We start from the raw sequence: 56,673 nt of genomic DNA, 5'->3' as shown, positions 1-56,673 counted from the left end.
ACAGGATCTCGGGCTCCAGCGCTGCGATCGGATCGAAGGCGGAGGCGTTCAGCGTCATCTCGGCCCGCCCGGGGCGTGGCTCGGAATAGGCGAGGGGCGTGCGCCGATAGACGATGTCGGCATAGGCCGTCTCCAAACGCTCCGGATGCGGGAGGCGCCGGACGTGGATCTCGCCGCCCGGCTGCTCGTCGGCGTCGACGAGGCGCACGACCGGCGCGTCGGGATCGGGTGTGAACCGGAACTCCGCGAGCGGACCGCCACGGCGGTCGACCCGGCCGGAGATCGATCCGTCCGGAGCCTCGTCGAACGCGTAGGTGCAATCCTTCTTGGTATAGCCGAAAAGCTCGCGCCCGGCCGCGATCCCCATCGGGTCGCTGCAATACATGTAGAGATGCGTCTGGGTGAACAATCCTTCGTAGCGGACAGCGACCGTCACCATGAGGTCGAACATGCGCCCTTGATGAAGCGACAGGGTGTGCCCCGGCGAGGCCATGAAGCGGAAGGCGACCCGGTCGTTGACGAGCTCGAACGGCGTGTCGGCAAGGAGGGCGGCGACCTTTACCCGATCGACCCGGGTCATGACCTCGACGGTCCGCAGCGCGCATTCCCATTCGACCGGATAGGCCGGCGCATATTGCGGATTGACGCCGCTGTTTGGATGCATGTCGTAATCGCCGAACATCTTCTTGACGTCGTACACGGTGACCTCCTGGGTTTCGCTGCGGCGCTCGCGGCGATGATCGTCAGGTTCCGCTGTGAAGGATGAATGGGCATGGCGACCGTGCCGCCGAATCAGCCCGACGATCTACGCTTCAGGCCTGCAACCGGGGGCCGGCAGCGCTTGCCGGCCCGTGTGGCGTGTCGTGGCCGGGAGCATCCATGCTGCGTCGGACCGCTCTCCGACGACGGGCAGCCCCGACGTTTCGTCCCTTTTCGGCTGGTTCGGGTCGGCAGACCGGCCTTGAAGCCTCGCCTATCGCCCTTGTTAGAGCGTACACTGCATCCAGTGTACATTGGAGTCAACCGCCGTCACCGGGTTCCGACGCCATCGCGTCGCCCCGCGGCCGTTCCCGGGAGAAGGGTATGACGATCGACCGGAGACCGGCACGGGACGAGGCGGACCGGCGGGCGCCGCTCGTCACATCATCCGCGGTCTCGCTGCAGGACCGGATCTACGCCCACCTCAAGGCAGGGATCGCGGAAGGCCGCATCCGGCCGGGGACTCGCCTGCTCGAGTCGCAGCTTGCCCGGACATTCGGCGTCAGCCGCTCGCCGGCCCGCGGCGCCCTGAATGCCCTGGCGGCGGAGCGGCTCGTCTCAGAGGACGGGGCGCGTGGCTACAGGGTCGGGGGCATCGCTGCAGCCGGGGAGGGGGATGATGCGGCACCACCGCTCGACCCTGCGCCGATGGCGCATCAGCGCCGATGGGAAACCCTGTACGGCGCGGTGGAGCAGGAACTCTACGGACAGATCCTGTTTCACTCGGTCCGGGTCAACGACCTGCGGCTCGCGCAGCATTACGGCGTGAGCCGGACGGTGACGCGCGACCTCCTTGCCCGCATGGACGGCGTCGGCCTCGTCACCAAGGATGCCGCCGGGCGCTGGGTGGCCCGCCGGGTGACGCCGCAGCGGATCCGCAATCTCTACGCGCTGCGCCGGCTGCTCGAACCGGTCTTGCTGGCCGAGGCCGCGCCGCGCATTCCGATGGCCCTCCTCCGGCAGGCGAAGGCGCATATCGAGGCGACGCTGGCCCGGCCCGCGATCGACGGCGAGGATTTCGACCGGGCCGAGACCGATTTGCATCGGGATCTTCTCGGCCATTCGGGGAACGACGAGCTGATTCACGCCCTCAAGCCAACGCATTTCCTGTTCGGTCCGACGCGGCACCTGATCGACCCGATCCTCGGAATCCCGATGCACAAGATCGAGCATGCCCTACACGAGCACCTCGCCATCTTGGATCATCTGCTCGACGGCGATGCGCGCGGGGCGGCCCTGCTCCTGGAGCGGCATCTCGCCGAGGCTATCGACCGGTGGCTCGGCCGGTTCGAGGTCGCGGCAACCCTCGGTATCGTCGCCTGCCCGGATTACCTGACCCCGTCGGAGTAGAAGGCGAGGCCGCCTTTCGGATCCGCAAGGCGTCCCGCCGCTTCACACGTCCCGATCCTGGCGCGTACCGGCGCCGGGCAAGGCCATCGCTGCCGGATCGACGAGGCGGTCGTACTCCTCAGCCGTCGCGAAGCCCAGGGCGATCGCCGCCGCGCGCGGGGTCACCCCCTCGCTCATGGCCGTCCGGGTGATCGCGGCGACGCGGTCGTAGCCGAGGATCGGGTTGAGCGCCGTTGCGAGCAGCAGGGCGTTCGCCACGTTGTCGGCAAGGCGGTCCCGATCGACATCGAGGTCCCGCACCAGCCGCAGGGCGAAGACGCAGGCGCCGTCCGCCAGCACCCGGATCGATTGCAGCAGGTTGTGGATCAGGACCGGCTTGGCGACGTTCAGCTCGAAGGTCCCGGAGGCACCCGCCGCCGTGACCGTGGCGTGGTTGCCGATGACCTGGAAGGCGGCCTGCACCAGCGCCTCGGCGACCGTCGCGTTGCGCTTGCCCGGCATGATCGACGACGACAGGCCGTCGTCGGGGATCACGAGCTCGCCGAGGCCGCAGCGCGGCCCGGAGCCGAGCAACCGGATGTCGTTGGCGATCTTGATGACTGAGACCGCCAGCACGTTGAGGGCGCCCGAGACCTCGACCAGGGCGTCATGGGCGCCCATCCCCTCGAACTTGCTCGGGTTGGGGACGACGGGAAGCCCCGAGAGGGCCGCGACCTCCGCGCAGAAGGCCTCGTCGAATCCCGTCGGCGCGTTGAGGCCGGACCCGACGGCGGTTCCGCCCTGTGCGAGGCGGTGGAGGCGCGGAGCCACGGCCTCGACGCGCTCGATCCCCGATCCGATCTGCGCCGCGAAGGCGCGGAATGCCTGCCCGACTGTCATCGGTACCGCGTCCATGAGGTGGGTCCGACCGATCTTCACCACGTCGTCGAAGGCCACCGCCTTCGCGGCCAGGGTGTCGCGCAAGAGGTGAAGCGCCGGCATCAGCCGGTCGCGCAGCTCCAGTGCGGTGCAGAGGTGCATCACGGTCGGGAAGCTGTCGTTCGAGGACTGGGACCGGTTCACGTGGTCGTTAGGGTGGACCGGGCTGCGCGTCCCCAGGGCCTGGCCGAGGTGCTCGTTGGCGCGGTTGGCGATGACCTCGTTGGCGTTCATGTTGGTCTGGGTGCCGGAACCGGTCTGCCAGACCACGAGGGGAAAGTGGCTGTCGAACCCGCCCTCCCACACCTCGCGAGACGCCGCCTCGATCGGGTCGGCGAGAGACGGATCCAGCAGCCCGAGGCGGCGGTTGGCGCGGGCCGCGGCGAGCTTCTGCAGGCCGAAGGCCCGCACGAGGCAGACCGGCAGGCGTTCCTCTCCGATCGCGAAGACCCCGAGCGCGCGCTGCGTCTGCGCGCCCCAGTAGCGGTCGGCCGGGATCTCGACCGGGCCGAAGGCATCGTTCTCGATCCGGATGGGCGACGGCTCGGTCATGGCGCAAGGCTCTTCGAGGAAACGGATATTCGTCGGCGTATGGGGGAGGGCCCGCGGGCCTTTCCGGCGTCGGTCAGGGGGATACGGCGCGCTCCGCCTGCAGACGCGCCATCGCCTCTTCCGCCATGCGGGGGTCGAACTCCCCAGCGAGCTTGGCGGTGACGACCGTGGCGACGCTGTTGCCGATCACGTTGGTGGTGGCGATGGCGATCGACATGAACCGGTAGACGCCGAACAGGATCGGCAGCCCCTCCAGCGGCAGAACGCCGGTCGCCGCCACCGTCGCGGCGAAGACCACGAAGCTGCCGCCCGACACGGTCGCCGCGCCCTTCGAGGTGAGCAGCATCACGGCCAGGATGCCGAGCTGCTGGCCGAGATCGAGCGGCACGTGATAGGCATTGGCCAGGAAGATCACGCCCATCGACATGTAGATCGACGTGCCGTCGAGGTTGAAGGCGTAGCCGGTGGGCAGAACGAGACCGACCGATTGCCGCGAGCAGCCATAGGTCGGCAGCTTCTCGAGGAGACGCGGCAGCACGCTCTCGGAGGAGGCGGTGCCGAGCACGATGAAGATCTCCTCCCTGATGAAGGCGAGGAAGCGGAACAGGTTGATCTTGAACAGGGCCGAGATCGCCCCGAGTATGATCACGATGAATGCAATCACCACGGCATAGAAGCTCAGCACGAGGTAGATCAGCGAGAGCAGTACGCTCGTGCCGCTCGACCCGACCGCGAAGGCGACAGCCCCGAAGGTGCCGAGCGGCGCGCACCACATGATCAGGTGGATGAACTCGAAGAACGCGTCCGAGATCGTGTTGAGGCCGCGTTCGATCGGCTGACGCTTTTCGGGGGGTAGGTGCAGGAGGGCCGCCCCGAAGATCAGCGCGATCACCAGGACCTGGAGCAACTCGCCGCGGGCGAAGGCGCCGATGAAGTTGTCGGGGAAGACGTTGAGGATGAAGTCGAGCGTCGAGTGCGGCGCGCCGGCTCCAGTCGGGGCCTTACCGTGCGCGAGGGTGGCCTTGGTCGTTTCCGCCATGCCCTGGCCGACACCGAGCAGGTTGCCGGCGAGCAGGCCCACCGCCAGCGCGAAGGTCGAGACGATCTCGAAGTAGAGCATCGCGATCAGCCCGACCTTGCCGACACGCTTGAAGTCGCCCGCCGAGGTCACGCCGACGACGACGCAGAGGAAGACCAGCGGCGCGACCGCCGTCTTGATCAGCCGCAGGAAGATATCGCCGAGGATCTTCAGCTGCGCGGCGAAGCTCGGGAACAGGAAGCCGACGGCGGCGCCGAGCACCATCGCGACGATGATCTGGAAACCGAGATTCTTCCAGATTGACGGGCGTGGCCGCGCCGCGGACGAGGGCGGGGGGTGCAGGCCGGCAGGCGTGGTGACGGTCGTCGACATCGTTTCCTCCGGAAGGGGACGAGGGCCGTGACCACGCGCTCTTGGTATTGCCGCGGGGGCGTTCGCCCCCGCGTTGCGGCGCATGCGGTCGTCGTAGGGTGGGGGTGTCAGCGGCCGCGCGGCGCCGAGGCGAGGACGCGGTCGACCATCTGCGGCGCGGCGCCGAGGTAGTTCGCCGGGTCGGTCAGGTGGTCGATCGCCGCCCGATCGAAGTGCGCGGTGACCTCCGGCACGGCGGCGAGCGCCTCGGCCAGGGTGCCGCCGTGCTCGTTCACGACGCGGCAGGCCGCGTAGACGAGGTCGTGCGCGGCCTGGCGGCCGGTATGGGGGGCGAGCGCCATCATCACCGCCTCGGCGACGATCAGGCCGCGGCTGAGGCCGAGGTTCCGGCGCATCTGTGCCTCGTCGACGATCAGGCCGCCCAGGGCGAACTTCGCTTGGTGCAGGGCGCCTGCCGTCAGCACGAAGCTCTCGGGGATCGCCATCCACTCGGCGTGCCAGGGGCCGGTCGCGCGCTCGAAATCCTGCACCATGGCGTCGAGCATCAGCCCGGCCTGCTGGCGCACGCCCTTGGAGGCGGCGAGCATCAGCTCGGACGAGATCGGGTTGCGCTTCTGCGGCATGGTTGAGGAGGCGCCGCGCCCGGTGACGAAGGGCTCGTAGACCTCGGCGAACTCGGTCGAGGCCATGATCATCACGTCGAGGGCGATCTTGCCGAGCGACCCGGTGATGAGGGCGAGCAGGTTGACCACCTCGGCGAAGCCGTCGCGGGCGACGTGCCAGGTCGAGACCGGCACGCCGAGGCCGAGCTCGCGGCAGAGCGCCTCCTGCACGGCGAGGCCGCTCTCGCCGAGGGAGGCCAGGGTTCCCGCCGCCCCGGCGAAGGATCCGACGAGCACTCGGGGGCGGGCTTGCGCGAGGCGCTCGGCGTGGCGGTCGAGGGCGGCGAGCCAGATCGCGGTCTTGTAGCCGAAGGTGACGGGCAGGGCCTGCTGCAGGTGGGTGCGGCCCGCCATCGGGGTGTCGCGGTGGCGGCGCGACAGGTCGGCCAGGATGGTGCGCAGGGCATCGATGTCGGCCGAGACGAGATCGAGGCCGGCGCGGATCTGGAGCACGTTGGCCGTGTCCATGATGTCCTGGGTGGTCGCCCCCCAGTGGACGAAGCGGCCCGCCTCGCCGCATTGCTTCACCAGCTGGTGGACCAGCGGCAGGATGGGGTAGCCGACATTGTCGGTCTCGTGGCGGAGCAGGTCGAAGTCGAGCGCCTCGAAGCTGCAGCGCGCGGCGATGTCATCGGCGGCCTCCGCTGGGATGACGCCGCAGGCCGCCTCGGCCTTGGCCAGCGCCACCTCGACCTCGATGTATCGCCGGATCAGAGCATGGTCGGAGAAGATCGCGCGCATCGCGGGGGTGCCGAATGCGTCGCGGAACAGGAGCGAGTCGATGACGGTGGCGGCGGGTGCAGGAATCGGGCGGCTCACGGCATCCTCCGGCCGCTCCAGGAACGGCGTCATTATGTACGAACATTAAAATGCATATTTTATGTCCGGACATGATGTCAAGGGAGCGGGCGCGCGGCGGCGTGCGGCGATGCGGGAAGCACTGATGAGCGGGACGTTGTGGGCGCAGGTTGCGCAGGATCTGAAAGCTGGGATCGCCACGGGCCGCTATCCGGTCGGCTCACTGCTGCCGACCGAGCTGGAGCTGTGCGAGCATTACGGGATGAGCCGCCACACGGTGCGCACCGCGATCCGTCAGTTGCAGGATCAGGGCCTCGTCTCGCGCAACAAGAAGGCGGGGACGCGGGTCGAGGCGGTGGAACCGACGACCGGCTACCGGCAGTCCCTCGCGTCCCTGGAGGACCTGATCCAGTTCGGCGCCGCGACGATCCGCGTGGTCCAGGAGACGGCGCACGTCACGGCGGATGCGGGCCTAACTGCGGAGATCGGGTGCGAGGAGGGGGCGCGCTGGTTCCGGATCTCGAGCCTGCGCCTGAACAGCGAGCCGGGCGCGCCCCCGGTCAGCTGGACCGACGTGTACATCGACCCGCTCTACGCCGACCTCGGCGAGGTTGCCCGGGTCACGCCGGAGGTTTTGATCACAACGCTGATCGAGCAGCGCTACGGCCGGCTTTGCGCGGAGATCCGGCAATCCGTCGACGCCGTCGCCCTGCCGGCCGCCCGGGCGGCGGCGTTGCAGGCGCAGGCCGACGCGCCCGCGCTCCGTATCGTGCGCCACTACGTCGACGAGAAGGGCGAGATCTTCGAGATGTCCTCGACGATCCACCCGGCGGGACGGTTCACGGTCTCGCAGCGGCTGCGCCGCATGAACGGAAGCGGGACCGCCGCGGATGCGGTCCTCGCCGAGGCCGCAGGGCGTTAAGCGCGGCAAGCCGCCCGGTCGGGCTCACCTCTGCGCTCCGCTCCCGCGTATCGACCGGACGTCGACCCGGTCCTGCCGATCGACCGTGACGACCGCCGGCCTCGCGATCGTCAGGCTCGCCCGGGCCCGACACCGGGTCGGGATCGCGATCACGCCCCCTTGCCGCCCGGACGGACGGCACCGTTGCGATCGGCGTGGGAGAACATCGGCCGCCCGGGCCGGTCGAGCCGTGCCGCCAGGATCGAGCCGCTGCCGCTCTCGGTGATGTAGAGCGTGCACCCGTCGGCACCGCCGAAGGCGACGTTGGTGGTGTGCGCCTCCGCGCAGGTGCGGATGCGGTAGACCGGCTCGCCCATGGCGTCGACGACCCAGACCGCCCCCATGCCGACATGGGCGATGAACAGCCGGCCGTCGACGTCGAGGGCGAGCCCGTCCGGCCCGCCCCAGCCGCCCGAGAGCTGGACGTAGATCCCGACCTTGGCGACCCCTCCATCCGGGCTCAGCGGCACGCGCCAGACGCAGTTGCCGCGGGTCACGGCGAGGTAGACCATCGACTCGGAGAGGTTCATCACCAGGCCGTTGGGGCTCGGCACGTTCGAGAGCAGGCATTCGAGTCGGCCGGCGGCGGAGAGGCGAAACAGCCGGCCGGTCGGGTCGTGCAGCCCGGTCAGGCCCTGGTCGGTGAAGTAGAGGTCGCCGTTGCTGGCGAAGAACAGGTCGTTGCAGCCCTTGAACGGCGCCAGGCCAGCACGGGTGAGGAAGGGTCGGACACGGCCGTTGACCGGGTCCATCTCCATGATGCCGTGCTTGTAGTCGGCGATGAAGATGCGGCCGTCCTCGTGGAACTTCAGGCCGTTGGGCCAGCCGTCATACTCGGCCGCGACGTGGAAGGTCCCGTCCGGCGTGATCCGGTAGACCCGGCCGTTCGGCAGGTCGACGCACCACAGGGTGCCGTCGCGGTCGATCGACGGTCCCTCGAGCAGCGAGGTGGCTGGGCCACCCTGCGGCTGGTAGCGCGCCCACTCGTTGTCGGGGGCGGCCCGCCGGTACTCGTCGGGCAGCCTCGCGAACACCGTCGTCTCAAGGTCTCTCGGCGGCTGGAAGAACATGCACCGGTCCCGGGTTGGCAGGGAGGGAAGGGCAGAGGGAAGGGGAATGCGCGCCGATCGGGTGGCGGGCGAGGAGGAAGACCGAGGCGGCGCCGATGAGGAGCAGGCCGCCCGCCACCAGGAAGGCCGCATCGAAGCTGCCGGTCGCCTGGACCACGTAGCCGGTCACGATCGGCGCCAGGATGCCGAAGACGTTGCCGCCAAGGATGAGGAGCCCCGTCGCGCGCCCGGCATCGGCGGAGGAGGCGATGAGGTCGCCGACGAGGGCGATGTTGAGAGCGACCGTCGAGGCGACGCCGCCGAGCGCGACCATGATCAGAAGGAGCACCAGAGGGACGCTCGACGTCACCGGCGCGAGCAGGATGACGGCGCCGGCGAGCATCGCGAAGGCGGCGACGTGGCGACGTTCGCCCGAGGCCGCCGCCGCGGCGTCGAGGCGCGCATCGCTGAAGCGTCCGACGAGGGTCGTCAGGATGACCGCGCCGAGATAGGGGATCGCCATCATGGCGCCGCTCTTGAGCATCGGCATCCCGCGCTCGGTCTGGAAGTAGTTGGGCAGCCAGGTCAGGAACAGGTACTGGGTGTAGACGGCGCAGCCCTGCGTCAGCATCAGCCCCAGCATGGCCCGCGAGGCGAGAAGCCGGCCGAGGGAGGAGGGCGCCGCCGCGGGCGCCGCCGCGTCCGGCTCGCGCTCGCCGAGGATCAGGTCGCGCTCGCGGGGATCGAGCCAGCCCGCCCTCTCGGGGCGGCGATACCAGACGAGCCAGGCGGCGAGCCACACGAACCCGGCGGCGCCGCAGGCCAGGAATGCCGCGCGCCAGCCCGCCGCCTCGACGAGCCAGGCGAGCGCGATCCCGCCGATTGCCGGCCCGAAATACGCTCCGGCGTTGAAAATCGCCGCGAACAGGGCCCGCTCCGAGCGCGGGATCCATTCGCGGATCACCCGGCCGGCCGCCGGATAGGTCGTCGACTCGCCGATTCCCATGGCGATGCGCGCGACGATGAGGCCGCCGAGCCCGGAGGCGAGAGCGGTGAGAGCGGTGGCGGCCGACCACAGCCCGATCCCGGCGGCGTTCACCACCCGCGAGCCGAAGCGGTCGACCAGCATCCCCATCGGAACCAGGCAGAGGACGTAGAGCCACAGGAAGGACGAGAACAGGTAGCCGAGCTCGACCGGCGTGATGCCGAATTCCCGCGTGATCGACGTCGCTGAGACCGAGAGCACGACGCGATCGACGTAATTGATGGTCGCCAGCGCGAACATCAGGACGTAGATCCAGATCCGGCGTCTCGGCATCAGCGTCTCCCCCTCGTTGTCCCGGCTCATCGGCCCTGGTGGCGCGGCTGCCAGCGCAGCAGGTAGCTCTGCATGCGCTGGATTCCCGCCGAGAGGGCGATGCCCACGATCATCAGCACGAACACCGCGACCATCATGCCGGCGGCTTCGCCGCGCGCTTCCGACTCGATGATCAGGCGTCCGATCCCGAACTCCGCGCCGATGAACTCGCCGACGATGACGCCGATCAACGCGAACGAGACCGCCGGCGTCAGGGAGGCGAAGACCCAGGCCATCGTCGAGGGAATGATGACGGTCCGGGTGATCTGCCACTCCGAGGCGCCGAGCAGCCGCGAGGCGTTGACGTAGTCGGGATCGACCGAGCGCGCGCCCTCGAAGGTGTTGAAGAACACCAGGAACACCACGACGATCCACGACGTCGCGATCTTCGAGGCGTCGCCGATGCCGAAGGCCAGGATGATGATCGGGGCGAGCGCGATCCGGGGGATCGAGTTGACCGCGGTGACGAAGGGCGAGGCGATCTCGGCCAGGCGCGGCGAACGGCCGAGCAGCAGGCCGAGCACGACGCCGCTCGTCACGCCGGTCAGGAAGCCGAAGAACGTATTGCGCAGGGTGACGAAGGTCGCGAACCACAAATTGTTCTCGTAGCGCGCGGTGCAGGCCGAGAAGGCGGTCCCGCCGGGCATCGCCAACTCGCCGGGCTTCGGCTGCAGGCAGCTCAGACGCAGGAACTGCTCGAAGATCTCGGAGGGGCGCGACACGAAGTAGGGATCGAACAGGTCCGGCACCGCCCAGGGCGCGTAGGGCTTGAGGCTCCAGGCCCATTGCCACAGGGCGAGCAGCACGGCGACGATCGCGACCTGCCAGGCGAGGGTGGAGAGCGGCCGGCTCATGGCAAGAGTCTCATGACTTGCGCGCCTTCTTGAACTCCTCGCCGAGCGCGTGCCAGATCCGTGAGAACAGGGCAGCGTATTCGGGCGTCTCGCGCATCGCGACACCATCGCGCGGACGCGGGAACGGCACCTCGAAACAGTCCTTGATCCGCCCCGGCCGGGCGGAAAACAGGATGATCCGGTCCGACAGGGTGAGCGCCTCGCCGAGATCGTGGGTGACGAACAGCACCGTCTGCTTCTCCCGCTCCCAGATCTTGAGCAGCACGTCGTGCATGTCGAGCTTGGTGTGGGTGTCGAGGGCGCCGAACGGCTCGTCCATCAGCAGGATCTCGGGCTCGCGCACGAGCGTGCGCATCAGCGAGGCGCGCTGGCGCATGCCGCCGGAGAGCGAGGCCGGATAGGCCGCCTCGAAACCGGTGAGCCCGACCCGGGCCACCGCCCGGGCGACGCGCTCGTGCCGCTCCGCCTTTGACAGCCCTGCGAGTTCCAGGCCGTAGCCGATGTTGTCGGCCACGGTCCGCCAGGGAAACAGCGTGTCCTTCTGGTAGACGTAGCCGACCTGCGGCGTGGTCCGGCCCGGCACGACGGCCTTGCCGTCGATCAGGATCGAGCCGCCGGTCGGGGCGAGCAGCGTCGCGATCATGTTGAGCACCGTGCTCTTGCCGGAGCCCGAGGGACCGAGCAGCGACACGAACTCGCCCTGGCGCACGGTGAACGAGACGTCCTCGACCGCGTCGATCCGCCGGCCGTGTAGGGCGAAGGACTTTGAGAGGCCGCGCACGTCGACGCGCACGGGGGCGAGCGCCGCTTGAGCCGGGGGTTCGGCGAGGGCCAGCATCACGCCGGGTACTTCGCGGCGGCGGCCTCGGCGAAGCGCGCCGCGTAGACGGCGTCGAGCGGCAGCTTCTGCACGCCGGTCATCTCGCGGAACCACACCTTGGCGCCGCGGTCGAACGCCGCTTGGTCGATCAGCCCGGCCGGGTTGCCGACTGCCTTGGTCGCCTTGATCTCGATCAGGTTCGACTCGCGCGAGGTCGAGCCGACGAAGGGCTCGATGGTGCCGTAGATCTCCTCGGGATCGTGCTTGTCGATCCACTGCCCGGCGCGCATCACGGCGTTGGTCCAGGCCTGGACCAGGGCTGGATCGCGGTCGATGCGCGCCTGCAGGCAGTAATTCACCGTCACCGGCACCGTGCCGCCGATCACCGTGTCCCAGTTGCGCGGGTCCGAGCCGTCGTAGAGCAGCTTGCCGTAGCCCTGGCGCTCGACCTCGCCGACGAGCGAGTAGGTGTTGATGAGGACGTCGACCTGCTTCGTCTTCAGCGAGCCGAGCATCGTGTCGACGTTGCCGACTCCGAGCCAGGTGACCATGCCGTCATAGCCGAGCTTTTCCAGGAAGTAGGTCGACCAGACGTGGGTCGTGCCGCCGATCGAGGAGACGCCGACGAGGGGCTTTCGCCCGTCCGGGCGCTTCCAGGCGACGAACTTGGCGAGGTCGGTGATGCCCTGCGCGTAGAGGTCGGCCCGGATCATGAACTGCAGGCCGGCCGCGATGCGGTCGACCGCGGTGAGCGCCTTGCACGGGCGCCCCTTATTCGTCAGCAGCATCGGGTGGACGAAGTCAGCGAGCGCGAAATCGCCCTGGCCCGAGGCGATGATCTCCCGGGTCTTCACGCCCGACCCACCCTGGACGAGGCGACTGTCGAGTCCTTCATCCTTGAAGTAGCCGAGGCCTTGGGCGGCGAACAACACCATGTAGCTGCAGGTCGCGACCGGATAGATGCCCTTGGCGGCGCTCGCGGCGCGAGCTGCGCGCGAGCCGGCGAGCGCCGCACTCGCGCCGAGCGCCGTCACCACATGGCGTCGGGTCAGGACGGACACCTTCGGCAGGGACGTCAGAGGGGACGTCATGGCTCGCGGTCTCCCGGATCGAGAGTGGAAGGGATTGCCGGCACGTCAGCCCGCGAGGCGGTCGAGCGAGGCCAGTACGGCGTCCCCCATGGCGGCGGTGGAGACCGGGGCGCACCCCGGCTCGGCGATGTCGGCGGTGCGGGCGCCGTGCGCCAGGGCGTCGCCGACCGCCCGCTCCAGGAGGATCGCGTCGTCGGGCCGCCCGAGGGTCAGGCGCAGCATCATCGCGACGCTCAGGATCGACCCGAGCGGGTTGGCGATTCCTCGCCCGGCTATGTCGGGGGCCGAGCCGTGCACCGGCTCGTAGAGCGCAGTGCGCCGTCCCTGTTCATCGGCCGGCCCGAGCGAGGCGGAGGGCAGCATTCCGAGCGAGCCCGCCGCCATCGCGGCGCAGTCCGACAGGATATCGCCGAAGATGTTGTCCGTCACCATGACGTCGAACTGCCCCGGCGCCCGTACGATCTGCATCGCAGCGTTGTCGACATACATGTGGGATAGCTCGACGTCCGGGAATTCCTCGGCATGGAGCGCGATCACCTCCTCGCGCCACAGCACGCTCGCCTCCATCACGTTGGCCTTGTCGACCGAGCAGAGCCGGCCGCGCCGGCTGCGGGCGAGTTCGAAGGCAAAGCGGGCTACCCGCCGGACCTCCTCGGTGGTGTAGCTGTTGGTATTGAAACCGCGCCGGCTGCCGTCGGGCCGGGTCTCGATCCCTCGCGGCTCGCCGAAATAGATACCGCTCGACAACTCGCGCACGATGACGAAATCGACGCCGGTCAGAACACGCTCTTTCAACGGCGCCGAATCGTAGAGCGCAGGATCGGTCACGATCGGGCGCAGGTTGGCGTAGAGGTCGAGGGAGCGGCGCAGCTTCAAGAGGCTGCCCTCGCGCCGCGCCTCCGGCGGCACCTCGGCGGTCTCCGGGCCGCCGGTGGCACCGAACAGGATCGCATCGGCGCCTTCGATCGCCGCCCGGGTCTCGGGCGGGATCACCTTGCCGGTGCGGCGGTAGGCGTCGAGCCCGAACTCGGCCTCCGCTACCTCGACCGGCAGGCGGCGGCGCTCGGAGAACCACGCCAGCACGCGGCTCGCTTGGGCCGTGACTTCCGGCCCGATGCCCTCGCCGCCGATCACCGCGACGCGCATCATGTTGGTCCCGCTCATGCTCGATCTCCCGCCGCATCGCCCGCCGCCGCGTACACCCAGGGCCGCACCCGCCGGTCCCGCTCCTGGAAGCGGGCGATCGCGTCGGCCTGCCGGAGCGTGGTGCCGATCTCGTCGAGCCCCTGCAGCAACGACTCGCGCCGACGAGCCTCGACTGCGAAGGGGAAGCGGCGGCCGGAGGGCGAGACGACGCAGCGTTCCTCGAGATCGACCGTGACCTTGCCGGAGCCGTGGCTCTCCTCGACCTCGCGGGCGAGGCTGGCCACGATCTCCTCGTCGAGGACGACCGGCAGGATGCCGTTCTGGAAGCAGTTGTTGAAGAAGATGTCGCTGAAGCTCGGCGCGATGACACAGGCGACGCCGCGCTCCTGGAGCGACCACACCGCACCCTCGCGCGATGAGCCGCAGCCGAAGTTGCGCCCGCCCAGGATGATCCGTGCCTCGCGGTAGGGCGGCCGGTTGAGGATGAAGTCGGGATCCTCCGAGCCGTCGGCGCGGTAGCGCAGCGCGCCGAAGCACCAGGGCGCGAGCGTGCCGCGGATACCGTTGCCGACCAGCCGCTCGATGCGGATGATCACGTCGGTGTCGATGTTCTCGATGAGGATCGGCGCGGCGATGGCCTCGAGGCGAGTGAAGCGGTTCATCCGGCCCTCCTGACGTCGGCGATGGCACCGGCGAGCGCGGCGGCGGCCGCCATCGCGGGGCTCGCCAGATGGGTGCGCGCGCGCGGCCCCTGGCGGCCGACGAAGTTGCGGTTCGACGTCGAAACCGAACGCTGCCCGGCCGGCACGACCTCGCCGTTGGCGGCCAGGCACATCGAGCAGCCCGGCTCGCGCCACTCGAACCCGGCCTCGACGAACACCCGGTCGAGCCCCTCGGCCTCCGCCTCGCGCTTGACGATCTCGGAGCCCGGCACGACCCAGGCGCGCACCCCCTCGGCCACCCGACGCCCGCGGGCGACGTCCGCCGCCTCGCGCAGGTCCGACAGGCGGCCGTTGGTGCACGACCCGATGAACACCCAGTCGACGGGGGTGCCGGCGATCGGGCCGCCCGGGGACAGGCCCATATAGTCGAGGGCCGCCGCCATCGCGCGGGCCCGGCTCGGGTCAGGCTCGGACGCGGGATCGGGGATCAGGCCGTCGACCGGGACGACGTGCTCGGGGCTGGTGCCCCAAGTGACCTGCGGGGCGACTCGTCCGACGTCGATCGTCACCTCTCGGTCGAAGGCGGCGTCGGGGTCGCTGGCGAATTCCCGCCAGACCGTGACCGCTTCGTCCCACGCCTCGCTCCGGGGCGCGTAGGGCTTGCCCTGCAGGTAGGCGAACGTGGTGTCGTCGGGGGCCACCATGCCGATCTTGGCGCCGAGCTCGATCGACAGGTTGCAGATGGTGAGCCGGCCCTCGACCGGCATCGCCCGGATCGCCGAGCCGGCATATTCCACCGCGTAGCCGGTGCCGCCCGCCGCGCCGATCACCCCGATCAGGTGCAGGATCAGATCCTTGGGCAGCACGCCGGGCGGCATCGCGCCCTCGAAGCGCACCCGCATGGTCTTGGGCCGGCGCTGCACCAGGGTCTGCGTCGCCAGCACGTGCGACAGCTCCGACGAGCCGATCCCGAAGGCGAGCGCACCGAGACCGCCATGGGTGCAGGTGTGGCTGTCGCCGCAGACGATGAGCGTGCCCGGCAGGCTTAAGGCCAGTTCCGGCCCGATGACGTGGACGATGCCCTGGCCGCGCTCGCCGACGTCGAACAGGCGGATGCCGGCCTCTCGAGTCTCGGCCCGCAGGGCGCGGAGCAGGCTCCAGCCGGTCTCGGTGGTGCCGGCCCGGCCGGCAGCGCTCGAGATCGCGTGGTCGGGCGTCGCGAAGGTCAGGCCCGGGCTGTGCACGGTGAGGCCGCGCTGCTTGAGGTCGAGCAGGCCGCGCGAGCCGCCGAGATCGTGCAGCAGGTGCCGGTCGACGTGCAGGAGCACGGCGCCGTCGCCGAGGTCGCTGACGACGTGCTCGTCCCAGATCTTCGCGAACAGCGTTCTGGCCGCCGTGACGCTTCCCATGACGTGTCCTCCCCCGCGCGGCTGTTTCCGCCGCATCGGATACGCGCCATCTCAGTCGGAGGGCTGCTGCGGGGAGGAGCGTAGGGACGGACCCGCATCGCACGAAGCGCCGGTTGGGCATGCCGCCGTCGCGTTTGGAGATGGCTGTGTCAGGTAGGCGATCAGCCGGCGCGCCGGTCGCGACAGGCTGGCGTGGTCGCGCAGGCCGATATGGAGCGGGCGCAGGCGCCAGGGATCCTCGAGTGCGAGCGCGGTCAGGCCGGTCTCGCGCATCTGCCCCTCGAGGACCTGGCGCGGGACGACGCCGATGCCGAGCCCGTTCTCGATGATGCGCAACTGGCCCTCGAAGCTGCCGACCCGGACCCGCACGCGAACCTCGCTGCCGAGGTCTTCGGCAGCGCGCCGGCACAGGGTCTCGATCGAGGAGCCGCGCTCCAGGCAGACGAAGTCGTGGTCGAGGAGATCCGCGAAGGCGATCGAGGCCCGCCCCGAGAGTACGTGGCCGGGCGGCAGCACGACGACGAGCTCGTCGCGCCGGTAGGGCACGATCTGCAGCCCCGGCGCCGGGATGTTGCCCCCGAAGATCCCGAGATCGGCTTGGTTGCTGGCGACCCGCTGCACGATGTCGGGGCTGGTGCCTTCCTCTAGGTTGATGCGGATCAGCGGGTGCAGAGCGAGGAAGCCGGCAAGCTCCATCGGCAGCGTTTCCATGATCGCCGACTTGTTCGCCGAGACCCGGATCAGCCCGCGAAGACCGCTGGCGAAGTCGTGCAACTCGGCATCCATCACCGCGACGCTGCCCTGGATGGTGCGGGCGTGATGGAGGAGGGCCGTACCGGCCTCGGTCAGGTCGATGCCCTTGGAGTGGCGCACCAGGAGTTCGGCGCCGAGCATCGCCTCGAGTTCCGAGATGCGCCGGCTGATGGCGGAGGCCGCAATATGCGCGCGCTCGGCCGCCGCCGCGATGCTCTGCTCCTCGACGACAGCGATGAAGAGTTCGAGAGTGAAGAGGTCGTAGCGGTGCATGGGCCGTCTGTTGGCGATCCCCGCCGCCACTATACGGGAATGTCTTAGATCCTGAGCACGATCTTCCCGAAATTATCCGCATTCTCCAGCATGCGGTGAGCCTCCGCGGCCTGGCCGAAGGGGAGGACGGCGTGGATGGCCGGGGTGATGCGGCCGTCGGTCAGCTCCGGCAGCCAGCGCCGGCGGAAGCGCTCGACGACGGCTGCCTTCTCGGCGATCGAGTGCGGCCGGAGCGTGAAGCCGCGAAGCTGCAGCATCTTGAGGAGCACCCCTGCGACGTCGACCTGGCAGGAACCAGAGCTCAGCAATCCGACGAAGGCGAGCCGGCCGCGCCAGCGCAGGAGCGAGACGTGCCGGGCGAGATAGGCGGGCCCGATGAAGTCTTCCACCACATCGACGCCGTCGGGGTAGATCTCGCGCAGCGCGTCGGCGAAATCCACCTCGCGGTAGTTGACGACGTGCGGGATCCCCCATTCGCGCAGGCGACACACCTTGTCCGCCCGTCCCACGGTCGCCACGATCTCCGCGCCGATGCTCCTCGCCATGAGGATCGCGGTGCTGCCGACGGCGCTGCCGCCGGCATGGATCAGCACCCGTTCCCCCGGGGCGAGGCGGGACAGCTCGAACAGGGTTTCGTGCGCCGTACAGAAGGTCTCGATGACGGAGGCCGCCTGCACATCGTCCCAATCGGCCGGTACGGCGACGAGGTGACGGTGATCGGCCACGGCGTATTCCGCGTATCCGCCGCCGGGCAGGAGCGCGGCGACCCGCGTCCCTGGGACGATCCCGTCGACCCCGGCCCCCACCTCCACGACCGTGCCGCCGCACTCGACGCCGAGCACGGGGTTCGTTCCGGGCGGGAGGGGGTAATGCCCGGCGCGCTGCATCGCGTCGAGGCGATTGACGCCAACGGCCCCGATCCGGATCAGCACCTCGTGGGGCGCGGGGCTGGGTCGTTCGGCCCGCTCGAAGCGCAAGGTCTCTGGACCGCCGGGCGCGGGGGCGTGGCAGATGCTCATGGTCGGCACGGCTTGGTCCTCGGCGCTGTCGTCGCCCTCGGTGGAATCCGGTTCCCGGGCTGCCCCGTCAGCAGCCGACGGGCCCACTCCGACCGGGATACGGTGCGTGGAACCACTGTTCCTGGACGAACCGGAATGCGCCGACATGGCCCGGCCGGATGCGGGCGAAGCCGGGAAAATGGATGTGCATGCCCGCCACCAGGAGATCCTCATCGACGCAGCGCCGGAGGATACGCCGCCGCGAGACCGCGCCCGCCGCGCTGTCGGTGTCGAAGATCATGCCGACGCCCGGATCGCCAAGCTGGACCTCCGGGACGTGCACGGTGTCGCCCCAGACGATCATCGCCTCGCCGCCCGATCTGAGAATGTAGCAGGTGTGCCCCGGCGTGTGCCCGGTCGAGGGCACCGCCGTGATGCCGGGCAGCGCCTCGTGCTCGTGCGAGAACCGGCGGACCGCGCCGTCGAGGTAGGGACCGAGCTGGATCCGCCCCGCATCGAAGTAGACCCGCTTCTGGCGCTCGGTCGCACCCGCCTTCGCCGCATCGTCGAACCAATGGGCGATCTCCGCCTCGTGGACGTGCACCAGCGCGTTCGGGAACAGCTTGCGCCCGGTCGCGGGATCCGTGAGGCCGTTCGAGTGATCGGGATGGACGTGGGTTAGCAGCACGTCGGTGATCGCGCCGGGGGCGATCCCGAGCACGCGAAGGAGGCCGGGCAGGTGGCCGCAGGTCGGCCCCATGATATCGCCCGACCCGCAATCGACGAGGATGGTGCGGAGGCCGTCGCGGATCAGGAAGGCGTTGATCGAGACGACCGGGGGCACCGTCCTCCCGTCTTCCTGCAGGAAGCGCGCGAGCTTGGCGTGATCGCCGTCGCGCATGATTTCCAGCGTGTCGTAGGCGACGTAGCCGTCGCACAGGGCGGTCACGAGAACGTCGCCCACCGGGCGATGGTAGATCGCCGGCACCTGGGAGAAGGGGGTCATGTCGCGTCTCCTCCCGGCTTCGCAACGGGGGTAGGTTTGACCGTCTCGACGAGGTCGTGGGTCTCCATCAGGCGCCGGCGGAGCTGCGTCCGCGCGATCTTGCCGATCGCGTTGCGCGGCAGTTCCTCGACGGTGGCGAACAGGCGCGGCCGCTTGTAGGGCGTCATCGCGTCGAGCGCCGGGCTGAGGCGCGCGCGCCAATCCTCGGGCGGCCGTTGTGCGACGAGCGTGACGATCTCGCCCCAATAATCGGACGGAGTGCCGAGGACGACGAGCTCCGTCTCTGGGAGGAACGGGGCGAGGGCGCGCTCGACCTCGTCGGGCGAGACCTTGTAGCCGCCGCTCTTCATCATGTCGGACTGGCGCGCGACCAGGAAGAGACGCCCGCGCGCGTCCACGAACCCGATGTCGCCGGTGTCGTGGAACTCGCCGTCGGCCCGCGACCTCAGGCCCTCGCGCGTGATATAGCCGGTCGAGAGGTGCGGGCTCATCAGGTGGATCGCCCCGGTCTCGCCGCGTGGCAGGCAAAGGCCCGCCTCGTCGCGGATCTCGACCTGGACGCCCGTCGCCGGCCAGCCGACGCACAATCCCTCCGCGGGCGGCTCGGCGTAGGCCGCGGCGGTCTCGGGTGGATCGAGGACCGTGATCGGGTTGAAGATTTCGCTCTTGCCGTACGTCACGCGGACGATCTCGCCGAAGCGCTCGACGGCGCCACGGTAGACGAGAGGCGTCAGGGGTGCCGTGCCGGTCAGGATCGTGCGCAGCTTCGGGACGAGGTCGCGGTGCTCCGGGCGGGCCCAGGCCTTGAGGAGCTTGGCGAGCACCGTCGGCGGGGCGAAGGCCTCGGTGATCTCGCCGGAGGCCAGGAGCGGCACCACCAGAGCCGGTTCGACGCCGCGCATGAGATGCACGCTCGCCCCCTGCGCGAGGTAGGCGAAGGTGAGCAGCGAGCTGCCATGCGAGAACGGCGTCATGAGCAGGGCGCGGCTTCCCCCGTCCGGCGCGAAGGGCAGGGAGGCGCGCAGCATCAGGGTGCCGGTCCACCGGCCGCGATGCGTATGGATCGCACCCTTGGCCGGGCCCGTCGTGCCGCTGGTGAAGACGATCCGGCTCGGAGCGTCCGGATCGACGTCCGGCCAGCCCTCCGGCGCGAAGGGGTACGCCTCGATGCTCCGGACATCCTCGCAGGGCACGCCGGGATCGGCCGGGAACGGATCGGCACCGTCCATCAGGACCAGTCCGGCGCCCGTGCAGGCGAGGGCGTGCGCGATCTCGTGCGGGCTCAGCAGCGGGTTGACGGGCACCTCCGCCGCCCCCGCGAGCGAGACGGCGTAGCTCGCCGATGCGGCGAGCGCCGAGTTGTGGAAAATCGTCGCCACGAAGGCGCCCGGGCCGAGGCCACGGGCCGCGAGGCGGCGCGCGATGCCCGCCGCGACGTCGAGCACCGCCGCGATCCGGTGCGGCCCCGCCGCATCGACGATCCCGACCCGGTCGCCGTAGCGCTGATGGATCGTCGCGAGCTCGGTCCCCCAGTTCATCCCGTGCCCTCCCTCATTCCGCGGCGTCGGCGAAGCGTTCCGGCCCGAGCGGATCCTCGCCGTTCGCGTCGAGCGCGCGGGCCCATTTGTCGAGCCACCAGCCGTAGGGCTCGGGCCAGGACGCGAAGTCCCGCTCCACGCCCATCTCCCAAGCGGCGTGATGGGCCCAGAACGGGTCGAAGAGCATCTGGCGGCCGATGCAGACGAGATCCGACCGCTCCTCCCGGAGGATCCGCTCGGCATGGGCCGGGGTGCGGATCATGCCGACGGCGGCCGTGGGAATTCCTGCCTCCCGCCGCAGCCTGTCGGACAGCGAGACCTGATAGCCGGGCCCCCGGGCGAGGTTCGAGTTCGTCGCGCCGGCCCGCATGTTGCCGCCCGACGAGCAGTCGATGAGGTCGACGCCCGCCTCCTTCAGCTCCCGCGCGAGAACGACGCTGTCGGCTTCCGTCCAGCCGCCCTCCATCCAGTCCGTCACCGAGAGGCGCGCGAAGAGGGGCATGGAGTCGGGCAGCGTGGCGCGCAGGCGCCGCACGACGGTGAGCGGCAGCCGCATCCGGTTCTCGAGCGAGCCGCCCCAGCGGTCGGTCCGATGGTTCGCGATCGGCGAGAGGAAGCTCTGCAGGAGATAGCCGTGGGCGAGATGCAGCTCGAGGAGGTCGAAGCCGGCAAGGACCGCGCGGCGCGCGCCGGCGACGTAGGCCTCGATCACACCCTCGATCTGCGCCTCGCTCATCGCGACCGGAACTTGCCAGCCATCCGAGAGCGGCACCGCCGAGGCGCCCATGGGATGGAGCGGCTCGCTTCCGGCGGCGAGGTCGCGCTCGCCAATCGGGCCGTTGCCCTCGTGCGCGCGCTGCTGGCCGCCCTTGCGGCCCCCGTGGCTGATCTGGATCGCCGTCCTGGCGCCGTAGCGCTTCATCTCGCCGACGAGCGCCGCCATCGGGGCGATCTGGCTGTCGGCCCAGAGGCCCGGATCGCCGTTGCTGACCCGCCCGGCCCGCGTGACGAAGGTCTGCTCCATGATCACGAGGCCGGCGCCACCCATCGCCATGCGCTGGTAATGAGCCAACTGGAACGGCGTCAGCCGGCCGTCCTCGGCCGCATAGGTGCCCATCGGCGAGACGACGATCCGGTTCTTGAGCGTCACGCCGCGGATCGTGAACGGCTGGAACAGGAGCGGCCGGCCCTCGTGCCCGCCATCGGTGGTCGGGGGCGCCGTCATCGCGCGAGCGCCAGAATGTCGTCGAGCACGGTGCGGAGCGGGAGGCTGCGGGCGCCGTCGAGCCCGTCGAACAACCGCTCCCCGAGGGCTCGGGCGGCGCCCGGGGCCGCGCCGAGACGCGTCAGGCGCTGGTCGAAGACCGCGAGCGTGCGGTCGCGCGTCAGGAAGATCAGATCCCGCGGCATCTGCGAGGAATGGGCCTCGCGGCGGGAACCGTCCTTCATTCTGAGAGTGATGCGGGAATCGAGCGCCCCGCCCTCCGCGTCCGGCACGACGGTCGTCCGGCGGACGAGGTCGAGGATCACCGGATCATCGCGCAGGCTGGTCCCCATCTCGTAGGTGATGTCCCCGCACGAGAGCATCGCCGAGACGGCGAAGGCGGTGCTGGCCTGGGTCTGGACCAGCCGCTCGTACGGGCCCTTGAAGTTCGTGCCGGGATAGACCGTGTAGGGCTCCCAGAGCGTGACCTCGATCGCCTCGACCGCGGCGGGGTCGAGGCCCTCCCCGTGAAGCTTCTGCGCCGCCATCGCGGCCGGCATGTTGTCGCCGAGCGTCGCATAGGGCTTGCACATGATGCCGCGCATCGCCGCCGGATCGGGCGGTGTCGACCAGACGTCCGGCGCTTGCTCCATGCCGGCGACGGTCGCGAGGAAGCCCTTCGGGCCGTCGAGAGCTTCCGGGGCGCCGGCGACGCCGGAAGCGGCGAGGCAGGCCGCGATCAGCCCGCCCTGAGCCGCCCGGCCGTTCTGGACGCGCCACTCGTCGGCGCCGGCCCGCACCGGCTCGAGGGTGCCCCCGGTGGTGGAGGCCGCGATGGAGACCGCGGAGGCGGCGCGCTCCGGGTCGAGGTTGAGCACAACGGCGGCGCCCGCCGCCGCGGCGATCGTGCCTAAGGTCGGGCTCGTCCGGAAGCCGCGCGCGATCAACCGGCGTGCCACGACCTCGTCGCGGCCGAGCCAGTTGATCGTGCTGTAGCCGGCGACGAGGGCGCGGAGCGCGACCTCGAGGCTCGCCCCGTCCCGTTCGGCCAGGGCGACGACCGCCGGAGGGACGAGGGAACCCGGATGCGTCCAGGACTCATGGTCGGTGTCGTCCTGGAAGTGCGCGTGCGCCGCGACTCCGTTGGCGAAGGCGGCCTCGGAAGGGGCGAGGCCGACCCCCGATGCCCAGGCTCGCGCCGCGCCGTCGCTGTGGGGGGCGAGCGGTCGCGACAGGGCGATCGCCGCGCGGGCCGTCGGCTCGTCGCGCGCCGAGAGCGAGAGGCCGAGCGTGTCGACGAGGCACATCAGCGCCTTCTCGCGGACATCCGGCTCGAGCGTGCGCGATGCGAAGTGTCCGAGGTAATCCCCGAGGATGCGTCCGGCTGGCGTCATGGCGGTGTCTCTCTCCTCATGCCGGGCATCAGCCGCGGCTGTAGGCCCAGGCGCGGCTGACCTCGAGGCCGAGTCCCCGGCGCAGCCGCACGAGGGACAAGGCGTGGGTCCAGGCGGCGGCGAACACGTCGAGCACCACGGCTCCGTCGATCCGGCGCAGGCCCTGCTTGGCGAAGATCTCGGCCATCACGCCCTCGGCCGGCACGATCACCTCGGCCCCCTCGGCGATCAGCGCGCGCGCGGTTCGCGTGAAAGTCTCGATCAGGGCCGACGGGTCGTCGCGGGCCGCGATCAGCGCGTACTCGTCCATCCCTGGGTCGAGCGCGGTGACGGCCTGGACCCGGGCCTCGAGATGGTGCTTGGCCACCGAGAGCTTCGTCATGTAGGCGACGTTCGGGGCGTTGGAGATCAGGGCGATCCGCGTGCCGAGCGAGCAGCCGACGAGGAGCGACGCCTCCGTCAGGGAGACAACCGGGATGTCGACCGCACTGCGCATCTCGCGCAGGTAGGGCTCGCTGAACGAGCCGATCACGAACGCGTCGTAGCCCTGTCGCTCCGCTTCCATGGCCTGCTCGACGATCGGTCCGAGCACACGGTGGTAGAGGTAGGCGTTGCCGAGCGCGTCGCTCGGGCTCAAGTCGCCGTAGGTTCCCTCGGCCAGGCCCTGCACGTGGATCTCGGCCTCCGTGCCGAGGAACGTCCGGGCATGAGCCTCGATCCCCTGCTTGTAGGCCGCGATGCGGCTCAGCTCGTTCACGGATTGGTGCCAGATGCGCGTGGTCATGGTGCTCTCCCGTGCTCAGGCCGCGGAGCTCTCGCGGGGCGCTTGCGTCGGAGAGGGCGCGAAGACCTCCGGGCCCATCGGCCGCTCGCCGTTGGCGGAGAGCGCGCGGCCCCATTTCTCCAGCCACCAGCCGTATTGCGGCGGCCAGTCGGAAAAGCCGTCGTTGGCGCCGAGCGCCTCGGCCGCGTGGTGGGCCCAGAACGGATCGAACAAGGCCTGGCGGGCGATGCAGATCAGGTCGGCCCGCCCCTCCCGGAGAATCCGCTCGGCGAAGTCCGGGGTGCGGATCATGCCGACGGCTGCGGTCGGGATGCCCGTCTCCGCGCGAATGCGCTCGGCGAAGGGAACCTGATATCCCGGCCCCCGCCCCAGGCTCGAATTGGTCGCGCCGACGCGCAGGTTGCCGCCCGACGAGCAGTCCACGAGGTCGATCCCGGCCTCCGCGAGCGCACGGGCGAGGACGAGGCTGTCATCCATCGTCCAGCCGCCCTCGATCCAGTCGGTGGCCGAGATGCGGGCCAGGAGCGGCATCGAGGATGGCACGACCTCGCGGACGGCGCGCACCACCTCCAGCGGGAACCGCATCCGGTTCTCGAGGGTGCCGCCGTACGCGTCGTCCCGCTGGTTGGCGAGCGGGGACAGGAAGTTCTGCAGCAGGTAGCCGTGGGCCATGTGGATCTCGACAAGATCGAAGCCCGCCAGGACCGCGCGTCGCGCCGCCGCCGCGAAGGCGTCGCGCAGGCCGTCGAGCTGACCGAGGGTGATCGCCTCCGGCATCCGCCAGCCTTCCCCGAGCGGCAGGGCCGAGGGCGCGAGCGGCACCCACTCCTCCTCGCCCATGGCGAGGTCGCGGTCGGTCAGCGGGCCGTTACCGCGGAACGCGCGCTGCATCGACGACTTGCGGCCGCCATGGTTGAGCTGGATGCCGACCTTGGCCCCGTAGCTCTTGATGTGGCTCACCAGCGCCCGCATGTCGCCGATCTGCCCGTCCTCCCACAGGCCCGGATCGCCGTTGGTCACCCGCCCGCGCCGCGTGATCGAGGTCTGCTCGATCATCACCAGGCCCGCGCCGCCCATGGCGAAGTTGGCGTAGTGAGTGTGATGGAAGGGCTGGAGGCGCCCGTTCTCGGCCGAATACGTGCCCATCGGCGAGATGACGACGCGGTTCTTCAGCGTGACGCCGCGCAGGGTGAAGCTGGAGAACAGTTTGACGTCGGAGCCCATGGCAGTTCCCTCCCGGTTGTCGTGTGAGGCCGGACCGGGATCTTGGCGTCCCGTCCGGCCGTGTCGTCGCGCCCGCTCGCGGGCTTACGGGTCTTCGCCCGCTCCCGGCCCGCGGGGCGGGGCGCAGGATGCCTGGGGATCGAAGGTCGTCGGGATGAGGACGCGGCGCGGCTCGTCCCGGCTGCCCCGGACGATGTGGTCGAGGAGCAGCGACGCGGCCGTCGCTCCGACCTCGCTCTGCTCCCACCCGACCACCGCGATCGGCGGCTGGTGCAGGTCCGAGAGGTCGCTCCGGCCCGAGGCGACCACCGAGATGTCGGCGGGAATCGCGAGGCCGTGCGTCCGGATCGCCCGCAGCACACCCGACAGCATGTCGATGCCGCCGGCGATGATCGCCGTCGGCCGTTGCGACAGGCCCAGCAGCGCCGAGGTCGCCCGATAGGCGTGGTCGCGCAGGAAGCTCCCGGACACGATGAGATCCGGCAGGGGTGCGATCCCCCGTTCGGCGTGGGCGCGCTCGAAGCCGCGGACGCGGGAAACCGCGGGATGCAAGCCCATCGGGCCGGTCAGGAGCGCGATCCGGCGATGGCCGAGGCCGAGGAGATGCGACGTCGCGAGGCGGGTTCCGCCCTCATGGTCGACGTAGACGGCATCGCACCAGGACGGCTGGTCGCGGTCGATCATCACGAGGGGCACCGGAAGGTCCCGGAGGATCTCCTCCATCTCGCCCTCGATCGGCGTGTAGGGTCCCATCAGGACGCCGTCGACCTGGCCGCTCGAGAAGCTGCGCAGGAGCTTGATCTCGCGCTCGCGCCGGCCCTCCGAGTTCGAGATGAGGAGTGCGTAGCCGGCCTCGTTGAGGACGTTCTGCGCGGTCGAGACGAAGCCGCCGAGCTGGGCGATGTTGATCTCGCGCAGGATGCAGCCGACGGTGCGGGTGCGGCCCATCCGCATCGACTTCGCTGCCGCGTTGGGAACGTAGCCCAGCTCCGCGATCGCCTCCTCGACCGCCTTGCGGACCGCCGGCTTGACGTCGGCCGCATCGTTCACGACCCGCGACACGGTCCCGGTGGAAACGTTGGCGAGCTTCGCGACCTCGCGGATGGTGGGGGCCCTCGGTGCCTTCTCTCGGGTCATCAGATCTCGAACTGCCACTGCTCGGTTGCGACGCGGTAGCCCGCTCCCTCGCGCACGAGGTAGCCGAGGCCGGGGAAGTGGATGTGCATTCCCGCGACCAACATGTCCTCGTCGTAGATGCGCCGCAGCAGCGCGGTGCGGCTTGCCGCCGCCATGTCGGGATCGTGATCGAAGCTCATCGAGACTTCGGGGCGCGCGACCTGGATCTCGGGAACGTGCGCGAGGTCGCCCCAGACGATCATCCGCCGCTCCTGCGAGTGAAGGACGTAGGTCGAGTGACCCGGGGTGTGGCCGGCGCATTCGACGAGTGTGATGCCAGGCAGGACCTCGTCGCCGTCCTCGGCAAGGCGCAGATGCTCCACCCGGTAGGGCCCGACCTGCTCGCGCGCCCAGCCGAAGTAGCGCTCGCGCTGGCGAGCATCGGCGCGTGCCATCGCCTCGTCCGAGAACCAGTGTGCGATCTCCTTGCGATTGACGACGACCGTTGCGTTTGGAAACAGCCGCCGGCCGCTCGCGGCATCCGTGAGGCCGCAGGAATGGTCGGGGTGGCAATGGGTGAGGAGCACGTGCTCGATCTCGGACGGCGCGACGCCGGCCGCCGCCAGGTTCGCGAAGAGCTTGCCCGCCGTCGGCCCGAACTTGTCCTGCGAGCCGCAATCGACCAGCACCGTGCCGGCCGGACCCCGCAGCAGGAAGCAGTTCACGGAGATCCGCGGCGGCGAGATCCGGTGATCGCGCGCCATCATCCGGTCCACGTCGTCCGGGGAGAACTCCCGGAAGATGGCGTGACCCATCTCGACGTAGCCGTCGGACAACGCCGTGATGAGGACGTCGCCGAAGCGGCGGTGATAGACGCCGGGGATCTGCGTGTCTGGCAGGCTCATCGTGTACCCTGTTTCACGATCGTGGAGCACAGTGGATGGGATCTAGTTCAGTGCGAGGTCCCGAAGGTCGCCGACGGCCTCGATGTCCCAGAGCTTCGCGAACAGGGTCGCGGCGCGTGCGGGCGGCAGCCTCATCTCCGCGCAGTCGCGGAACTTCGCCTCGAGCTCCGCGCGCTCAAGCGGACGCTGCCAACTGCCGCGCGCATGCTCCACCGGCGCATGGCGGTGCACCGTGCCGTCCCTCAACGTCACCCAGACGAGGTCGTGCGGCGCCATCGGCATGTCGGTCCCGGCGCTCTCCTCGCTCGCCGTGACGTCGACCCGTTCGAGCATCGCCTGGATGTCCGGACGGCCGACGAAGGCGTCGGTGAGTTCCGCAAGACCGACCCGCCGCGCCAGGACGGCACTCGCCATCGCGAATTCCATCGAGAACTTCGCCTCGAGCCCGGTTTTGGGACGGGTGTTGCGCAGCATCAGGCGCTGCGTGGCGCCGGTATGGACGTGGATGGTCTCGACGACCTCACCCGCGAGGTCGTGCTCGCCCGCGAGGTCGATCATCGCGTCGATGGCCCGGTGCGTCGCGTAGCAGGTCGGGTAGCGCTTGATGTTGACGCCGAAGCGCTCGACCAGCCACTCCTCGCCGATGCGGAAGGCGGCGGGATCGAGATCCGGCCCACCGGATGGCGAGAAGGCCCGCAGGAACCCCGTCCGGTGCTCGAGGGCATCGAGGCTGCCGGTATAGCCGACGCTCGCGAGCCGGGCGGCCTGGATGCCCGATTGTGCGGTGCGCCCGGCATGCAGCGACTTCGTCATCGAGCCGAAATTCGCCACGAGTCCGGCCGCCAGCGAGGCGGCGATGGCCAGTGCGTGGGCGGTTTCCTCGGGCCCGAGCCGCCGCAGCCGGGCGGCGGCGGCCGCGCAGGCGAGGGTCCCCATCACGGCCGTCGGATGGAAGCCGCGATCGTGCAGGTGGCCGGGCTCGAGTTCCGCCAGATGCGCCCACAGCTCGTAGCCTACCAGATAGGCGTCGATCGCGTCCGCGCCCGAGGCCGAGAGCGCGTGGGCCTCGGCCAGGATCGCCGGCACGAGGACGGTGCTGGGATGCCCCGCCAGCGCCACGTCATCGAAGTCGAGGACGTGGGCGGCGACGCCGTTGACGAAGGCCGCCTCCGCCGCGCCGTAGCGCTGCCCGTCCACGGCGACGGGCGCCTCGTTGCTGCCGGGGACGGGCGAGGCGATCGTGGCGGCCAGTCGCACCGCCGGCTCGCCCGCACCGGCGAGCATCACGCCGACGCAATCGACGAAGCCGATGCGCGCGGCGTGCCGCGCCGTGGCCGGCGCTCCCGCGCCGTCGAAGCGGGCGACGAAATCGGCGGCCTTTCGGGTGATGCTGTCCATGGCGACCTCAGTAGGAACGCGGCATGCCGAGGACGTGCTGGCCGACATAGGCCAGCACGAGGTTCGTCGAGATCGGGGCGGTCTGGTAGATGCGGCACTCGCGCCACTTGCGCTCGATGCCGTATTCCGTGGCGTAGCCGAATCCGCCATGGGTCTGGAGCGCCGTGTCCGCCGCGCTCCAGGTCGCCTCGGATGCGAGGAGCTTGGCCATGTTGGCCTCGGATCCGCAGGGCTGCCCGGCATCGAACAGGGCGGCGGCCTTGCGCGCCATGAGGTCCGCGGCCTCCAGCGCCACGTGCGCCCGGGCGATCGGGAACTGGATGCCCTGGTTGGCACCGATCGGCCGGTTGAACACGACGCGCTCGTTGGCGTAGGCCACGGCCCGCTGGATCATGTAGCGCCCGTCGCCCACGCACTCGGAGGCGACGAGGATCCGCTCGGCGTTCATCCCGTCGAGGATGTAGCGGAAGCCCTTGCCTTCCTCGCCGACCAGCGCGGAGGCCGGGACGCGCAGGTCCTCGATGAACATCTCGGTCGTGTTGTGGTTGATCAGCGCCTTGATCGGGCGGATGTCGATCCCGTTGCCGCGCGCCTCGCGCAGGTCGATCAGGAAGACCGAAATGCCGTCCGTCTTCTTCTGGACTTGGTCGATGGGCGTCGTTCGGGCGAGCAGAAGGAGGAGGTCTGAGTAGCGGGCGCGGGAGGTCCAGACCTTCTGCCCGTTGATGACGTAGCCGTTGCCCTCGCGCACGGCCCGGGTCTTGAGCTGGGTGGTATCCGAACCGGTGGTCGGCTCAGTCACGCCGAAGGCCTGGAGCCGCAACTCGCCCGAGGCGATCTTCGGCAGGTACTCGCGCTTCTGGTCCTCCGATCCGTGCCGCAGGAGGGTACCCATGATGTACATCTGGGCGTGGGCCGGGCTCGCTACGCAGCCGCAGGCGTTGATCTCCTCGAGGATGACGGAGGCGGCCCTGAGCGGCAGGCCGGCGCCGCCGTACTCCTCCGGGATGAGGGCGGCGAGGAACCCGCCCTTGGTCAGCTCGGCCACGAATTCGGACGGATAACCCGACTCTTCCTCGAGCTTCGCCCAGTATTCCATCGGATACTTCTCGCAGATCCGGCGAACCGAATCACGCAGCTCGGGGTAGTCCTTGCCGATATCGAGCATGACGTCTGGCTGGTTCATGTCACAATCTCACGAAGCGAGGGCGGGAGGCGTGGCCATGCGAAGGCCGGTCGAATAGGTTTTGGGCAGGCCGGCGCGGGCGATCGCGCCGCTGTAGCGCTCGTCGCCGAGCCAGCTCTCCACGTCGCGGCGCAGGGCGAGGAGCGCCGGGATATCGAGGCCGGTGGCAAAGCCCATGCTGTCGAGCATGAAGGCGGCATCCTCGGTGTTGATGTTGCCGGTCGCGCCGGGCGCGAAGGGGCAGCCGCCGAGCCCGGCAAGCGAGCTGTCGAAGGCACGCACGCCCGCATCGAGCGCCGCCGCGACATTGGCGAGGCCCAGCCCCCGCGTGTCGTGGAAGTGGCAGACCACCCGCCGCCCCGCCGCGATGCGAAGGATCGTCGGCAGGAGGGTCTTGACCTGGGCCGGGTTGCCGTAGCCGACGGTGTCGGCGACGATCAGCTCGTCGGCGCCGCCCCCGGCCACCGTCGCGGCGACCTCGAACACCCGGTCGGGATCGACGTGCCCCTGGAGCGTGCAGCCGAAGCTCGTGGCGAGCCCGACGCCGAGCACCATGCCGCTCCCGGCCGGCGTCGCCTTCAGAGCGGCGATCTGCTCGAATTCCGCGATCGCCTCGTCGGTCGAGCGGCGCACGTTGGACCGGCTGTGGGCTTCCGAGATCGACAGGACGTAATTGATGTGGGTGAAGCCGGCCGCGAGCGCCCGCTCGGCCCCTTTCAGGTTCGGCACCAGGGCCGAGGCGGTCACGCCGGTGAGGTCCGGCAGGGAGGCGGCCAGGGCATCGGCGTCGGCGAATTGCGGCACCACCTTCGCCGGCACGAAGGAGGTCAGCTCGATCTCGCGCAGACCGGCCTCCTTCAGCCGCAGCGCCCATTCGCGCTTGCGCTCCGTGGGGAGGAAGCGGGCCGCCATCTGGATGCCGTCCCGCAGGCCGACCTCGCGCAGGATCGCGTGCTCCGGCATGACCTACTCTCCCCGGAAGCGCGGCTTGCGCTTCTCGTTGAAGGCGCGCACGCCCTCGTGCCGGTCCTGCGTCGCGACCATGCGGTTGTAGCACTCGATCTCGAAGGCGAGACCGTCGGCGAGCGACATCTGCAACCCGCGGTGGATCGACTGCTTGGCCTGGCGCACGGCGATCGGCGCGTTGCTGGCGATCCGCCGCGCGGTGGCGAGAGTGGCCTCCAGCAGGTCCGCCTGCGGCAGGACGCGGTTGACGAGGCCCCAGTCGCAGGCCTCCCGCGCGGTGAACGGCAGCCCGGTCAGGATGATCTCCTTGGCCCGCCGTTCCCCGAGCGCCCGCGGGAGGTTCTGGGTCCCGCCGGCACCGGGCATGATCCCGAGCGTCACCTCGGTCAGGGCGAAGCGCGCGCTCTCGGCCGCGTAGGTGAAGTCCAGGGCGGCCGCGAGCTCGCAGCCGCCGCCGAAGGCCGCCCCGTTGACCGCGCCGATCAGGGGCAGCGGGCAGGCGACGACCGCGCGCAGCATCCGCTCGAACATCGCGTGCTGGCGCAGCCACTGCGCGTCGGTCATGCCGTTGCGCTCCTTAAGGTCGCCCCCGGCGCAGAAGGCCTTGTCGCCAGTGCCGGTGACGACGATCGCCCGCACGCCGTCCGTATCGAGCTGGAACCGCTCGAAGAGGTCGAGGAGCTCCTCGCCCATGCGGGTGTTCATTGCGTTGGCGGCTTGGGGCCGGTTCAGCCGGACCAGGAGCAGGTCGTCGTCGATCCGCTCCAGCCCGAGGGTCTCGTAGGTGGCGTTCATCCGTGGTCCTGCAGGAGGCTTGCGTTGTGGGCACCGAGGGCGGGCGCCGCCCCGCCCGCGGTGGGGCGGGCGTCGTCGAGCGTGATCGGCAGACCGACCCATTTGTGGCCAGCCCCTTCGGTCAGGATGCCCACAGCCTGCGTCTGCGGGTGGGCCCAGACCTGATCGATGCGGAGCAGCGGGCAGTTCGGCACCTGGGCGGCATCGAGGGTGGCGCCGAGCGCCGAAGCGCTCAAGGCCCGGATGGCGGCCGCGATCCGCGGCACGAGCTCGTCGCGCAGGAGCACCCGCTCGCGGTTCCGCGCGAAGCGGGGATCGCGCCCAACCTCGGCGAGCCCCGGGATCGCCTCGCACAGCCGTGCGAAGAGCTTGTCGTTGCCGGCCGCGATCATCACCCAGCCGTCGCTCGCCTCGAAGGCCTGGTAGGGGACGATCTCGGCGAGGCCCGACCCTTGCGGCTTGCGCACCTCGCCCGACACCGCATGCGCGGCGAGCGGGATCGTCATCCAGGCGAGCCCGGTCTCGAAGAGCGAGGTCGACACTCGGGCGCCGGTGCCGGTCGCTCCGCGCTCGCAGAGGGCAGCGAGGAGGCCGATGACGGTCCACATGCCCGCGCCCATATCCACCAGGGACACGCCGACGCGGACCGGCGCCCGGTCGGCCTCGCCGGTGATCGACATGATCCCCGAGCTCGCCTGGGCGAGCGGGTCGTAGCCGGGCTTGCTCGCCAGCGGGCCCGACTTGCCGAAGGCGCCGATGTCGCACCAGATCAGCTCGGGCTTCTCCCGGCGCAACGCGTCCGCATCGACACCGAATTTCTCGAGGAGGCCGGGCCGGAGGTTCTGGATGACGGCGTCGGAGTCGAGGATCAGACGCTTCAGGGCAGCCTTCTGCGCCGGGTCCGAGAAGTCGAGCGTGACGCTCTCCTTGGAGCGGTTGAGGGCGTGGAAGACGGTGGCGTCGTCGCCCAGGAAGGGGGGGCCCCAGCCGCGGGCGTAGTCGCCGGTCGCCGGGTTCTCGACCTTGATCACCCGCGCGCCGAGCTCGGCCAGGATCAGGCCGGCATAGGGTGCGGCGACCGAATGGCCGAGTTCGAGAACGGTCAGGCCGCCAAGTGGTGCGGTACGCTGCAAATCGTTGCTCCTCATCGGCAAGGTTTGCTTCTTCGTGGGATGGTGGGGAGACGGAATCACAAGTACTCCTCGGCGAGTGCCGCCCCTTTGATCTCCTCGGTCCGGCCGGAGCGCCGGATCTGACCGGAGCGCATCACGTGGCCGACTTGCGCGATCCGCAGCGCGGGACGGGCCATCTGCTCCGTCATCAGCACCGCGATCCCCTCGTCCCGCATCCGCTGGACCGCCGCCGAGATCTGCCGGATCCAGACCGGGGCGAGGCCGAGGAACGGCTCGTCGAGCAGCAGCAGCTTCGGCCCCCCGCTCATCGCGCGGGCGATGGCGACGAGTTGCTGCTGGCCGCCGGACAATTCGCCCGCCGCCTGGGCCTGCCGCTCGGCGAGGAAGGGGAACGAGTCCACGAGCCCGTCCCAACGGCGGGCCTGCTCGCGCGGCGCCAGGCGCACGGCGCCGGACAGAACGTTGTCCTTGACGCTCATACTCGGGAAGACGCGACGTCCCTCCGGCGAGTACCCGATCCCGCAGCGGGCACGGGCGTCGCTCGGCAGCCCGGCAATGTCCCGTCCGTCGAAGGTGACGCGCCCGCGCGCTGTGCGGACGAGGCCGATCACGGCGTTGATCAGGCTCGACTTGCCGGCGCCGTTCGCCCCGATCAGCAGAACGGTTTCCCCGGCGCCGACGTCGAGGTCGATCCCCTCGACGGCGCGGGTGCCGCCGTAGGAGACGTGGAGGTCACGAATGCTGAGCATCGGCATCCTCCTCGTCCGCGCCGCCGAGATAGGCGTCGATCACGTCCTTGCGGCTCAGGACCTCGCCCGGCGGCCCGGCCGCGATCAGGCGGCCGCCGTCCAGCACGATGACTTGCGGACACAGGCGCCGGATCAGGTCCATATCGTGCTCGACGAGCAGGATGCCGCACCCGAACTCCCGCTGGGCGAAGCCGACATAGGCGTCGATGTTAGCCCGTTCGGACTTCTCGAGCCCGGCGGCTGGCTCGTCGAGCAGCAGCATCTTCGGCTGCGTCGCCAGCGCCATGGTCAGGCCGAGCATCTTCTGGAGGCCGTAGGGCAGGACCTCTGCGTGACGCCCCCAGCACTCGATCAGCCCGAACCGGTCGAGCAGGGGAGCCAGGCGCTCGAGCACCGATCGGTCGCGTTTCGCGAACCGCAAGGCCGCGATGAGGTTGTCCTCGACGCTCGATCCGGCGAATGTCGCGGTCTGCTGGAAGCTGCGGACCAGGCCCTGATCCGCATTCGCGTATACGGGGCGGCCGTCGATCCGCGTGTCGCCGAGCAGAACCTGGCCCGAACTCAGCGGCAACCGGCCCGACATGATGTTGATCATCGTGGTCTTGCCCGCACCGTTGGGGCCGATGACCCCGAGCAGGCCGGCAGGCGGCAGGGTGAAGCTGACGTCGTGGAAGACCTTGAGGCCGCCGAACGCCTTCGAGATGCTGTCGGCGCGCAGGGCGCCGGCTGAAGCGGCGAGGCTCGCACTCACGATTTCACCCCCCGGGCTGGAACCGCGGCGATGGGAGCGACGCGGGCGGGCGCCGCAGGCGAGGCCCGCCGTAGGCGCCCTGCCGCCTTCGCGGCGAGCCCGATGACGCCGCCCCGCGCCACGAGCGTGACGACAATGATGAGGAGCCCGAACAGGCCGGGGGACAGCTCGCCCTTGAGGGCGAAGAGGTCGGTCGCCGTCACGAGGAGCGCGGCGCCGGCGAGCGTGCCGAGGATCGCGCCCTTTCCGCCCACGATGGTGTAGGTGATGTAGCTCACCGAGGACATCGGCGCGAAAGAGGTCGGGTGCGCGGTGAGCAGCATGTTCACCAGCGCGAAGCCGGCAAGGCCCGAGACCCCGGCCGCGACGGAGAAGGCCAGCGCCTTGTAGCGCCAGCAGGCCAAGCCGAGGCTCTCGGCGAGCACGTCGTTCTTCTCGATCGCGGTGAACTCGTAGCGGAAATACCGGGTGAACAGCGCGGTGATCGTGAAGCCCGCGAAGGCGAGGCCCGCCGTGGTCAGGAGCACCTGGCTGTTGTCCATGAGCTCGATGCCAAAGAGAGTCACCGCCGGCATCCCCACGAGGCCGTTGGAGCCGCCCGTCAGGGGCGTTGCCTCGAACAGGAGCAGCTGGACGATCTCCGTCAGCACGAAGGTGACGAGGACGAAGTAGACCCCCTTCAGGCGCAGGATCAGCCAGCCGAGCGGAACGGCGCAAAGGGCCGGCATCACGAAGGCGGCGACCCCGAGCAGGATGACGTCGGTCACGCCGAGCTTCAGGCTGAGGACAGCGACCGTATAGCCGCCGATCGCCATGAAAGCCGGCACGGCGAAACTCATCAAATCCATGCGCAGCATGATGTAGACGCCCAGCGCGGCGGTGGCCGCGATGAGGATCAGGTTCGTCTGCGAGAGGATCTGCGGGTTGCGGGTGAGCACCGGCACCGCGAAGGCGAAGCCAACTAGGCCGAGCGTCGCCCATTCGTAGCCGCCGAGGAGGGCGGGACGGCGCGCCTGCGGGAGGCGCCTGATGGATGCCTGGTTGCTCATGCCCGCCGCACCTCCCTGCCGAGAAGGCCCTGCGGGCGGACCACGAGGATGAGGAGGACCAGGACGAAGAGCGCCAGTGCTCCCTTCGAGCCGCCGAGATAGACCGCGGCGTAGGCCTCGACCATGCCGACGATGAAGGCGGCGACCGTCGCACCGGCCACGCTGCCGAGCCCGCCGAGGATAACGGTGAGGAACGAGAAGGCGAGCACCGGATCGCCGACATGAGGAGCCAGCGCGAGGATGGGGGTGACGAGCGCACCCGTCAGGCCTGCAAGGCCCGTCGCGAGGGCGAAGGCGAAGGGGAACAGGGCCCGCGTGCGCATCCCCAGCGCGCTCGCCACCGCCCGGTCCTCCGCCATGGCGCGCATCGCCCGCCCGATGCCGGAGCGGTAGATGAGCCAGTAGACGAAGACGATCGCTGCAAGGCAGACGCCGATGACGACCATGTTCGCGTAGGGCACGTAGGCACCGCCCGCCCGCCACACGCCGGTGATCGGAAACGAGAACTCGGGCGATTCCGGACCGAAGAGGAGCAGGATCGCGGTTGCCATGACGAGGTAGAAGCCCATGGTGACCATCAGGGTCGCCTGATGGTCCTCGATCACGCGCTCGAGGATGATCATCTCGAACAGCCAACCGAGTGCTGCCGTGGCGAGCGTCGCGGCGAGCACGGCGACGGGGAAGGGCAGCCCGAGCACGACGGAGCAGTAATAGGCGACGTAGCCGCCCATTACGTAAAACCCGCCATGGGCGAAATTGACGACACCCAGGATGCCGAAGATCAGGGTGAAACCGAGCGCCAAGAGCGCGTACTGGGATCCGAGGCTGATCCCGATCAGCCCCGTGGCAATGAGATTGTCCATCGTTCCTCCGAAAATCGGTCTTTCGAAGATCAATTTTCCTTGACGGCCGCGGCGTGGATGTAGTCCTGGACCTTGCCGCCGCGGACTTGCCCGATCGCGAACGGGTAGGACATCTCCTGATTAATCCCGAAAAACTGCTGACCGATCCAGTATCCCTTGCCGATGTTCTCATCCTCGACCGGCAGCTTGCGCATGGCGTCGGCAATGGCCTGAGGTTTGTCGATCGACTGTGCGGCCTGAGCGGCCTTGACCATCATCCGCGCCGCGAACACCCAGCGGAAAAAGTCGGCGTTCTCCGGGCGCGGGGCGCCCATCAGATCCTGGTGCTTCTTCTCGAGCGCGCGCAGGCTCTCATCCATCGCGACGGGCTCGTACCAGAGGAAATCCTTCAGCACCTCGATGCCGCCCGCCACGCGGGCGATCTCCTCGAAGCCCGGCCCGCCGAGGCGAAAGATCGGTCCTGCGAAACCGGCTTGGCGCAATTGCTTGATGATGATGCCGGCATCGCCGGCCGGCGAGGACGCCAGATCAATCGCCCCCGGATTGGAGCGGAGCACGCGCGTGACGATCGGAGCGAAGTTGGTCGTACCGCGCTGGTAGTACTCTTCGACGACGCCAACGCCCTTTTTCTTGAAGATATCGGCATTGACGCCCGCGACGTCCGTCCCGCCCTGGTCGTTCGGAGCGACGATACCGACCGAGGAAAAGTCGTAGTGTTTCCGCCCCTCGTCGATGATCGGGCCAGCCCATCCGGACGGACCCGGGCCGATATGAAAGACGTTCGGCCAGCGCGGGCCGATCGAATCCCTGGCGAAGCTGTTGACCATCGCGACCATGCGGTTGCGCAGGGCTACGGGCTTCATCCCGGTCACCTCGGGCGAACCGACGGGTCCCACGATCACCGTGATGCCGTCGGCAGCCAGCGCATTCATCGCGGACGCCGCCCCCTCGGCAGTGTACTTGGAATCGATCGCTTTCACCGAGACGGTGCAGGGTGTGCCGCCGATCACGAGTCGGCGCTCCTGCACCGTCTCCTTGGCGACGAACTCGAGTGCTCCCCGCAAGGCGATGCCCCATTGGGCGGCAGGCCCCGACAGGACGGCCGGTGCGCCGATCTTGAGTTCGCAGGCAGATCCCGCATCACAGAACGTGACGGATGCCAGCAATGCGCCGATTGCGGCGCGCTGAGCGCGAAGCGCCATCATGTCTCCTCCCGTGCGGCCCTCCGCAGAGCGCCGACTCGATCCGCCAGCGGGCCTCTTCGTGCCCCTCGTCCGGATCATGAGGAAACCCTAGAGGGGCATACCAAGCGCTGTCAATAAAACGTTTCAAATTTTTACCTCTGGCTACCTACGCCCTTCAACGCTGCCCATGATTGCCGAGCATCGAAGAGCATCAAATTCAGACACCTCTCTATCGCTATTTATCACGTCCTAGGCACAGCCTCACATCCCAAGCCGCACACAAAATGAAACGTTTCATGTCAGATAGCCTCCCCCAGGGAGCTGCTCCCTTCCAGTCTCACCACGGACGGTGCCCTAGCCGACGTATCGACGAGCTAAGGGTGGGGGCGGGCGGGCTTGCGGACTTGGGGGATGCCTGGCACAGCGCCTCGGGCATTGAGGGAGCGGCATTGTAGACCATGCGCAACGGTGTACGCGGCACCGACGCGGGTGGGGCTTGCAACCATCGCCGAGCACCTCCGCCGGGCGGACAAGGAGGCCTCGGACGACCAGCGTGCCCGGCTGAGGCTCGACCTACACACCGATGTTGAGGGCACCGACAGACCAGCACCGCATCCGTGCGTCAGCCGGATCTCCTGCTCGGCGCTGCCGGTCGCATACCCGAGGCGGGTAGTGTCCTGCGTCTGAAGTTCGTGGCAAAGGCGTTGTCTCTGGCTGAGCTTCGAGTGCTCTCAGGCAGAAGCGCTTGACGCTGGCGAGGGTGGTGTCGGCCGACTTCATCCACCGGAACGGTTTCGGATCGGCATTCGTGGCCTCGATAAAGGCGCGAATGTCGCGTTCGAGTTCGTCCACCGAGCAATGAACGCCTCGCCGGATCGCCCGCTCCGTCAGCAGACCGAACCATCGCTCGACCTGGTTGATCCATGAAGCAGAGGTCGGCATGAAGTGCACGTGATAATGCGGGCGCGTGGCTAACCAATCGCGCATCAACTTGATCTTGTGCGTCGCCGAGTTGTCGAGCACCAGATGCACGTCGAGGTCGGCCGGCACCGCCGCCTCGATCTCGTCCAGGAAGCGGCGGAACTCGCTGGCGCGGTGACGTGGATAGCCTTGCCCGATCACGGTCCCGGCCCTGACATCGAGAGCGGCAAACAAGCTGGTGGTGCTATGTCTGGCACGGTCGTGCGTGCGCCGCTCCACCTGTCCGGGCCGGAGCGGCAGCAGCGGCTGCGTGCGATCGAGCGCCTGAACCTGGGACTTCTCGTCCACGCAGAGAACCAGGGCACGGGCGGGCGGAGCCAGATAGAGCCCCACGATATCGCGCACCTTCTCGGCAAACAGCGGATCGGTCGAGAGCTTGAAGGTCTCGGACCGGTGCGGCTGCAGGCCGAACGCGCGCCATACCCGCCCGACCGTCGCGCCCGACACCCCGCTGGCCTTGGCCATGCTGCGCTGGCTCCAGTGAGTGGCACCCTGCGGTCGCTCGCAGAGCGTGCGGTCAATCAACTCGGCAACCTGCTCGTCGCCGATCCGGCGCGGGGCTCCCGAGCGAGGTTCATCCAGCAGGCCATCCGTGCGTTCGCGGGCAAACCGTTCGCGCCACTTGCCGACCGTGTGCTTGCCGGTGCTCAGTTCCGCCGCGATGGCCGTATTGCTCCGTCCATCAGAAGCTAGAAGCACGATGCGGGCTTGCAGGGCGAGCCCCTGGGCTGTCTTGCGGCGGCGGGCTCAGCTCTCAAGCTCAGTTCGTTCCTCGGCGCTCAGGTCAAGAGATGTGGGTACACGGTAGGCCATCCGGCGCCTCCCAGCAGACCCACACTTTGCCACAAACTTCAGACGCAGGACACTAGGGATATATTTGCATGACAGATAATTGTAGGAATATTATTGCAAGGAGCCTTCGATGCGCCTGAGGAGAACCATGGCAGCAGCGAGCACGAACAAGGCGAGCGCAGACGAGACGGCGGCCTCATAATTGAGGGCCAGTCTGCGTTGGCGGTCGCTGAAGCTCAGGATGCGCTTAATCACACAGCACTTCGGATGCACGGTAAACTCGGTCTGCCCATTCTCGGGTTCGACGATCTCGACCCTGATCGCCGTAGTCGTGCCGCGCAGGCCATCGCTGAGATGGATGACCTGCAGCGGGCGCGGACGGGCGCAGCTTGGACCCTCCCGTCGAACCTCGCTCCGGGCGACAGAGGGCTTCGATCAATCGTCCAACTGCGAAGATTGGCTGAACTTTCTAGACTGAGCAAATCAATCGCGATCGAGATAATTGCCGGTGATGGGCACGTATGGCGGGGAGAGGTTCGTCGATAATTTTTGAAACCACTCGCACACATGGAAGTTGATGCCCGTCAGTCGCGAGCGGGATCCAATGTCGAGCGCCAACTCAAGCTTCACCGAAGCCAACGTCCCTACTCGCAACTTCGGTAGTGAGCACGATCCCGTTCTTGACGGCGTCACTCGTGGTCTCGAGGCGCTTTTTCCGCTTGTCCAACAGCATACGAGCTGGGGCGATGATCCAGAAGTGATGCAGGACAATCATGAAGAGTAGCGCTTCATACGCCAGCGAACGTGTACGATTTTTAGCTAATCGATTGCGCGCAACCATCATAAGGGTGCGGCGTCTCACTGATCCCCCCGTTCGGTGAGGCCGGCGGGTAGAACCTTACCACCCCCTAGCATTACGGTTGCATGTTCTTCTTGATGTGAGCTTGACGAGCGGCGGCTTGGTGAGCGCGCTGCTAGGCTGATCAGGCGATCACGAGAGCCGGTTCAATGCGCCGCTGGGCGAGCCGGTTCGCGACTCGCTGGATCACCTGCAGCGACCAGGGCACGGGCGAGCTTGGCTCTTCGCTCGGTTTTGGGGTCGGGCCATTGGCCCGCTGGCGCACCCGCGCCAACACCGCGAAGGCCAGCATCACCAGGCTGACGTGCCGGTGCCAGCCATGCCAGGAGCGGGTCTCGTTGTGGTCCAGACCCAATTCGGTCTTGCCGGTCTCGAACGCTTACTCGATCGCCCAGCGCCGCTCCTCGACCTGAACCAGGGTGTGGAGTGTGGATCGACATCGAAGTGGGACCCCGGACTGGATCACGAGTAAACTATTTAAGCAATATTGGAAATCTCTCTCAAGGTGGGGTCCCGATCAGCGCCGACAGGGACCCCCGCTTGAAGCCGTTTTTCTGGGATATAAACAATAGTTTAGGCATAATTCCTGGTAGGGGCCCGCTTCAGTGCTGATACACAGTTCACCGGCGCCCTTCATCGACGATCCGCGCACCCGCCAGATGAAGGTGGCGGGCGGGTTGGGCACGAGCCAGCGCGGTAGCTCGAGCGCGCCTTCGATGAAATCCTCGGCAGGGCTCGGGAACCCGGCGCAGAGCGTCGGGAGCATGAACGGGATCCGCACGAGCCCGCCTTCGTCCGCCGCCTCCGCACCAACCCGATAGAGACTCACGCGCCCTCCGTTTTAGAACAGAAAGAGAACAAACAGGCCGGTGGTTCCCGGTCAAGGCCGAGCTTCGAGCCTGCGCGATGCGGACTCTGCATGGCTGGTTCGTATGGAGCCCCCGCCCATCTTCGGGTAGCAGCTCTCGTGCTTGTCGACCGGATCGGTGTATCGCACCACCGCTTCACTTGTCACGGACAGGCATTATGCCGCACGGCGAGGCGCATCGGGCGCCATTAGTCGCGCTCACCTTGCTCACTGAGGCTTGGAAGGCTGTAAGCCAAATTTTTACTCTACACTTTGGCGCATTATATTATGCTACCAAGCGATCTCTGACGAAGATTCGTGGACGGTGTCAGTGCTGCAATCGATGCCGTCACGTCAAGTCTTCGAGCTAACGATGGCCGGCTAGCGACTTCCGTCATCCCGGTCGCCCGTTTTCAGCCACATTTTCGATTTTGCTGCAGTGCGCATAAACTATTAAAAGTCTCTTAAATTACAGTTGCAAATCTATAAAAAACACAACGGCAAAACCGTTCCATCACGTCGACGTGAAATAATTTGCAACATCGTCCGAGAAGACAAAAGATCAAAAAAAAATTGATCAATTTTTGCAGCGCGATATGTCAGTAGCAATCGCATCAACGAGAGGCCTGGCTCCGCATCCAGACTGCTCGCCGTCGTCGATGCTCAACGGCAACTCCTCGATCGGAGGTCCCGGTGACCCAATCGTCTTCCAGCCAGCGCCCGCAGACGCCGCATCGGCACCGCGGCCTCGTCCGGCTCTCAAGCGTCAGCCTGGCCTCGGTGCTCGCCTTGCTCATCGGGACATCGGTCCTTCCGCCGCTCGTGGCCGACCAATCGGACCGTGCAGTCATCAATGCTCCGGTGATGTTGCTGACCGCCCCGATCTCGGGCGACATCGCCGCGATCCCAGTGAAAGCCGGTGACGGCGTGGCGCCGGGTGCGCTTTTGGCCCGCATCGCCAACCCACTGGTCGACCGCACGACCGCGATCCAACTCGACAGCAAGGTGACCGATCTGCGTGAGCGGGCACTCTCCGCTGAGCGCAAGCGCCTGTCGAACCTCGCCTATCTTGAAAATCTCGATAGCTCGATCAGGCTCCAGTCGGACGGCATCGCCCAGATGTTCCGCTCCGAGATCGAGGGGCTGAAGGCGAAGATCGCCTCGGCCGAGGCTACGGCCGAGGAGAAGAAGGTCCTGATGGACCGCCAGATCAACATGGTATCGCGAAACGTCGCCAGCCCCGACATGGTCAAATCGACGTCGCAGGCCTACAACGCGGCGCAGCAGGAACAGAAGGCGGCTGAAGCCAAGCTCCTGCAGAAAACGACCCAGCTCGAGGGCTTGAGCCGCAAGGTCTATGCCGGCGAGGATCTCAGCGGCCTTGCCGACATCACCCAAAAGCGTATGGCGATCTTCTACGACGCGCAGCGCCTGCAAATCGAAGAAATAGAGCTGAAAGCAGCGCTGAGCGAGCAGCAGCGCCTGCTCGCGCGTGAGAACACCCGCATCGACAGCCTGTCGGCCACGGAGATCCGCGCCCCGGGCGGCGGCTTCGTGTTCAATGTCGGAGCCAGCGTCGGCCGCCACGTCACCGCAGGCGACAGCCTCGCCGCTCTCGTTGATTGCGAGCAGAGCTTCGTCGTCGCGATCTTCTCCTACCGCCAGGGCCAGAACCTGCAGGTCGGCAGCCGCGTCACGATTGACGGCGAGGGAAGTGGGCCGCGGCCCGGCACCGTGACGGAAATCTTGCCAAAGACCAGCGACAAGGCTGACGCCACCTACGCGGTGCCGTTCCCCCAGACCGAGCGGCGCGAACTCTACGTCTTGATCAAGCCCGACCCGGCGACCCTCGGGGCGACCGGCAGCGTGTCCCCGACCAACAGCTGCGGTGTCGGCCGCTGGGTCAGCGTGTCCCGTGAGGCGGGCTGGGTACCCTCGACCTCGATGCTGTGGCGTTCGCTCGGCGACCACGCTGCCACGTTTACTACCCAGGCTGGTACCGTCGTGATGGCGGCGTTGAAGCGCTTCACCGCCGAACCCGCGGTGGCGGCGGACGAGCCTGCTACGTCAGCCCAGCAGCAGGCCGGCACGCCCGCGCCGCAGCCTGTCGCCATTCCTGCAGCCTCTCCGGTTCCGCTATCCATCACCCCTCCCGCCCCGCAGCCGGCCCAGGCAAAGGCGCCGGTGGCCGAGCCCGAGACGACTGCCACGACGGCACCGGTCCAGAGCCTGCGCGCCTACACGGTGCCGCTGCCGCCCCAGCGTCCGCAGGAATTTACGCCAGACGTAGCTGAGCCGAAGAGGGCACGGCGCGACCTGAGGGCCGAGCGCTGATGGCGCCGTGGGCGAGGGCCCTTCCCGCCATCTTCGCCGTCCTCTTGGGCGGCCTCGGGGCAATCATGGGGGCCCAGCCGGCATGGGCCGCTCCCGGGTCGTGCGGGGCGGTCGCCGCCGCCCTCGACGCCGCGGCACCGGAGGGTGGAGCGACCTTCGTGGCAAGCTACGGGCCTGGCCCGGGTGAAGCGCAAGCACCGCTTCCACTCCGCAACACCGCCTTCGCATACGACAACGCGCTTGCGGCGATCGCGCTGACCGCATGTGGCGATACTGCCCGCGCCCGCCGGATCGGCGACGCTTTCCTGGTTGCGCTGGCTTCAGACCGCAGCTTCGCAGACGGGCGGGTGCGCAATGCCTACCGGGCCGGGCCGGTGACGGAGCGCCCGGTGCTGCTGCCGGGCTGGTGGGACGCCGGGCGCAAGCAGTGGTCCGAGGACCGCTACCAGGTCGGCACCGCCACGGGTAATGTCGCTTGGGTAGGCCTCGCGTTGATGACCCTGCACGACGCCACCGGCGCGGCGCCCTACCGCGCCGGCGCGGTTCGGCTCCTGAATTGGATTACCGCCAACGCCGCCGCACACGCCAGATCCACGGCTGGCTTCACCGGCGGCCGGGACGGCTACGACCCCGACCAGGCACCGCTGCCCTGGACCTCAACCGAGCATAACCTCGACGTCGTGGCGCTCGGCACCTGGCTGGGTCCCGACGGCGCAGAGGCGGCGCGCACGGCCCGTACGTTCGTCGACGCCGCATTCGATCCTTCCTCTGGCTGCTTCCGGATGGGGACATCGCCGGAGGGCCGGATGCGCGACACAGCCAAACTTGCCCTCGACACCCAACTCTGGCCGCAACTCGCAGTGGCTGAGCCGCCGGCCGCCTGGCAGCGGGCGCTCGCCTGCGCCGAGGCGCGCCTCGGCGTGTTGGGCGGATTCGACTTCAACGACGATCGCGATGGTCTCTGGGTCGAGGGCACGGCGCAGGCGGCCCTCGCCTACCGGACGGTCGGCGAGCGCGAGCGTGGCCGGGCACTGCTCGCCACATCGATGCAGGAGCGGGCGCCCTCCGGCCTGCTCTATGCCACTCGCGAGGCGCAGATCACAACCGGTTTGACAATCGGCCCAACCAGCAGCCACGGCGACTTCCTATACTACCGCCGTCCGCATCTCGGCGCCACGGCCTGGGCCGTCCTTGCTGAGGCAGGCTGGAACCCGTTCGATGGCAAAATCATCCCGGATTCTGACGGTAAGATTTCGCCGGCAAGATTTCGCCAGCAAGGCCCCGCCAGCCAGCCCCTGAGGTAGCGCACATGTTCAGCACTCCCGGCGATGTATCGACGGTGCTCGCCCTCAACCTTGCGGTCGTGCTGGCGCTCTATGCGCTGCCGCAATTGTTAGCGCCGCAGCGTGCCTACGACCGGATTCTCTTCGGCGGGCTCACCGCCGTGCTCGTCGTCACCTACGTCATATGGCGCTGGACCGATACCCTGCCGCCCCTCGAGCCGACCGCCGAGGCCCTGTGGCCCTACCTATTTTTCACCTTCGAGGCAGTGGCGATCACCTACACGCTGATGTCGATCGCGATCCTGATGCGCTACAAGGACCGCTCGGCGGAGGCTGACGCAGCGCAAAGCCGCCACGCCGCTGCGAACGACTGGCCGGCGGTCGACGTCTTCATTTGCACCTACAACGAGCCGCTCGACGTGCTCGAGAAGTCGATCCTGCCGGCGCTCGCAATCGAGTATCCGCACAAGACCGTGTGGGTGCTGGACGATACGCGGCGCGACTGGCTGCGTGACTACTGCGAACAGGTTGGCGCGCGTTACCTACGCCGTCCCGACAATAAGGCCGCTAAGGCGGGTAATCTCAACAACGGCCTGCGGGCGACCGCGGCCGAGACCAACGCCCCCTTGATCCTGGTACTCGACGCCGATTTCGCGCCGCAGCCCGACATTCTCACGCGGATGGTCGGTCTGTTCGATGATCCCCGCGCTGCAGTGGTGCAAACCCCGCAATTCTTCTTCAATGCCGATCCGATCCAGCATAACCTCTCGACCTCCGAAAGCTGGGTCGACGACCAGCGCATCTTCTTCGATGTGTTCCAGCCGGCCAAAGATGCCTGGGGCTGCTCATTCTGCGTTGGTACCTCGTTCCTGGTTCGCCGCGACCGGCTGAACGAAATCGGCGGCTTCCCGGACGCGGCGATCTGCGAGGACCTGAACCTTTCCTGCGGCATGATGAGGGCGGGCTATCACACCCACTGGCTCAACGAGCGCCTCAGCATGGGCTTGTCGGCGGAAGGGCTGCCGGAATACATCACTCAACGCACCCGTTGGTGCCTCGGCACGATGCAGGTGGCACTCCTGCGCTCTGGACCGCTGCTCGGTTCGGGCTACAGCTTGGTACAGCGCCTGCACTTCATCCACGGCGTTCTCAACTGGCTGTGCAAGCCATTCATCGTGTTGATGTTGATCGCACCCTCGGTCTACTGGTTCGCCGGGTTGCCGGCCTTCCAGGCGGATTACCTATCGTTCCTGCGCTTCGGCATGCCGATGCTGCTGGCCGTCTGGGCCTATAATGGCTGGATCTCAGGCTCGCGCACCCTGCCGCTGTTCATGGAGGTCACCCATACCATGACGGCGCTACCGATCACTATGACCCTGGCGGTGGCCGCCGTGAAGCCGTTCGGCCGGCCGTTCAAAGTGACCGACAAAGGCGGTGACCGCTCGCAAATGATGGTGCGATGGCGCCTCGCCGCATTGTTCGGCGGCTTCTCTCTGCTCTCAGCCTTCAGCATCGTGTGGGCTTTCTTGGCGCCGGACGCGGCGGCCGAGGTGTCCTCGATGGACTACTTTAATTTAGTTTGGGCTGGCGTCGCAATGGTGCTGACCTTCGTGGCTTTTCTGGTCTGCTTCGAGTATCCGCGCACTAATTTACTCTTCTCCTGCGAGCTAGACGCAACGATGGAAATGGGTGGTCGGTCGGTCCCGGCGCTGGTTACCCACCTATCGACCGACCGTGCCACTGTCGGCCCAGAACTGCCAGTGCCCCAAGGCGGTGCGATACTCCACCTTCCGGGCATCGGCGCGGTGCAGGCCTCGCCCCTCGGCGACGGGTTGGTGCAGCTCGAACCGGACTTCGCCCAGCGCCGCGCTCTGGTGCTGATGCTCTACGGCACCCCGCGGGACACGATCGCCCGCCAGGCCCGCATGGCGGGGGCGATGGCCGGGCTGGTGCGGCGTGGGTTCGGGCTATCGTGAGATCCCATACGCGGGGGCGTCGTTACACGATCGCCGGGGTGCGGGACCTATGGCCAGCGAGTGATACGATCTCCAGCCGGTTCCGGTTGAACATCACGACATTCGCCCGCGCGACGAGGGAGACAAGCCGATATCTGAATTGCCGAGCGACAGACCAGATGTCGCATGAGCCCTGTCTTCGTCCGGGACAGGCCAACGGTTGGGATGAAGCCCGGACGTGAAAAGGCCCCGCTCGGCGCTGCCGGCGGGGCTGAAGGCGTGGTCTCGGGTTCAATGAGATCGAACGATTAACGGGATGGGGGTGGAGGAGGTTCCGGCTGATCAGGCGTGGCCGTGGTGGCGAACCTGCTCCTGGTCGATGGTGCGGAGCAGGTCGATCTGAGCTGGCAGCTGTTTCGAACAGTCCTCAGCGTCGGTCCCGCGCGAGTGCCGCCTCGATCGCGGCGGCGAGATCGACCTCCGCCATCCCTCGCCAGTCCTTGGCCAGCGACAGCCGCACTGAATGCGCGCCGCCTGATGGCGTGCACACCACGGCCCGGCATCCCTCGCCGGCGAGCTTCTCCTTCGCGGCCTCCGGCATGTCGGCGAGCGCCTCGATGGAGGTCCAGGCGGTGCCGTCCTGAGTGGTCACGTCGCGCTGTTCGCTCATGGTGTCGGTGTCGCTCCTATGAGAGTGAGGGCGGCCTGCGCGAGGAGGCGCGCCACGGTGCTGGGATCGGCATAGGCGAGGTGGATCCGCACCAGCGGGCGCCCGCGCGCGGCCTGAGCCATCGCGAAGGTTCGTGGCTCTGCCGCGACAAGCACGTCCCGGTCGTCCTTCTCGATCGGAACCACCAATGACACCCCATCCTCCGCCAGCCAGGCGAGCCGTCGCTGGCCGCTTCTGAAGACCGGCCCTGAGGCCATCGCGTGCTTCGTGACACTCGGCAGGGTGCTGGCTGCCAAGCGGGTAACCTCGAACCAGACCGAGGGTTTCCGAGATGGTGCTCACGGGGCGAGGGATTACGTCTCCTCATCCCCCCTCACCGCCGGCTGACGGGACCTGGGCCAGCCGGAGGATGTTGCCTCCCGATCCTGAAGGGAGTCGCGGCAGTTTCAAGTGGTCGTCGCAACGGCTTTGGCGGAGGGCGGTTGTGATGGCACGTCGGCGGCGTTCGGACCGGTGTCTTCGAGAGAGGCTGCGATCACCGGCACGATCGCGCGCTTGCCGGAGCATCTGCGGCGCTCATTGACCTGGGACCAGGGGTCCGAGATGGCCGAGCATGCGCGCTTACGGATCGACGCGGATCTGCAGGTGTACTTCTGTGATCCACGCTCACCGTGGCAGCGGGGGGCAAACGAGTACACGAACAAGTTGTGACGGCAGTAATTCCCAAGAGGAGCGGATCTGAACGCTCACAGCGTGGAGGGTCTTACTGCCGTGGCCGCACCCATCAACAGCAGACCGCGCAAAACGCTGAACTGCAAGACGCCAGCAGAAGCAATCGACGCTGTTCTCGTAGCCATGCAAGATGGTGTTGCAACGACCGCTTGAAACTAAGAAGTACTCGGCTCTAAGGTAGACAGAGCGCCTGGTCGGTGCGGGCATCGAGCCGTCGGTCGGCAGCGTCGGCGACTCTTACGACAACGCCTTGGCGGAGACGATCAACGGCTTGTTCTAGGCAGAGGTGATCCACCGATGCGGGCCGTGGCGCTCCTTCGAAGCGGTCGAGTACGCCACCCTGAAATGGGTCGACTGGTACAACCACCGTCGCCTCCTCGCGCCGATCGGCAACGTCCCTCCCGCCGAGGCCGAAGCGCGCTCTCATACCCACGCCGGCGACCAAACCTTGGCCGCCTGACCCAAGACAAACAGCCTCCGAGAAACCCGGGGCGGTTCAGGTCTGGTTCGCCGCTTCACCGCCTTCGTGCGCGCTGCAGGGAAGGGCACGACCGTCGCCGATGATCAGACCGCGGACGCCGCAGCGGACATGCCCGCACTTATCGCCATTGCAGATACAAAGGCGATTTCAGAAATCGAAATCGTTGATGTCGGCCTTCGTGAACACCTTCGGTGCGCCGAGAAGGATCTGGCTTTGGTTGATGATGCTGAGTTCGCCGAGGCGTCCCGCCTTGAAGCTCGTCGCGCCGGGCTTGAGGGTTCCATCCGCAACCGCGCGCAGGGCCAGCCCGGCGGCGTAGCCGAGATCGACGGTGGACCAGAGCACGGTGGACTTGATGCAGCCGCCGTTGATGTAGGGCTTCATCGCGTTGGGCAGCGCCAGCCCCACCACCGCCATCTTGCCGCACAGCTTGTTCTGCTGCACCGCCTCGGAGGCCGCCGGGGTCGCCACGCTGGTCATACCGACGATGCCCTTCAGGCCGTCGCCATACTTGTTGATGAGGGTCTGCGCCTGGTTGAACGACAGGATGTTGTCCTCCTGCGCCTCCACCGTCTCCAGGAACTTCAGCTTCGGGTGGCATTTGGCGGCGTAGGCGCCCATCTCGGTGATCCAGCGCGCCTGGTTGGGCGTGGTGAAGGTCGAGGTGACGATGGCGAAGGAGCCCGTCGCGCCGATCTCCGAGGCGAGTTGGTCGATCAGCGCCTTGGCGACGCCGTTCGGCTCTGCCTCGTTGACGAACCACTGGCGCGCATCGGGCTCGGCATCCGCATCGTAGCCGACGACGTTGATGCCGGCCTTCAGGGCGCGCTTGAGCACGGGCGCGATCGCCACCGGGTCGTTCGCGGCGAACAGGATCCCGTCGACGCCCGAGGTGATGTAGTTGTCGATGAAGGTGACCTGCTCGTCGATGTTCGCCTTGGTCGGGCCGTCGGTGGTGACGGTCATCGATCCCGTCTCCTTGGCGGCCTGCTGGATGCCTGAGGCCGTCGAGGCGAAGTAGCCGACGCCGACGAGCTTCGGGATGTCGACAACGCGCAGGGGCTTGCCGGCGCGGTTGGGCGCCCCGGTCGGCGCGCCGCCGTTATAGGGGCCCGGCGCCACAGTCTTGACCGTGGCGTCGCAGGCGAGGGGGGTTGCGGGCAGGTCGTCGCCCCCGGTCCAGGGCGTCTGCGCCAGAGCGGGCGTGGCGAGAAGGCTGGTGCCGACGAAGAGGGCCAGAAGGCTGCGCATGGCGTTGGTCGCTCCCGAGATTCGTGCCGATGGGTGGTCGTTGGTCGTGGAAGAGGGGCCCGCGCGGGGCCGCATCCCGCGTCTCACTCGCCGTTCCAGCGCTTGAGGACGTTCGAGATCAGGACGGCGACGATCAGCACGGCGCCGATGATGACGACGGTGCCGTCGCCGCGCACGCCCGACAGGGCGAGGCCGTTCTTCAAAACCTGAATCAGGCACAGGCCGAGCAGCGTGCCGGTGACGAAGCCCCGGCCGCCGAAGATCGAGGTGCCGCCGAGGACCACGGCGGTGATGACGTCGAGCTCGATCCCGGTTCCCATGTCCGAGCGCGTGGTCGTTACGCGCGAGACGAAGACCAGGGCGGCCAGACCCGCCATGAAGCCTGAAGCCGCGTAGATCAGAAGCTTCGTGCGCGCGACGGGAAGACCCGAGAAAGCGGCGCCCTGCTCGTTGTTGCCGATGGCGTAGGTGGCGCGGCCGAACGTGGTGCTGCGAAGGACGACGATGCCGACCAGCGCCGCGGCGAGGAGAAGCCAGAGCTGGGTCGGGATCCCCACGATACTGCCCTGTCCGAGCTCGAAGAACCAGGCCGGGTAGCCGCGCACGGACTTCGCCTGGCTGATGCCCTCGGCGAGGCCGCGATAGAGCGCGAGGGTCGCCAGCGTGGCGATCAGCGGCGGCACGCGGAAACGCGTGATGATGAGGCCGTTCACGAGCCCCGCCAGCGTGCCGACGCCGAGGGACAGGGTCATGGCGACGGGCAGCGGCAGTTCGAGATTCTTCCAGAACACGCCGACGAGGACGGCGCACAGGCCCAGGATCGAGCCGACCGACAGGTCGATGCCCCCGGTGATGACGACGAAGGTCATCGCGATCGCGATCAGCCCGACCTCGGTCATCAGCCGCCCCTGGTTGAGGAGGTTGGCGGTGGTGAGGAACCGGTCGTTGGCCAGCGCGAGGAGGGCGAGCGCAGCGAGGAGGATGAGGGCGAGCAGCGTCTCGTGACGCAGCAGGGAGCGGAGAGAGACGGCGCGCGGGGGCATGGCGGGCAAGGCGGGGGAGCGGGGGGACATCGGAGGCAAGGTCCTTCCCTTCAGCCCGCGCGCCCGCGCCGCGCCATGTCGGCGAGGACGGTCGCGAGGATCAGGACGCCCTGGACGGCGCGCAGCCAGTAGGCCGAGACGTTCAGGAAGATCAGCGACGAGCCGATCGCCGAGAACAGGATGGCGGCGAGCGCCGCGCCGGTGACGGTGCCGATCCCCCCGAGGATCGAGACCCCGCCGACGACCGCGGCGGTGATGACCAGCAGTTCGAGCCCGTTCGGCACGGTCGACTGGATCACCTGCAACTGGGTGGCGAAGAGCACGGCGGCCACGCCGGCGATCATCCCGTGGATCGCGAAGACCCCGACGATGGTGCGGTTGCAGGAGATGCCCTCGGCTTCCGCCGCCTCGCGGTTGCCGCCCACCGCGTAGATCGCCCGGCCGAAGCCGGTGTTGCGCAGGAGGAACGCCGCCACCGCGGTCATGATCACCATGAACCAGACCGGAGAGGGGAGGCCGAGGAGGCGGAACTGCGCCAGTTGGTAATCGGGCGGCAGGCCGGAGATCCAGGCCCCTCCGGTCGCCGTGATCAGGCCGCCGCGCAGGATCGACAGGACCGCGAGGGTCGCGATGATCGACGGCACCTTGAGATAGGCGATGACCGCGCCGAGCCCGGCGTTCCACGCCCCGCCGACGAGGACCGGCACCAGCCAGGCCATCCAGACGGGAAAGCCCTTGGTGACGAGGATTCCCGAGATCGTCGCGAGGACGCCGATCAGGGCCCCGACCGACACGTCGATATGGCCGCAGATGATGACCAGCGCCATCCCGATGGCGGCGACGGCGACGTAGGCATTGCCGGAGAAGATCGTGGTCAGGTTGTTGGGCGAGACGAAGCGCGGGTTGATCCAGCCGACCACCGCGACGATCAGCAGGATCGCCGCGAGCAGGACGAGTTCCTGGCTCGCGCCGGGCAGGCGGCGGGGCAGCAGGCGGCGAGGGGCGAGGGCGGAGGTCGTCATGCCGCGTGCCCCGTCATCATGGCGGCGCCGACGGCCTCGGGCGTCGCCTCGGCGCGGTCGAGGATGCCGGCGACGCGGCCGCCGTTCATCACGAGCACCCGGTCGCTCATCCCGAGCACCTCCGGCAACTCGCTCGAGATCATGATGACCGCGAGCCCTTCGGCGGTGAGCTGGTTCATCAGGCGGTAGATCTCCGTCTTGGCGCCGACATCGACGCCGCGGGTCGGCTCGTCGAGGATCAGGATGCGCGGGTCGGTCGCCAGCCACTTGGCGAGGACGACCTTCTGCTGGTTGCCGCCCGAGAGCTGCGCCACCACCTGGCCGGGGCCGCGGGCCCGGATTGCGAAGCGCGCGATGGCCTCCTCGGCGAGCCGCGTCTCGCGGCCCCGCTCGACCATGACGCGGGGGGCCAGCCGGTCGAGGATCGCCATCGAGATGTTCTCGCGGATCGTCTGGGGGCGCACGAGGCCGTGCTGGGCGCGGTCCTCCGGAACGTAGGCGATGCGATGACCGATCGCCGCGCGCACGCTGCCGACCGTCACCGCCGCGCCGCCGATCAGGATCTCGCCGGAGGTCGCCGGCGTGACGCCGAAGATTGTCTGCGCGAGCTCGGTGCGGCCCGAGCCGACGAGACCGGCGATCCCGAGGATCTCGCCCGCCCGCACCCGGAAGGACACGTCCCGCACCTTGCCCGCCCCGAGCCCCCGCACTTCGAGCACCGTCTCGCCGACCGGGCCCGCCTCGCGCGGGAAGAGCCGGTCGATGTCGCGCCCGACCATCATCGAGACCAAGCCCGCTTCCGTCACCGCGCCGGTGGGGCGCGTGGCGATGGTCCGGCCGTCGCGCAGCACGGTGATGCGGTCGGAGATCTCGAAGATCTCGTCCATGCGGTGGCTGACATAGACGATGCCGACGCCCTCTGCCCGTAAGGAGCGCACGACGTCGAGAAGGCGCCGGACGTCGGCCTCCGCCAGCGCCGCCGTCGGCTCGTCCATGATGAGGACGCGGGCATCGCGCGACAGGGCACGGGCGATCTCGACGCGCTGCCGGTTGGCGACCGAGAGGCGGGAGACCGGCTCGTCGACGTCGAGATCGGGACAGTCGAGCCGGTCGAGGATCGCGCGGGCGCGCTCGCGCATCCTCGGCCAGTCGAGAAGGCCGCTCCTGCGCCGCGGGGCGTGGCCGAGGAAGATGTTCTCGGCGACCGTCATCGCGGGAAAGAGCAGGAGTTCCTGATGGACCACCGCGATGCCCGCCGCCTGGGCGGCGGCTGGCCCGGACAGGCGGGTCGGCGCACCGTCGATCTCGACCGTCCCATGGTCGGGTCGATGTGCACCCGACATCAGGCGGATCATGGTCGACTTGCCGGCGCCGTTCTCGCCCATCAGGGCGTGGACCTCGCCGGGGCGCAGGTCGAAGTCGACCCCCCTCAGGACGTGGATCGGCCCGAAGGACTTCTCGATGCCCCGCAGCGCCACGACGGGCGCATCTTCGGCCATCGGCGGCACCTGCGCCGGTGCTGCGCCCGCCGCGAGGCGCGCGACTCCGTTCCCGGCCCCGGCGGGGGGCCCGGTCCTGACCTCAAGACTCATCGGTATCCTCCCCGCGTCGCGACGCCTCGCGCGGAACCGCGTGGCGCCACTGCGCTCAGGTCATTGTTCTATCGTCATCTTTCGCGGCCGACCGGCCGCGGCGGTCCGTCGTCGAGCCCGTAGAAGCGCACCGCGTTGCCGCCGAAGATCTTGGCCATCGCCTCCGGGCCGAAGCGGGTGCCGAGCAGCGCCCGGGCGGCGTGGGCGACCTCGCCGTAGGTCGCAGCCAGCGTCGCCACCGGCCAATCCGAGCCGAACAGCAGACGATCCTCGCCGAAGCACGCCGCGACGTGGTCGACGTAAGGAACGAGATCCGGCAGCGACCACTCCGCCCGCGCCTCGGTGACGAGGCCCGACACCTTGCAGGACACCTCCGGGAACGCCGCCAGGGCCGCGATGTCGGCGCGCCAGGGATCGAGGTCGCCCGCCGCGACCGGGGGCTTGGCCAGGTGGTCGACCACGGCCCGCAAGGCGGGAACCCGGACCAGCGCCTCGGCGACATGCGGCAGGTGGCGCGGAAAGGCGAGGATGTCGAAGGCGAGGCCGCTCTCCGCCACGCGCCGCAGATTGTCGAGCACGCGCGGGCGCAGGATGAAGCGGTCGTCGTCGAGTTCCTGCAGCATCGGGCGCAGGCCCACGAAGAACGGGTTCTTCCGGTAATGCGCCAGGCGCTCCGGGAAGGCGTCGGAGTCCATGTCGAGCCAGCCGACGACCCCGGCGACGAACCCGGTCCGGGCGGCGATCTCAAGCAGGAAGTCGGTCTCGGCCTCGGTCTCGGCCGCCTGGACCAGGATGGTGCGGGCGATGCCGGCCCGGCGCAGCAGGGGCGCGAGGTCGTCCGGCATGAAGTCGCGCAGGAGGGGAGCGACGTGCTCGCCCATCCAGCCGTAATCGCTGCGTGCCACGCGCCAGAAATGCTGGTGGCTGTCGATGGCCTCGCTCACGGGTAGATCACTCCCTTGCGCAGGAGGAAGTTGGCGTAGAGCCGCCGCTCGCCGCTGCGGATCACCGCGTAGGCGTCGCGGGTGCGGCCGTAGAAATCCACCGGAGGCATCTCGGTGATGGTGATCGCCCGGCCCTCGGCGCGGTCGGCGCTGGCCTGGTAGCCGTCGTAGAGCGGCCGGGTCTCGGGCGGGGCCTGCATCACCGCCATCGGGCTCGCGACGAAGTCGTCGAGGGGCAGGAGCGACAGGATCGCGTCGAGCAGCGCCGACGCCGTCGTGCCCGGCATGTCGACGAGGCGTCGGGCGTTGCTCGCCGAGGGGAAGTTGGCATCGGCGACGACGATCTCGTCGCCGTGGCCCATGTCGTCCAGGATGGCAAGGAGTTGCCCGTTGAGCAGCGGGTCGATGGTCTTCAGCATGGCGTCCCCTCTTGCCGGTCTTATGGATGACAACGTCAAATGTCGTAGATTTCGCTAGATATATTGACAAATTATCATGTTATGTCAAGCAAAAATCGATCTTTTTCAAGTTGTATCAAATATTTCTTCAGGGATGACGGGCGCTCGTCGTCATGCCGGGCTCCGCTTGTTCGGCCCCGGGACGACCCGGTGGCTGTCCGGTCCGCCGGAGCAGGTCGGACGGCTCTCTTACGCTTTCCGATTGATCGCTCCGCGATGCGGAAAGCGGCTTCGCTCAGGCGCCGCGCAGCTTGGTAATACGAGGTCCGGACGTGATCGTCCGGACCTCGTATTACACGGCCGGAATCAATCCCTTCTGCTCCAGGCTCCGCCACAGCGCGTCGGGGATCGGCTGCTCGAACCACGCCACGTTCTGCTGCAGCTGGGAGGCGGTCTTGGCGCCGATGACGACGTTGGCGGTCGCCGGATGGCGGTAGGGGAACTGGATCGCGGCGGCCTGAAGAGGCACCTCGAACGCGCCGCATTCCGCCTCCAGCGCCTCGGCCTTGGCCAGGATCTCGGCCGGGGCGTCGACGTAGTTGTACTTCTTGCGGCCCGAGGCCGAGGCGAGGATGCCGGAATTGAACACGCCGCCCATGACCAGGGCGACGTCCCGGGCGAGCGCCTTGGGAAGAAGCGCGTCCGCCGCCGAGCCGTCGAGCAGGGTGTAGCGGCCGGCCAGGAGGCAGACATCGAGGTCGGCCTCCTCCATCGCCTCGAGGATCGTTTCGTTCTCGTTCACGCCGAGGCCGAAGCCGGCGATCAGCCCGGCCGCCCGCAACTCCTCGAGCGCCTGGAAGCCGCCGCCCCTGGTGAGCGCTCCCCAATGATGGTCGTGCGCCTCCCCGTGGGTGACGCGGCCGATGTCGTGGACGAACAGGATGTCGAGCTTCGACAAGCCGGTGCGCTGGCGCGAATCGTCGTAGGAGCGCAGGATCGCGTCATAGGAATAGTCGAAGACTTCCCGGAACGAGAGGCCGTTGTGCCAGCCGGAATCGAACGCGTTGCGCGCCGCCTCCGGCGGCAGCGGCCGGCCGGGCCGGTCGAAGCTCATCAGGCGCCCGACCTTGGTCGAGACGACGAAGCCCCCGGGATCCTCCTCGCGCAGGCGCTCGCCGACGAGGTGCTCCGCGCGCCCGAGCCCGTACATCGGCGCGGTGTCGAAGTGGCGGATGCCCGCCGCGAAGGCCGCGTCGATCGTAGCGCGGGCATCCGCCAGCGCCACCGGCGCGTAGAGGCCGCCGAGCGGCGCGGTGCCGAGGCCGAGCGCCGTCAGTTCGAGGCCGGCCCGCTTGAGCGGGCGCTTGTCCGAAACCTTCATCGATCCGTCTCTCACTGGTATAGGCAGGCCTTACAGGCGGGCGCGGGTCTTGCGGCGGGTCCAGACCACCAGGGCGACGCCGGAGATCAGGAGTGCGGCGCGCACGATCTGGCGCTGCGAATCGGTCCAGCCGAGGAGGGCCGCTCCCGACAGGAGCACCGCGAGTAGGAGGACGCCGACCAGGGTGCCGACCATGTTCGGCTTCCCCATCTTCAGCGCCATGCCGCCGAGCAGCACCGCCGTCAGCCCGTCGATGAAGTAGGACGTGCCGATATAGGGCTGGCCCGAGGACAGGTTGGCGGCGAGCAGCGCGCCGGCTGCCGCCGACAGGGTGCCCGAGAGGACGTAGAGCAGGAACAGGATGCGCCCGGCGCGCACCCCCGCCTCGACCACGGCGCGGCGGTTCTGCTCCATGGCGTAGATGTAGTGGCCGAAGGTGGTCCGGTCCTGCAGGAACCAGGCGGCGGCGTAGAGCGCCGCGACCGCGAGGGCGATGACCGGGACGAGGCCCAGATTGGCGTTGACGACCGGCCCCATGAAGCCGGTGGTCGCCATCGGGATCGAGGTGCCCTTGCCGATCGCCGCCGCGACCGAGCCGGCGAGCCCGCCGGTCGCGATGGTGGTGACGAGGGCCGGTAGCCCTAAACCCGCGACGAGCAGCCCGTTGAGCGCCCCGACGGCCATCCCGGCCGCGAGCGCCGCCAGCACCGCCACCGGCCAACTCACGCCCGCCGAGACGAGGCCGGCGATGATCATGGTCGAGAGGGCGGCGACCGACATGAAGCTGACGTCGATCTCGCCCGCCGCGATGATCCAGGTCAGGCCGAGGAACATCACCGCCGAGATCGAGACGGAGCGCAGGATGTCGGTGAGGTTGCCGGCGCTGGCGAAGCTCGGCCGCAGCCAGGCGAAGCCGACGACGAGGACCGCTAGCAGCAGGAACAGGCCGTAAGCGACGAGGATCCGGCGCAGGTCGAAGGTCTGGGGTGCGGCCGAGCTTCGCCAGCGCCGGCAACCTCACCGACATCCTGCGCTCCGTC

Annotated in this window: 48 protein-coding genes and 5 pseudogenes (1 of these 53 only partly in view); 8 read left to right on the top strand and 45 right to left on the bottom strand. The window is 68.6% G+C overall.

What is annotated here, in order from left to right:
- Nucleotides 1–700, bottom strand: partial view of an acetoacetate decarboxylase family protein gene (locus QR78_RS21885; protein ID WP_202972716.1) — the 5' portion only. Its footprint begins 83 nt before the window's first position; 700 of the gene's 783 nt are visible here — the first part of the coding sequence; it begins with the start codon at nucleotides 698–700; its stop codon lies beyond the left edge, outside the window.
- 179 nt (nucleotides 701–879) lie between these two features.
- Here QR78_RS21885 and QR78_RS21880 point away from each other — a divergent pair, with 179 nt between their 5' ends.
- Nucleotides 880–2,109: a GntR family transcriptional regulator gene (locus tag QR78_RS21880; RefSeq protein ID WP_158004064.1), complete on the top strand. Its 1,230-nt coding sequence runs from the start codon at nucleotides 880–882 to the stop codon at nucleotides 2,107–2,109.
- A gap of 42 nt (nucleotides 2,110–2,151) precedes the next feature.
- Here QR78_RS21880 and QR78_RS21875 read toward each other — a convergent pair whose 3' ends face one another.
- The 3 genes from QR78_RS21875 to pcaB form a co-directional block, all read right to left on the bottom strand.
- Nucleotides 2,152–3,579, bottom strand: coding sequence for a class II fumarate hydratase (locus tag QR78_RS21875; RefSeq protein WP_048429684.1), 1,428 nt, complete (start codon nucleotides 3,577–3,579; stop codon nucleotides 2,152–2,154).
- 73 nt (nucleotides 3,580–3,652) lie between these two features.
- On the bottom strand, nucleotides 3,653–4,990 hold the full coding sequence (locus QR78_RS21870; RefSeq protein WP_082171500.1) for a cation:dicarboxylate symporter family transporter: 1,338 nt from the start codon (nucleotides 4,988–4,990) through the stop codon (nucleotides 3,653–3,655).
- 107 nt (nucleotides 4,991–5,097) lie between these two features.
- Nucleotides 5,098–6,459 carry a 3-carboxy-cis,cis-muconate cycloisomerase gene (gene pcaB, locus QR78_RS21865; protein WP_082171506.1) on the bottom strand — a complete coding sequence of 454 codons (1,362 nt, stop codon included), beginning with the start codon at nucleotides 6,457–6,459 and terminating at the stop codon, nucleotides 5,098–5,100.
- A 136-nt stretch (nucleotides 6,460–6,595) separates the two neighbouring features.
- Here pcaB and QR78_RS21860 point away from each other — a divergent pair, with 136 nt between their 5' ends.
- Nucleotides 6,596–7,372 carry a GntR family transcriptional regulator gene (locus QR78_RS21860; protein ID WP_048429682.1) on the top strand — a complete coding sequence of 259 codons (777 nt, stop codon included), beginning with the start codon at nucleotides 6,596–6,598 and terminating at the stop codon, nucleotides 7,370–7,372.
- Nucleotides 7,373–7,521: 149 nt separating this feature from the next.
- Here QR78_RS21860 and QR78_RS21855 read toward each other — a convergent pair whose 3' ends face one another.
- From QR78_RS21855 to QR78_RS21715, 29 genes and pseudogenes are all read right to left on the bottom strand, one after another.
- Entirely contained in the window at nucleotides 7,522–8,481 is a 960-nt protein-coding gene (locus tag QR78_RS21855) for an SMP-30/gluconolactonase/LRE family protein (protein WP_048429681.1), read from the bottom strand.
- Entirely contained in the window at nucleotides 8,453–9,778 is a 1,326-nt protein-coding gene (locus QR78_RS21850) for an MFS transporter (protein ID WP_202972661.1), read from the bottom strand. Before QR78_RS21850 ends, QR78_RS21855 begins: the two co-directional genes overlap by 29 nt.
- 26 nt (nucleotides 9,779–9,804) lie before the next feature.
- Complete coding sequence (locus tag QR78_RS21845) at nucleotides 9,805–10,671, bottom strand: ABC transporter permease (protein WP_048429680.1); 867 nt, start codon at nucleotides 10,669–10,671, stop codon at nucleotides 9,805–9,807.
- Between the two features lie 10 nt (nucleotides 10,672–10,681).
- Nucleotides 10,682–11,509, bottom strand: a complete 828-nt coding sequence (locus tag QR78_RS21840) for an ABC transporter ATP-binding protein (protein ID WP_048429679.1) — start codon at nucleotides 11,507–11,509, stop codon at nucleotides 10,682–10,684.
- Nucleotides 11,509–12,582, bottom strand: a complete 1,074-nt coding sequence (locus QR78_RS21835) for an ABC transporter substrate-binding protein (RefSeq protein ID WP_048429678.1) — start codon at nucleotides 12,580–12,582, stop codon at nucleotides 11,509–11,511. The genes QR78_RS21840 and QR78_RS21835 overlap by 1 nt, the downstream gene beginning before the upstream one ends.
- 45 nt (nucleotides 12,583–12,627) lie before the next feature.
- Nucleotides 12,628–13,746 (bottom strand): 3-isopropylmalate dehydrogenase, encoded by a 1,119-nt coding sequence (gene leuB / locus QR78_RS21830; protein ID WP_202972662.1) that lies wholly within the window; start codon nucleotides 13,744–13,746, stop codon nucleotides 12,628–12,630.
- A complete protein-coding gene (leuD, locus tag QR78_RS21825; protein WP_048429677.1) occupies nucleotides 13,743–14,390 on the bottom strand; it encodes a 3-isopropylmalate dehydratase small subunit in 648 nt (215 codons plus the stop codon). Before leuD ends, leuB begins: the two co-directional genes overlap by 4 nt.
- Nucleotides 14,387–15,799 carry a 3-isopropylmalate dehydratase large subunit gene (gene leuC / locus QR78_RS21820; protein ID WP_048429676.1) on the bottom strand — a complete coding sequence of 471 codons (1,413 nt, stop codon included), beginning with the start codon at nucleotides 15,797–15,799 and terminating at the stop codon, nucleotides 14,387–14,389. Before leuC ends, leuD begins: the two co-directional genes overlap by 4 nt.
- A 51-nt stretch (nucleotides 15,800–15,850) precedes the next feature.
- Complete coding sequence (locus tag QR78_RS21815) at nucleotides 15,851–16,825, bottom strand: LysR substrate-binding domain-containing protein (protein ID WP_053221031.1); 975 nt, start codon at nucleotides 16,823–16,825, stop codon at nucleotides 15,851–15,853.
- A 44-nt stretch (nucleotides 16,826–16,869) separates the two neighbouring features.
- Complete coding sequence (locus QR78_RS21810) at nucleotides 16,870–17,844, bottom strand: NAD(P)H-quinone oxidoreductase (protein ID WP_048429702.1); 975 nt, start codon at nucleotides 17,842–17,844, stop codon at nucleotides 16,870–16,872.
- Nucleotides 17,845–17,911: 67 nt separating this feature from the next.
- Nucleotides 17,912–18,829, bottom strand: coding sequence for an MBL fold metallo-hydrolase (locus tag QR78_RS21805; RefSeq protein WP_048429675.1), 918 nt, complete (start codon nucleotides 18,827–18,829; stop codon nucleotides 17,912–17,914).
- On the bottom strand, nucleotides 18,826–20,367 hold the full coding sequence (locus QR78_RS21800) for a class I adenylate-forming enzyme family protein (protein ID WP_082171503.1): 1,542 nt from the start codon (nucleotides 20,365–20,367) through the stop codon (nucleotides 18,826–18,828). The genes QR78_RS21805 and QR78_RS21800 overlap by 4 nt, the downstream gene beginning before the upstream one ends.
- Nucleotides 20,368–20,380: 13 nt before the next feature.
- A complete protein-coding gene (locus QR78_RS21795) occupies nucleotides 20,381–21,592 on the bottom strand; it encodes an NADH:flavin oxidoreductase/NADH oxidase (protein WP_048429674.1) in 1,212 nt (403 codons plus the stop codon).
- Nucleotides 21,589–22,965, bottom strand: a complete 1,377-nt coding sequence (locus tag QR78_RS21790; protein ID WP_048429673.1) for an MmgE/PrpD family protein — start codon at nucleotides 22,963–22,965, stop codon at nucleotides 21,589–21,591. The genes QR78_RS21795 and QR78_RS21790 overlap by 4 nt, the downstream gene beginning before the upstream one ends.
- A 28-nt stretch (nucleotides 22,966–22,993) precedes the next feature.
- Nucleotides 22,994–23,749, bottom strand: coding sequence for an aspartate/glutamate racemase family protein (locus QR78_RS21785; protein ID WP_048429672.1), 756 nt, complete (start codon nucleotides 23,747–23,749; stop codon nucleotides 22,994–22,996).
- 15 nt (nucleotides 23,750–23,764) lie between these two features.
- Nucleotides 23,765–24,973, bottom strand: a complete 1,209-nt coding sequence (locus tag QR78_RS21780) for an NADH:flavin oxidoreductase/NADH oxidase (RefSeq protein WP_048429671.1) — start codon at nucleotides 24,971–24,973, stop codon at nucleotides 23,765–23,767.
- A gap of 84 nt (nucleotides 24,974–25,057) precedes the next feature.
- Entirely contained in the window at nucleotides 25,058–26,110 is a 1,053-nt protein-coding gene (locus tag QR78_RS21775; protein WP_048429670.1) for a LacI family DNA-binding transcriptional regulator, read from the bottom strand.
- The gene (locus QR78_RS21770) at nucleotides 26,110–26,994 is read right to left on the bottom strand and encodes an MBL fold metallo-hydrolase (RefSeq protein WP_048429669.1); all 885 of its coding nucleotides are present in this window, start codon (nucleotides 26,992–26,994) and stop codon (nucleotides 26,110–26,112) included. Before QR78_RS21770 ends, QR78_RS21775 begins: the two co-directional genes overlap by 1 nt.
- A gap of 42 nt (nucleotides 26,995–27,036) precedes the next feature.
- Entirely contained in the window at nucleotides 27,037–28,392 is a 1,356-nt protein-coding gene (locus QR78_RS21765) for an MmgE/PrpD family protein (RefSeq protein WP_048429668.1), read from the bottom strand.
- Nucleotides 28,393–28,399: 7 nt separating this feature from the next.
- On the bottom strand, nucleotides 28,400–29,578 hold the full coding sequence (locus QR78_RS21760) for an acyl-CoA dehydrogenase family protein (protein WP_048429667.1): 1,179 nt from the start codon (nucleotides 29,576–29,578) through the stop codon (nucleotides 28,400–28,402).
- Between the two features lie 9 nt (nucleotides 29,579–29,587).
- On the bottom strand, nucleotides 29,588–30,541 hold the full coding sequence (locus tag QR78_RS21755; RefSeq protein WP_048429666.1) for a hydroxymethylglutaryl-CoA lyase: 954 nt from the start codon (nucleotides 30,539–30,541) through the stop codon (nucleotides 29,588–29,590).
- A 3-nt stretch (nucleotides 30,542–30,544) separates the two neighbouring features.
- On the bottom strand, nucleotides 30,545–31,339 hold the full coding sequence (locus tag QR78_RS21750) for an enoyl-CoA hydratase/isomerase family protein (RefSeq protein ID WP_048429665.1): 795 nt from the start codon (nucleotides 31,337–31,339) through the stop codon (nucleotides 30,545–30,547).
- Nucleotides 31,336–32,487: a CaiB/BaiF CoA transferase family protein gene (locus tag QR78_RS21745; protein WP_048429664.1), complete on the bottom strand. Its 1,152-nt coding sequence runs from the start codon at nucleotides 32,485–32,487 to the stop codon at nucleotides 31,336–31,338. The genes QR78_RS21750 and QR78_RS21745 overlap by 4 nt, the downstream gene beginning before the upstream one ends.
- A 41-nt stretch (nucleotides 32,488–32,528) precedes the next feature.
- Nucleotides 32,529–33,221, bottom strand: coding sequence for an ABC transporter ATP-binding protein (locus QR78_RS21740; protein ID WP_048429663.1), 693 nt, complete (start codon nucleotides 33,219–33,221; stop codon nucleotides 32,529–32,531).
- Nucleotides 33,205–33,972, bottom strand: a complete 768-nt coding sequence (locus QR78_RS21735) for an ABC transporter ATP-binding protein (protein ID WP_244276217.1) — start codon at nucleotides 33,970–33,972, stop codon at nucleotides 33,205–33,207. The genes QR78_RS21740 and QR78_RS21735 overlap by 17 nt, the downstream gene beginning before the upstream one ends.
- A complete protein-coding gene (locus tag QR78_RS21730; RefSeq protein ID WP_082171504.1) occupies nucleotides 33,969–35,021 on the bottom strand; it encodes a branched-chain amino acid ABC transporter permease in 1,053 nt (350 codons plus the stop codon). The genes QR78_RS21735 and QR78_RS21730 overlap by 4 nt, the downstream gene beginning before the upstream one ends.
- Nucleotides 35,018–35,884 (bottom strand): branched-chain amino acid ABC transporter permease, encoded by an 867-nt coding sequence (locus tag QR78_RS21725; protein ID WP_048429662.1) that lies wholly within the window; start codon nucleotides 35,882–35,884, stop codon nucleotides 35,018–35,020. Before QR78_RS21725 ends, QR78_RS21730 begins: the two co-directional genes overlap by 4 nt.
- A 29-nt stretch (nucleotides 35,885–35,913) precedes the next feature.
- Complete coding sequence (locus QR78_RS21720; RefSeq protein ID WP_244276219.1) at nucleotides 35,914–37,089, bottom strand: ABC transporter substrate-binding protein; 1,176 nt, start codon at nucleotides 37,087–37,089, stop codon at nucleotides 35,914–35,916.
- Between the two features lie 708 nt (nucleotides 37,090–37,797).
- Nucleotides 37,798–38,862, bottom strand: a pseudogene (locus tag QR78_RS21715) (IS630 family transposase); the annotation flags it as partial.
- A gap of 583 nt (nucleotides 38,863–39,445) precedes the next feature.
- Here QR78_RS21715 and QR78_RS34305 point away from each other — a divergent pair.
- The gene (locus tag QR78_RS34305; RefSeq protein WP_125900839.1) at nucleotides 39,446–39,625 is read left to right on the top strand and encodes a hypothetical protein; all 180 of its coding nucleotides are present in this window, start codon (nucleotides 39,446–39,448) and stop codon (nucleotides 39,623–39,625) included.
- 199 nt (nucleotides 39,626–39,824) lie between these two features.
- Here the strand turns inward: QR78_RS34305 and QR78_RS33100 are convergent.
- Both QR78_RS33100 and QR78_RS33095 read right to left on the bottom strand, forming a co-directional pair.
- A pseudogene (locus tag QR78_RS33100) lies at nucleotides 39,825–40,127 on the bottom strand (IS701 family transposase); the annotation flags it as partial.
- A gap of 195 nt (nucleotides 40,128–40,322) precedes the next feature.
- Nucleotides 40,323–40,529 (bottom strand): annotated as a pseudogene (locus tag QR78_RS33095) (LexA family protein); the annotation flags it as partial.
- Between the two features lie 711 nt (nucleotides 40,530–41,240).
- Here QR78_RS33095 and QR78_RS21705 point away from each other — a divergent pair.
- From QR78_RS21705 to QR78_RS21695, 3 genes are all read left to right on the top strand, one after another.
- Nucleotides 41,241–42,881 (top strand): HlyD family secretion protein, encoded by a 1,641-nt coding sequence (locus QR78_RS21705; RefSeq protein ID WP_089504081.1) that lies wholly within the window; start codon nucleotides 41,241–41,243, stop codon nucleotides 42,879–42,881.
- 65 nt (nucleotides 42,882–42,946) lie between these two features.
- Complete coding sequence (locus tag QR78_RS21700) at nucleotides 42,947–44,185, top strand: hypothetical protein (protein WP_425284125.1); 1,239 nt, start codon at nucleotides 42,947–42,949, stop codon at nucleotides 44,183–44,185.
- A gap of 5 nt (nucleotides 44,186–44,190) precedes the next feature.
- The gene (locus QR78_RS21695; RefSeq protein WP_048429660.1) at nucleotides 44,191–46,140 is read left to right on the top strand and encodes a glycosyltransferase family 2 protein; all 1,950 of its coding nucleotides are present in this window, start codon (nucleotides 44,191–44,193) and stop codon (nucleotides 46,138–46,140) included.
- A gap of 406 nt (nucleotides 46,141–46,546) precedes the next feature.
- Here QR78_RS21695 and QR78_RS21690 read toward each other — a convergent pair whose 3' ends face one another.
- Together QR78_RS21690 and QR78_RS21685 are read right to left on the bottom strand one after the other, a co-directional pair.
- Nucleotides 46,547–46,789: a hypothetical protein gene (locus QR78_RS21690; protein WP_048429659.1), complete on the bottom strand. Its 243-nt coding sequence runs from the start codon at nucleotides 46,787–46,789 to the stop codon at nucleotides 46,547–46,549.
- Entirely contained in the window at nucleotides 46,786–47,085 is a 300-nt protein-coding gene (locus tag QR78_RS21685; protein ID WP_048429658.1) for a hypothetical protein, read from the bottom strand. The genes QR78_RS21690 and QR78_RS21685 overlap by 4 nt, the downstream gene beginning before the upstream one ends.
- Before the next feature lie 235 nt (nucleotides 47,086–47,320).
- On the opposite strand from QR78_RS21685, the pseudogene QR78_RS33090 reads away from it, so the two are divergent.
- Both QR78_RS33090 and QR78_RS21675 read left to right on the top strand, forming a co-directional pair.
- Nucleotides 47,321–47,674 (top strand): annotated as a pseudogene (locus QR78_RS33090) (IS30 family transposase); the annotation flags it as partial.
- Nucleotides 47,675–47,702: 28 nt separating this feature from the next.
- Nucleotides 47,703–47,981: pseudogene (locus tag QR78_RS21675) on the top strand (integrase core domain-containing protein); the annotation flags it as partial.
- Nucleotides 47,982–48,149: 168 nt separating this feature from the next.
- Here QR78_RS21675 and QR78_RS21670 read toward each other — a convergent pair.
- From QR78_RS21670 to QR78_RS21635, 8 genes are all read right to left on the bottom strand, one after another.
- A complete protein-coding gene (locus tag QR78_RS21670) occupies nucleotides 48,150–49,253 on the bottom strand; it encodes a substrate-binding domain-containing protein (protein ID WP_048429656.1) in 1,104 nt (367 codons plus the stop codon).
- A gap of 83 nt (nucleotides 49,254–49,336) precedes the next feature.
- Nucleotides 49,337–50,326, bottom strand: coding sequence for an ABC transporter permease (locus QR78_RS21665; RefSeq protein WP_048429655.1), 990 nt, complete (start codon nucleotides 50,324–50,326; stop codon nucleotides 49,337–49,339).
- A 20-nt stretch (nucleotides 50,327–50,346) separates the two neighbouring features.
- Complete coding sequence (locus tag QR78_RS21660) at nucleotides 50,347–51,318, bottom strand: ABC transporter permease (protein ID WP_048429654.1); 972 nt, start codon at nucleotides 51,316–51,318, stop codon at nucleotides 50,347–50,349.
- Entirely contained in the window at nucleotides 51,315–52,817 is a 1,503-nt protein-coding gene (locus QR78_RS21655) for a sugar ABC transporter ATP-binding protein (protein WP_048429695.1), read from the bottom strand. The genes QR78_RS21660 and QR78_RS21655 overlap by 4 nt, the downstream gene beginning before the upstream one ends.
- A 167-nt stretch (nucleotides 52,818–52,984) precedes the next feature.
- Nucleotides 52,985–53,854, bottom strand: a complete 870-nt coding sequence (locus tag QR78_RS21650) for an amidohydrolase family protein (RefSeq protein ID WP_082172037.1) — start codon at nucleotides 53,852–53,854, stop codon at nucleotides 52,985–52,987.
- Complete coding sequence (locus tag QR78_RS21645) at nucleotides 53,851–54,273, bottom strand: RbsD/FucU family protein (protein WP_048429653.1); 423 nt, start codon at nucleotides 54,271–54,273, stop codon at nucleotides 53,851–53,853. The genes QR78_RS21650 and QR78_RS21645 overlap by 4 nt, the downstream gene beginning before the upstream one ends.
- Nucleotides 54,274–54,604: 331 nt before the next feature.
- Nucleotides 54,605–55,633 carry an aldo/keto reductase gene (locus QR78_RS21640; protein ID WP_048429652.1) on the bottom strand — a complete coding sequence of 343 codons (1,029 nt, stop codon included), beginning with the start codon at nucleotides 55,631–55,633 and terminating at the stop codon, nucleotides 54,605–54,607.
- Between the two features lie 30 nt (nucleotides 55,634–55,663).
- A complete protein-coding gene (locus QR78_RS21635; RefSeq protein ID WP_280140386.1) occupies nucleotides 55,664–56,494 on the bottom strand; it encodes an ABC transporter permease in 831 nt (276 codons plus the stop codon).
- Between the last annotated feature and the right edge of the window lie 179 nt (nucleotides 56,495–56,673).

Source organism: Methylobacterium indicum, from assembly GCF_001043895.1.
Taxonomy (GTDB): Bacteria; Pseudomonadota; Alphaproteobacteria; order Rhizobiales; family Beijerinckiaceae; genus Methylobacterium; species Methylobacterium indicum.
The sequence above is the reverse complement of the archived record's forward strand: the minus strand, read 5'-3'. Positions and strand labels throughout refer to the sequence as shown.

Bases quoted from the DNA above. Each gene is read 5' to 3' on its own strand.
- QR78_RS21880 (WP_158004064.1), top strand. From the start codon at position 880: ATGCTGCGTCGGACCGCTCTCCGACGACGGGCAGCCCCGACGTTTCGT.
- QR78_RS21875 (WP_048429684.1), bottom strand. From the start codon at position 3,579: ATGACCGAGCCGTCGCCCATCCGGATCGAGAACGATGCCTTCGGCCCG.
- QR78_RS21870 (WP_082171500.1), bottom strand. From the start codon at position 4,990: ATGTCGACGACCGTCACCACGCCTGCCGGCCTGCACCCCCCGCCCTCG.
- QR78_RS21860 (WP_048429682.1), top strand. From the start codon at position 6,596: ATGAGCGGGACGTTGTGGGCGCAGGTTGCGCAGGATCTGAAAGCTGGG.
- QR78_RS21855 (WP_048429681.1), bottom strand. From the start codon at position 8,481: ATGTTCTTCCAGCCGCCGAGAGACCTTGAGACGACGGTGTTCGCGAGG.
- QR78_RS21850 (WP_202972661.1), bottom strand. From the start codon at position 9,778: ATGCCGAGACGCCGGATCTGGATCTACGTCCTGATGTTCGCGCTGGCG.
- QR78_RS21845 (WP_048429680.1), bottom strand. From the start codon at position 10,671: ATGAGCCGGCCGCTCTCCACCCTCGCCTGGCAGGTCGCGATCGTCGCC.
- QR78_RS21840 (WP_048429679.1), bottom strand. From the start codon at position 11,509: ATGCTGGCCCTCGCCGAACCCCCGGCTCAAGCGGCGCTCGCCCCCGTG.
- QR78_RS21835 (WP_048429678.1), bottom strand. From the start codon at position 12,582: ATGACGTCCCCTCTGACGTCCCTGCCGAAGGTGTCCGTCCTGACCCGA.
- leuB (WP_202972662.1), bottom strand. From the start codon at position 13,746: ATGAGCGGGACCAACATGATGCGCGTCGCGGTGATCGGCGGCGAGGGC.
- leuD (WP_048429677.1), bottom strand. From the start codon at position 14,390: ATGAACCGCTTCACTCGCCTCGAGGCCATCGCCGCGCCGATCCTCATC.
- leuC (WP_048429676.1), bottom strand. From the start codon at position 15,799: ATGGGAAGCGTCACGGCGGCCAGAACGCTGTTCGCGAAGATCTGGGAC.
- QR78_RS21815 (WP_053221031.1), bottom strand. From the start codon at position 16,825: ATGCACCGCTACGACCTCTTCACTCTCGAACTCTTCATCGCTGTCGTC.
- QR78_RS21810 (WP_048429702.1), bottom strand. From the start codon at position 17,844: ATGAGCATCTGCCACGCCCCCGCGCCCGGCGGTCCAGAGACCTTGCGC.
- QR78_RS21805 (WP_048429675.1), bottom strand. From the start codon at position 18,829: ATGACCCCCTTCTCCCAGGTGCCGGCGATCTACCATCGCCCGGTGGGC.
- QR78_RS21800 (WP_082171503.1), bottom strand. From the start codon at position 20,367: ATGAACTGGGGGACCGAGCTCGCGACGATCCATCAGCGCTACGGCGAC.
- QR78_RS21795 (WP_048429674.1), bottom strand. From the start codon at position 21,592: ATGACGGCGCCCCCGACCACCGATGGCGGGCACGAGGGCCGGCCGCTC.
- QR78_RS21790 (WP_048429673.1), bottom strand. From the start codon at position 22,965: ATGACGCCAGCCGGACGCATCCTCGGGGATTACCTCGGACACTTCGCA.
- QR78_RS21785 (WP_048429672.1), bottom strand. From the start codon at position 23,749: ATGACCACGCGCATCTGGCACCAATCCGTGAACGAGCTGAGCCGCATC.
- QR78_RS21780 (WP_048429671.1), bottom strand. From the start codon at position 24,973: ATGGGCTCCGACGTCAAACTGTTCTCCAGCTTCACCCTGCGCGGCGTC.
- QR78_RS21775 (WP_048429670.1), bottom strand. From the start codon at position 26,110: ATGACCCGAGAGAAGGCACCGAGGGCCCCCACCATCCGCGAGGTCGCG.
- QR78_RS21770 (WP_048429669.1), bottom strand. From the start codon at position 26,994: ATGAGCCTGCCAGACACGCAGATCCCCGGCGTCTATCACCGCCGCTTC.
- QR78_RS21765 (WP_048429668.1), bottom strand. From the start codon at position 28,392: ATGGACAGCATCACCCGAAAGGCCGCCGATTTCGTCGCCCGCTTCGAC.
- QR78_RS21760 (WP_048429667.1), bottom strand. From the start codon at position 29,578: ATGAACCAGCCAGACGTCATGCTCGATATCGGCAAGGACTACCCCGAG.
- QR78_RS21755 (WP_048429666.1), bottom strand. From the start codon at position 30,541: ATGCCGGAGCACGCGATCCTGCGCGAGGTCGGCCTGCGGGACGGCATC.
- QR78_RS21750 (WP_048429665.1), bottom strand. From the start codon at position 31,339: ATGAACGCCACCTACGAGACCCTCGGGCTGGAGCGGATCGACGACGAC.
- QR78_RS21745 (WP_048429664.1), bottom strand. From the start codon at position 32,487: ATGAGGAGCAACGATTTGCAGCGTACCGCACCACTTGGCGGCCTGACC.
- QR78_RS21740 (WP_048429663.1), bottom strand. From the start codon at position 33,221: ATGCTCAGCATTCGTGACCTCCACGTCTCCTACGGCGGCACCCGCGCC.
- QR78_RS21730 (WP_082171504.1), bottom strand. From the start codon at position 35,021: ATGAGCAACCAGGCATCCATCAGGCGCCTCCCGCAGGCGCGCCGTCCC.
- QR78_RS21725 (WP_048429662.1), bottom strand. From the start codon at position 35,884: ATGGACAATCTCATTGCCACGGGGCTGATCGGGATCAGCCTCGGATCC.
- QR78_RS21720 (WP_244276219.1), bottom strand. From the start codon at position 37,089: ATGATGGCGCTTCGCGCTCAGCGCGCCGCAATCGGCGCATTGCTGGCA.
- QR78_RS34305 (WP_125900839.1), top strand. From the start codon at position 39,446: ATGTCGAGCGCCAACTCAAGCTTCACCGAAGCCAACGTCCCTACTCGC.
- QR78_RS21700 (WP_425284125.1), top strand. From the start codon at position 42,947: ATGGGGGCCCAGCCGGCATGGGCCGCTCCCGGGTCGTGCGGGGCGGTC.
- QR78_RS21695 (WP_048429660.1), top strand. From the start codon at position 44,191: ATGTTCAGCACTCCCGGCGATGTATCGACGGTGCTCGCCCTCAACCTT.
- QR78_RS21690 (WP_048429659.1), bottom strand. From the start codon at position 46,789: ATGAGCGAACAGCGCGACGTGACCACTCAGGACGGCACCGCCTGGACC.
- QR78_RS21670 (WP_048429656.1), bottom strand. From the start codon at position 49,253: ATGCGCAGCCTTCTGGCCCTCTTCGTCGGCACCAGCCTTCTCGCCACG.
- QR78_RS21665 (WP_048429655.1), bottom strand. From the start codon at position 50,326: ATGTCCCCCCGCTCCCCCGCCTTGCCCGCCATGCCCCCGCGCGCCGTC.
- QR78_RS21660 (WP_048429654.1), bottom strand. From the start codon at position 51,318: ATGACGACCTCCGCCCTCGCCCCTCGCCGCCTGCTGCCCCGCCGCCTG.
- QR78_RS21655 (WP_048429695.1), bottom strand. From the start codon at position 52,817: ATGGCCGAAGATGCGCCCGTCGTGGCGCTGCGGGGCATCGAGAAGTCC.
- QR78_RS21645 (WP_048429653.1), bottom strand. From the start codon at position 54,273: ATGCTGAAGACCATCGACCCGCTGCTCAACGGGCAACTCCTTGCCATC.
- QR78_RS21640 (WP_048429652.1), bottom strand. From the start codon at position 55,633: ATGAAGGTTTCGGACAAGCGCCCGCTCAAGCGGGCCGGCCTCGAACTG.